This is a genomic window from Methylotenera sp. (genome assembly GCF_030684185.1).
Taxonomy (GTDB): domain Bacteria; phylum Pseudomonadota; class Gammaproteobacteria; order Burkholderiales; family Methylophilaceae; genus Methylotenera.
Genome location: NZ_JAUXOY010000014.1, coordinates 400,364 through 458,034, shown reverse-complemented (window position 1 = coordinate 458,034; position 57,671 = coordinate 400,364). Strand labels below are relative to the sequence as shown.

Genomic DNA, 57,671 nt, shown 5'->3' with positions numbered 1-57,671 from the left:
ACCCCACACCTCGGCTGCTTTGAAATTACCTCGCTTTATTACGGAGCACGTCATCCTATGGCGGTGCTTTACCGTCCACCACGCCAAAAATGGCTAATGCCGCTCATTACAGAGGGCCGGCAACGTGGCAAAGTCACACTCGCATCCGCCAACAGCCAGGGAGTAAAGCAATTGTTACAGGCATTAAAACGTGGCGAAGCCATTGGGATTTTGCCAGACCAGGCACCTTTGGAAGGTGAAGGTGAGTGGGCGCCTTTTTTTGAGCGCCCTGCCTACACAATGACACTCGCCTCAAAGCTGGCACAAAAAACTGGTGCGCAGGTACTCATGGCATTTGGCGAGCGCTTAAGCAGCGGACGTGGTTACCACATTCATATACGCCCGATCGCCACAGGCGGCATCAATACACCCACTCTACTTAATGTGGAAATTGAACGCACTATTAAACAATGTCCTGCGCAGTATTTATGGATGTACGACCGTTACAAAGCACGTAACCAGCTACCACCTCAGAATCTATAATCCATCTAGAGTTGCAGCTAAGGCTCTTACCTTTATTAAATTAAAAAATTTTACTAAATAGCTTGAGATTTTATAAAGCGTCCCCATTGTGAGTTCATTGTTTTTAAATAATTGCTAATAAATAATTAGGGATACTTCATGACTGAAAATACACAAGAATCACAATACAACACACCGATTGAAGATGATTTACAGCAAAATGGTGCTGCTGGTTCATTAGATGACCGCATTAGTGAATTGGAATCACAGCTTGCAGAAGCGCAAGCTGCTGTTTTATATGTAAAGGCTGATGGCGAAAACATTCGTCGACGTGCGATGGATGATATTGAAAAAGCACGTAAATTTGCCTTAGAGAAATTCTCGAACGAGTTATTGGCAGTTAAAGATAGCCTTGATGCGGCCTTGCTTATTGAAGCAACTGACGTACAAAGTTACAAAGATGGCGTTCAGATTACCGCAAATCAACTGACTTCAGTATTTGATAAATTCAACATTGCTGAAATCAATCCCCTAGGTGAAAAATTTGACCCTAACAAACATCAAGCCATCAGCATGCTGGAAAATAGCGGCGAACCTAATACGGTAACTTCAGTATTACAAAAAGGATATACGCTGAATGATCGTGTACTACGGCCAGCTTTAGTGATGGTAGCAAAATAATTTGCCTTAATCTATTGGTTAAACCAAGTTAAAAAGTTAAATCAAATTAAAACAGCCACTTGAAATAACAAAAACAATCTCCACAATAGCTTCAAGGTAAAAATTTAAAACCACCGCTTGTCTCTGTAGAACATAGAAAACCATGTTTTTATACAAGTTACAACGGCAAATTTATAAGTAAAAGGAATAGGAATTATGGGAAAAATCATTGGTATTGACTTAGGTACTACAAACTCTTGCGTTGCAGTGATGGAAGGCGGCAAGCCACGCGTCATTGAAAACGCCGAAGGCGCACGTACCACACCTTCAATCATTGCGTATCAGGAAGATGGCGAAATTTTAGCGGGCGCTCCTGCAAAGCGTCAGGCTGTAACTAACCCAAAAAATACGCTTTACGCAGTAAAACGTTTGATTGGTCGCCGTTTTGAAGAAAAAGAAGTGCAAAAAGACATTGGTTTGATGCCTTACACCATCACAAAAGCTGATAATGGCGACGCATGGGTAGAAGTTCGCGGCGTAAAAATGGCACCTCCGCAAATCTCAGCTGAAGTTTTACGTAAAATGAAAAAAACCGCTGAAGATTACTTGGGCGAAGAAGTGACTGAAGCGGTTATTACAGTGCCAGCATATTTTAATGACAGCCAACGCCAAGCCACTAAAGATGCTGGTCGTATTGCTGGTTTAGATGTTAAGCGCATCATCAACGAGCCTACTGCGGCTGCACTTGCATTTGGTTTAGACAAGCAAGAAGGTGATCGTAAAATTGCTGTGTATGACTTGGGTGGCGGTACTTTTGACGTTTCTATTATTGAAATTTCAAGTATTGACGGCGAACATCAATTTGAAGTGCTTTCAACTAACGGCGATACATTCCTCGGTGGTGAAGACTTTGATAACCGCTTGATTGATTTCTTGGCTGATGAGTTCAAAAAGGAAAATGGCTTAGATTTACGTAATGATTTGTTAGCAAAACAACGCTTAAAAGAGGCTGCAGAAAAGGCCAAAATCGAGTTATCTGGCGCGACACAGACTGAAGTGAACCTGCCTTACATTACTGCAGATGCAACAGGCCCTAAACACTTAGTGGTAAAAATCACACGTGCGAAATTAGAATCTTTAGTTGATGATTTGATTGAGCGCACAATGGCACCATGCCGCACAGCGATTAAAGACGCTGGCGTTAAAATTGAAGACATTACTGACGTAATTTTGGTTGGCGGTCAAAGCCGTATGCCAAAAGTACAAGAAAAAGTAAAAGAAATCTTCGGCAAAGAGCCACGTAAAGATGTCAATCCTGATGAAGCAGTAGCCGTGGGTGCTGCAATTCAAGGCGGTGTGCTAAAAGGTGATGTTAAAGATGTGTTGTTACTTGATGTAACGCCATTATCACTAGGCATTGAAACACTTGGCGGCGTGATGACTAAAGTGATTAAGAAAAATACCACGATTCCTACCAAGGCATCGCAAACGTTCTCAACTGCCGATGACAACCAAAATGCGGTAACAATTCAGGTGTTGCAAGGTGAGCGTGAAATGGCTTCTGCCAACAAATCGCTAGGACAATTCAACTTGAGCGATATTCCACCAGCACCACGTGGCATGCCGCAAATTGAAGTAACTTTTGATATTGACGCTAACGGTATCTTGCATGTTTCAGCAAAAGATAAAGCCACTGGCAAAGAAAATAAAATTACCATTAAAGCCAATAGCGGCTTGTCTGAAGCTGAAATTCAGCAAATGGAAGAAGATGCCATTAAATATGCAGATGAAGATAAGAAATATCGCGAACTTGTAGACGCGCGCAATGCCGCCGATGGCATGGTGCATTCAGTGAAAAAATCACTCGCTGAACATGGTGATAAGCTAGATGCTGCTGAAAAAGAAGCGATTGAAACTGCGCTGAAAGATGTTGAAGAAGCGATGAAGTCTGACGACAAGGACACGATTGAAGCTAAAACCAACGCCTTAACAGAAGCTTCACAAAAGCTAGGTGAGAAAGTTTATGCCGAGCAACAGGCGCAGGCAAATACTGAAAGTGCTCAACCAAGTAAAGAAAGTGAAAAAACAGTGGACGGCGACGTTTTGGATGCCGAGTTTGAAGAAGTGAAAAAAGACTAATTTATAGTCGTTAGTAACTAGTCACTAGTCGTTAGCATCATTGATGGATGCTAACGACTTTTCGCTATCAACTACCTAACATACCAACTAACCAAGCACCACTTAAGTATTGACTAAATTATGGCTACAAAAAGAGATTATTACGAAATATTAGGCGTGAATAAAGACGCTTCTGAAGAAGACATTAAAAAATCTTATCGCAAGCTTGCGATGAAGTATCACCCTGACCGTAATCCGGACAACCCAAAAGCTGAAGAGCAGTTTAAAGAAGCCAAAGAGGCTTATGAAATGCTCTCTGACGACCAAAAACGCGCTGCCTATGACCAATATGGCCATGCCGGTGTAGAACAAGGTGGCGGCGCCGGGTTTGGTGGTGCTGGTTTTAGTGATGCATTTGGCGATATTTTCGGTGATATTTTCGGTGGTGGGCGTAGCCAGGGCGGTAGTCGCAATAACGTATATCGTGGCGCAGACCTCCGCTACAACATGGAAATCTCGCTTGAAGATGCTGCCAAAGGTATTGAGTCAAAAATTCGCATCCCAGTGCAATCTACCTGTGAAACCTGTAAAGGTTCTGGCGCACGTCCTGGCACCCAACCAGTGACCTGTTCAACTTGTGCTGGCCATGGTCAAGTTCGCATGCAACAAGGATTTTTCTCGGTTCAACAAACCTGCCCTAAATGTCATGGTAGCGGCAAAATGGTGAAAGACCCTTGCCCAAGCTGTAACGGTGCTGGTCGTACCAAGCAAAACAAAACACTTTCAGTGAAGATTCCTGCAGGAGTTGATGAAGGCGACAGAATCCGTTTAAGTGGCGAGGGCGAAGCTGGTGTAAACGGCGGGCCAACCGGTGATTTATATGTAGTGATTCACCTAAAAGAACATGATATTTTCCAACGCGAAGGCGGTAATTTGCATTGCGAAATGCCAATCAGTTTTAGTACAGCAGCTTTAGGTGGAGAAATTGAAGTCCCGACGTTAGGCGGCTCAGCCAAAATGAAGATTCCTGCCGAAACACAAACAGGTGGCATATTCAGGTTACGCGGCAAAGGCATTAAACCATTGCGCCAATCCGAACATGGGGATTTAATGGTGCATGTAGTAGTGGAAACGCCGGTAAAACTCACTGAAAAACAAAAAGAGTTACTGCGCGAATTTGAAACCAGCACTCAAGCAGACTCTGGTAAACACAGCCCTAAAAATAAAAGCTGGGTAGATAAAGCCAAAGACTTTTTTGGATAGTTCAGATTTTTGGTGTGCTAATCAAGGCTCGCATCGCGAGCCTTTTTCTTATCATTTTCGTCTAGAATAGCACCATGTCACTCCATATACTTATTATTGAAGACGAACCTGCAATTGCAGAAACACTAATCTACGCTTTTAAAGAGGCTGGGGTTGTGACCACACACAAGATTATGGGCGGTGAAGCAATGACACAACTCAGCCAGCAAACTTTTGATTTCGTCATACTGGACGTTGGCCTGCCAGACATGACAGGCTTTGATGTGTGCAAAAAAATTCGTGAGACTTCGCAAATCCCCATTTTATTTTTAACTGCACGTAATCATGAAATAGACCGCATTGTAGGCTTGGAAATTGGCGCGGATGATTATGTCACCAAACCTTTTAGCCCGCGTGAAGTAGTGGCACGCGTGAAAGCGATTTTGCGACGCTCTGAATTACATTTGAATAACAACACTAAAAACAACCAGTTTATAGTAGATGGAATAGCAAATCGTATTCAATACCTTGGGCAATATTTAGAACTCACGCGCTATGAATATTTGCTACTTAAAACGCTGATTAACCAGCCACAGAGGGTTTACTCACGTGATTATCTGATGGATATTGTGTGGGCTAACGCCGAAAACACGCTAGAGCGCACTGTGGATGCACACATTAAAACGCTACGGGCAAAGTTGCGTAGTATTGATGCGGCAAGTGCAGTCATCATTACGCATCGCGGCATGGGTTATAGCTTGCAAGTATGAGAATTAGCCTTAAAATTTTCTTAGGTTATTTTTTACTGGTGGGTCTTGCCGCCTGGTTTGTGCTAACTATTTTTGTAGATGAAGTAAAACCCGGCGTACGTCAGGCAATGGAAGATGCGCTGGTAGACACTGCAAATGTGCTGGCAGAACTTGCCGCAAATGACGTTAAATCTGGCAATATTCAAACAGGCAACTTTGCACAAGGCTTGGCGCAATATCGTGCGCGTGCTACCAAAGCTAATATTTGGGGCATTAAAAAGAAGGAGGCAGATTATCGTGTGTATATCACCAATGCTCAGGGTATCGTTATTTTTGACTCTGCCACACTTGCAGTTGGCCAAAATTATTCAAAATGGAATGACGTATATTTAACGCTACAAGGAAAATATGGCGTGCGCTCAAGTCCTGTAGTCGCTGGCGACAAACAAAGCGATACTATTATGTACATTGCCGCACCCATTAAAGATGGCAACAAAATTATTGGCTCACTCACTGTTGCCAAACCTAACCGAACTTTACTGCCATTTATTGAACGTGCTCAAAATAAAATTATCAGATGGGGTGCGTTATTGTTTTCACTTTCACTTGCCATCGGCGCTTTATTTACTTGGCGGTTTACCAAAAAAATCAACGAACTACGTGATTACGCGATTAGCGTGGCTAATGGTGAAAAGGCCATCCCGCCAACCTCCAGCAATGACGAGTTAAGCGAGCTGGCAAACGCTATGCAAAAAATGCGCATCGAGCTAGACGGCAAAGAACATGTGCAAGACTCTATTCAACATTTAACACATGAGTTAAAAAGTCCAATGACTGCTATTCAAGGCGCGCTGGAGCTTATTTCACCCAGCATGCCCCCGGCAGATCAAGCACACTTTTTAGGGCAAATTAAAGCACAATCCAGCCGTGTGCAAACCATCATTCAAAACATGCTGGGCTTGGCTGCACTAGAACATCAACAGCAACTCACGCACTTAACCAGCGTGAATTTAAACGATTTAATCTACACCCAATTACACCATTTAAGCCAAAAAGCACACACTCTTCAGGTCAGCATCCATTCGGCTTGCAGCCCTGCCGTTATAATAAAAGCAGATAGCTTTCTATTGGGACAAGCCATTTATAATCTACTGGAAAATGCGCTAGATTTCAGCCCGCCAAACAGCACAATTAACATAAATGTGACAGAAGAAAAAAATCACATCCAAATCGCCATTCAAGACCAAGGCACAGGCATTCCTGACTATGCGATTGATAAAGTTTTCGATAAATTCTACTCACTGCCCCGCCCTGATTTTCCAATAAACACAGGACAAAAAAGTACGGGGCTGGGTTTAAATTTCGTGCAGGAAGTGGCGAAACTGCATGGTGGCAGCATCACTCTAAAAAATCATGCAGGTGGCGGTGCGGTTGCAATTGTCACCTTACCAAAAACCTAACTTTACCTAGTTTAAAAACTTCACATTCACTTCACACAACTGCATCAACACTTCACATGCTCCTACTATTCTGCTAACTCCACATTGTTTATTAGGGTTAATCATGAATCGAGCATTTGTTTTTAAAGTCATCGGTATTTTTATACTCACCGTCCTCATGTCATGGGCTGTGAGCGTGGTCAATTCGCTCATCAAAGAGCGTCAATACAGGCAGGAAGAAGTAAAACAAGAAATCGCCAGAAGCTCAGCTGGCGCGCAAACCATTATTGGGCCTGTGCTGGCTATCCCATATATTGAAGAATATGATGAAATCGTCACCGAAAATAAGGTGAAAAAAATTGAAAAACGTAAAGTTGAGTACGTTGTATATTCCCTGCCGGAAGATTTAGAGCTGAGCGGCGGTTTTACCAATGAATACAAAAAGTTAGGTATCTATAAAGCCTTAATGTATCAATTGGGCGGAAAAATTAAAGGCACGTTTAACTTAGGCACAGATTTTAAATTAACACCACAACATGAAGGTGGGAAAATCACCATTTTACCTGCATATGTAAGCGTAGGCATTAACGACACGCGTGGTATTAACGGTAAGCCAGAACTCACACTCAATAACGAAACATATGCGTTTATGCAAGGCACGAATTTGTCTGTGCTGGGCAATGGTATTCATGCGAAATTAGGCAAATTAGATGTGGTAGCAATAAAAACGTTAAGCTTTGAATTTCAGCTTAATTTACGTGGCATGGAAAATTTCAACTTCACACCAATTGCCGATAACAACAAAATCGCTTTGCAATCAAGTTGGCAACATCCTCATTTTAATGGCAGCTTTTTGCCAGATGCGGCTACACAGAAAATCACCCCGGCGGGCTTTGAAGCACAATGGGCAGTTTCGTCACTTTCAAGCAGCAACCAAACTTCATTACTAAATATGCTTGAGCAACGCTGGAATGAAAAATCAACAGCTGATAAAGCTTATTCAAACCAGTCATTTGAATCACTCTCTATCGGCTTTGTAGAGCCCATTAACGTTTACAGCCAAGCAGACCGCGCCACAAAGTACGGCTTGTTGTTCATCGGCCTGACTTTTGCCGGCTTCTTTATCTTTGAAATACTAAAGCGCCTACGTATACACCCTGCACAATACACGCTGGTTGGCTTAGCAATGGCATTGTTTTACTTGTTACTAATTTCACTTTCAGAGCATATTAGCTTTGCAGTTTCATACTTGATTGCAAGTTTGGCCTGTGTAGCATTGCTGGGCTACTACCTTGCGCATGTGCTAAAAAACAAAAGCCACGGTTTGATGTTTGCAGGGCTTCTCACCGCATTATATGGCGCGTTGTATGGCATATTAGCTTCTGAAGATAATGCTTTGCTGATGGGAAGCTTTCTGGTGTTTGGCTTACTTGCCGCAACTATGATTATTACACGCAAGGTCGATTGGTATCAAATTAGCAACAATCCTGCCAAACCAACTTACGAAACGATATAAACCGACCATGCTAAAAACACTCAAATTTTTAGCGATTATCCTCGCGCTCGGACTTGTACTCCCTGCGCACGGAATAATCCCCGTAAAAAACGCCACAGCCAAAGATTGGAATAGACTAAGTTTTTGGTATGCTCCATGGGGGAAATCTGGAGTACATAAAGGTATCGATATATTCGCCAAACTTGGTACACCGGTAATATCAAGCACTAGCGGGTTAGTGATATACACGGGCCATATTGAAATGGGCGGAAATGTAGTGGTCGTACTTGGGCCAAAATGGCGCATTTATTACTATTCACATTTGGATGGAATTCACATCAAAACATTTGACTGGGCAACATCAGGCAAAGGGATAGGCACTGTGGGCGACTCAGGCAATGCAGCGGGTAAACCGCCGCATTTACACTACAGTGTAATGTCACTCGTTCCCTACCCTTGGAAATTATCAGCCCAAACACAAGGCTGGAAAAAGATGTTTTTTATGAATCCAGCAGAAAGTTTTGGCTGACGTTTAATCCATACAGGCTGGCGAGGCGGCGAGAGCCTCGCCCGTGGAGTATAAGCTACTAAATTTGATATTCCACGTGACAGGTTTTCTATTGTGGCAAACTAACCTGAATCGCTATCAGCTCTTTTGTTGAATCACTAAAATCTTCATACCTATTGCCATCAGTACGCGCATACCAATATTTGCTGTTCCACTCATCACCTTCTATTTTATGCAGCACTGCGTGCAGCCAATTTGCCGTAGTGTCACTGTAATTTTGAGCGATTTTGTGAGCAGCATCCCAATCACCATCTAGCGCCGCATGCACTGCTATAATCAATTCGGTTTTATTCGTCAAAATATTGCAACTTCTTATGCCTAGGTAAACTCTTCAATTGTGCTTCAGCAATACTGGCACCTGAGCGATCTAGGTAAGGTTTTGAGGCGATGATTTTGATAGGCGGATTAGCACGCGTGTATCGTGCGCCTTTGCCTGAAACATGTGCTGCAAAGCGTGCGTCCAAATCGTTGGTGATACCTGCGTAATAGGCACCGTTATTACATTCGAGCAAGTATAAAAACCAAGACACGGCAATAACATTTAATCAGCAAGTCATCATCATTAGCAAGACAACTTAATTAATAAGTGCCTGCCTGAATAAACTCAACTTTGTAGCCGTCAGGGTCTTCTACAAACGCAATCACCGTGGTGCCATGCATCATTGGTCCAGCCTCTCGTACCACATTACCTCCAGCATTTTTTACAGCTTCACAGGCTTTATAAGCATCTTCTACTTCTATCGCAATATGTCCGTAAGCCTTACCCATCTCATAGCTTTCGACACCATAATTATAAGTAAGCTCCAGCACCGTATGGTCACTTTCTGCTCCATAACCTACAAAGGCTAAACTAAACTTTCCTTCAGGAAAATCATGCTGACGCAGCACTTTCATGCCCAGAATATCAGTGTAAAATTTGATTGAGCGCTCCATATTACCGACACGGAGCATGGTATGTAGCATACGCATATAAATATCCTTAAATTTTTACGAATGTTATTTAGCGGCTGTTAAACGATAGTACTTATTCAGCAATTGCTCTTTTGTTTCAACCACATTGGGGTTAAATGGAATGCAATCGATTGGACATACACTTTGGCACTGAGGCTTATCGTAATGCCCGACACATTCGGTGCATAAATCAGGATTAATTTCGTATATCTCTTCGCCCTGATAAATGGCATTATTTGGGCATTCCGGCTCACAGACGTCGCAGTTAATACACTCATCGGTAATCATTAAAGCCAAAATCAGCCACCCAACTTTTCTTTAATTGCATCTTCAACCAATGGTGAAACGAACGCGTGCACATCACCACCTAATGTCGCTACTTCTCGTACCAGGCTGGATGAAATAAACATAAACTGTTCTGAAGGCGTTAAAAATAATGTTTCAAATTGTGGGTAAAGTTTGCGATTCATCCCAGCCAATTGGAACTCGTATTCAAAATCTGAAGTGGCACGTAAACCGCGAATCACCATTTGCGCACCTTGCAATTGCACAAACTGCATTAACAAGCCACTAAAACCCACAACGCGTATATTATCGGCATGTACAAATACTTTCTTTGCCAATGTAACACGCTCATCCAAGCTAAAAAGCGTATTTTTATTGGTACTGCCAGCCACTGCTACAATGACTTCATCAAACAAGTCAGCCGCACGGCGCACAATATCCTCATGCCCCAAGGTAATTGGATCAAACGTTCCCGGGTAAACTGCAATACGATTTTTACTCATACTCATCACTTATCATTAGTTATACTGATTTTAACAGATGATAAAACACATTACCTGCTCTGCTTTGCTTGATTACTTGCCAGCCCTGAGCATTGCCTTGAGTTGACTCTAAAGCATATTCTGCTTCCACATACACCAAACCCTCATTTTGTAGATGCTCTGCCAGCAAAGGTAATACTTTTGGCAGCCAAGCCTCGTTGTAGGGCGGGTCTAGGAAAATAAGATTAAATTTTTGCTTATTAGTATTTAAAAACTGTAGTGCGTCTTGATGTAAAACATTAGCATTTTCAGCTTTAAGTAGCTGCTTGTTTTCCAACATTGCCTTATAAGCTGGCATGGACTTTTCTACCAATGTAGCGGTTATGGCGCCGCGTGAAAGCGCCTCAAAGCCCATCACCCCTGTCCCTGCGAACAAATCCAGGCATGCTTGTCCGGTTAAATCTTGCCCCAGCCAATTAAATACTGTTTGGCGTACACGTTCAGGCGTAGGCCGCAAACCAGTAGCATCAGGAAACTTGATTAAACGGCTTCGCCATTCTCCAGCATTGATGCGTACAGTATTTAATTTTTTATCAGCCATTTTCAAGTATGCAGGTTTATTAAGTAATGAACTGCATTTTACTACTGAAATAGTTATTTCGCGTTTGGGTCGCCTACAATCACCGTTACAAAATTTTCAGGTTTAAGGCGGCGATTAAAAGCCTCTTTAATCTGTGCGGCAGTCACACTGGCTACTTTTTTGTTATATTCGTCTAAGTAATTAAGCGGCAATTTATAAAAGCCAATCACAGCCAAATATTCTAAAATTTTCCCATTACTGTCAATTCGCATAGGAAAACCGCCAATAATATTGGCTTTTGCGGCTTTCAGTTCTTTATCTGTGACGCCATTTTTTATAAATTTGTCTAAAGTTTCACGTACCAGTTTAAGTGCATCGTTTGCCTGATCTTTCTTGGTTTGCAAGCCGATTTGAAAAGGCCCTAACTCAGCCATAGGCATAAAATAGCTGTATACGCTATAAACAAGGCCGCGTTTTTCGCGCACCTCTTCAGTTAAGCGTGACACAAAACCGCCGCCGCCTAAGATGTAATTCCCCACATACAAAGGGAATAAATCAGGATCACCACGCTTGATACCTGGGTAACCTAATAAAATGTGAGATTGTGATGCTGGGTGAATAATACGTTGCTCAATAGCGTTAGTTGGATACTCCACGGCTGGGATCGGTAAAATCTCAGTAGGTTTGGGTAAGCCAATAGTAATATCTTCTGCAATTTTACTGGCTTGCTCACGCGTTAAATCGCCAATCATGGCGATTACAGCGCCTTTTGCGCCGTAAAATCTGTTATAAAAATCTTGCAAGTCATCACGGCTGATTTTGGTAACAGTATCCACCTCCCCGCTTTCATCCAAACTATATGGATGCTTGCCATACATGGCGGACATAAAAACTTTACTCGAGATGCTTTCGGGTTGGGTAGCTGATTCCTGCAATCCAGAAATAATGCGCGCTTTTTCGCGGGTTAAAACCGTTTCGGGGAAGTCTGGCTTTTGTAAAACTTTCGTGAACACATCCAGCGCTTGTGTTTTCTCGCGCTCGCTACTTAATGTACGTAACTTGAATGCGGCACGGTCCACATCAAAACTACCGCCCAATATTGCACCAATGTCAGCCATTTTATTGGCTATAACTTCGTCGCTCATGCCGGCTGCACCCAGTGTCATCATGTATTTTGTGATGCCTGCCACGCCAGATTTTTCTGCCGTATCTCGCGCACTGCCTGCAGCAAAGTTCACACTTAAATCAACAATTGGCAAATCATGATTTTCCACAAAGTAAACCTCAGCACCTGAGCTGGTTTGCCATTGCTGAATTTTAACCGCAGCGTGTGCGCCTACAGAGAAGGCCAAAAAAGTAAGGTTAATGATGAATATTTTTGTTATATGTTTCAAATTCATTGTTGGGTTACCTTGAAAGTTATGTTTTAAAATTACTTAACTACCGTTCGACCAGCTCAGGCAACGGCAGTCTGCGCGCCCTAAGCTAGTCAAAGAGAGTTTAATGCACGTGAGGCTTGCCCTGCGGCTTGGCGTTCGGGTCCATCGGCTGCGGATCTAGAGTCGCCACTGTGAGATTGTCTTGCAGCAAGTACTTTTTAGCCACGGCCTGCACTTGTTCTGGTGTAACAGCTCGCAACTTGGCTGGGTAACCATCTAAAATCTTCCATGAAAAACCAATGCTTTCAACAGTACCAATTTGCATCGCTTGGTAGAACATAGAATCACGCTGATAAACGTCTGCTGCAATCACTCCAGCCTTTACCCGATCCAGTTCCTCAACTGTTACACCGGCTGCCTTCACCTTTTCAATTTGGTCTAACAAAGCCGCCTTAAGCTCTGCTACGGTTTTACCTTCACTTGGCGTGCCATCCAAAGCAAACAAAGCTAATCGTCCACGTGACAAAATGTCATAACCAGCACTGGCATCAACAGCAAGCTGTGTTTCGCGCACTAACTTTTGATTGAGACGTGATGCGGGATTACCACTCAGCACACCAGCAAGCACTTCTAGCGCATAAGGCTCCCAGTCGTTTTCAGGGTCGACTATTGCTGGCACGTGATAGCCCATTAGCAGGTATGATTGTTTGGCCGGGGCTTTTACTATGACATTACGCTCGCCTATTTGTGCTGGCTCTACTTGTGGTTTACGTGCAGGCAATACTTTAGGCTTAAGTTTACCAAAATGTTGCTGGGCCAATTTATATACTTCTTTTGCCTTTACATCCCCTACTACCACCAGGGTTGCGTTATTCGGCGCATACCAGTTTTGATACCACTCGCGCGCGTCTTCATACGTCATGTTCTCCAAATCATTCATAAAACCTACAACTGGCCTTGAGTATGGATGTGCTCGATATGCAGCGCCTTGAAAAGCCTCGTTCACCATCGACTGCGGCTTATCATCAGTGCGCCAACGGCGCTCTTCCATCACCACTTTAATTTCTTTATCGAACTCCTTTTTAGTCAATTTCAAGTTGGCCATGCGGTCTGCTTCCAACTTAAAAGCTAAAGGTAGATGCGATTTTTCCAGCTGCTGAAAGTAACAAGTGTAATCCGTACTAGTAAAGGCATTTTCTTTACCTCCTGCCGCCGCAATTAGTCGAGAAAACTGTCCAGCTGGCACTTTGCTTGTACCTTTAAACATCATGTGCTCAAGCACATGCGCCACACCAGTCTTGCCGTTCACTTCATCTATACTACCTGCGCGATACCACACCTGAGACACCACTACTGGTGATCGATGATCCTCCTGCACAATGATTTTTAAACCATTACTAAGCTTATATTCCTGGATAGCACTTTGGGCAAAAACCGTTATCGGCATTGCCAATATAAAAATCAATAAACTTTTGATACGCACGTTTAGTTCTCCACTATTTTTAATCTTACTTTTAAAAGTAGTTTTCGATATGGGGTTAATAAAGTTGCTTGAATTATAGCGTGGCAATCGTCATCAGACTTGCCTCCTATTCAAAACTAGTCATGTGACATAGAAGCATACTCGTTAGTTCATGCAAAAACTATTCACCACAATCATCTGCCAAGACCTTTATTTGAAATTATTATATGTATATATCAATAAAGTATTTTCACTTATTAACACATCTTGATAAAGTGCCAACCTCATAATAAACGTAACTAAATAAAGGCAATACAATGAAATACACGCAAAAGATCTTACCCTTTCTTGTACTCTTGACAACAACAGAAGCCAGCGCAACCGATGGCTATGGCGTAAAATCTCAAGCAATGGGTGGCGTAGGCATTGCGTTACCGCAAGACGCGCTCGCTGCCGCTGCAAATCCAGCAGGCTTAGGCTTAGTGGGTGACCGCGTGGATTTTGGTGTGACTTGGTTTAGACCGCAGCGTGAAACGCAACTTGTAGATACTGCAGGTGGATCTAAAGCGTTTGATGGCGACTATGATGCCAACGATACCGAAAACTTTATCATTCCTGAATTTGGCTATAACCGCCAAATCAACCCTAACGTAACATTTGGCGTGAGCGTTTACGGCAATGGCGGCATGAATACAGATTACAAAAAGGCTGTACCTTTGCTTGGCTCTACACCACCAGGCGTAGATTTAATCCAACTATTTGTTGCTCCAACAGCAACATGGAAAATGACTCCATCTAACACAATTGGTGTATCACTCAATTTGGCATACCAGCGCTTTGAAGCGAAAGGCTTGCAAAATTTCACTGCGCCTATAGGTACACCTCAACAAACATCAGCCGCGCCTAATGAGGTTACCAACAAAGGTCATGACAACTCATATGGTGCAGGTGTACATATTGGCTGGATTGGCCAACTAAACGATGTTGTAACGCTTGGCGCTACTTATCAAAGCAAAACCTATATGAGTAAGTTTGATAAATACAAAGGCTTGTTTGCAGAAGGTGGTGATTTTGACATCCCTTCTACTTATGGGATTGGTATTGCTGTCAAAGCCACTCCGCAGCTTACAGTTGCTGCAGACGTACAGCGCATCAATTACAGCGATGTTAAATCTGTAGGAAACTTGTCAACAAGCAACTTGTTTGCAGGCAACTTGCTTGGCACCTCTAACGGCCCTGGCTTTGGATGGCGCGATGTAACTGCAGTTAAACTAGGAGCGAGCTACGCCTACAATGACACGCTTACATTGCGTGCAGGTTACAACCATACGACGCAGCCAATTCGCAAAAGTGAAACGTTATTTAATATCTTGGCACCTGGCGTAGTGCAAGATCACCTCACACTGGGTGCAACTTATGTGCTTCCAAATAAATCAGAACTCTCATTTTCGTACATACATGCCTTTGAAGAAAGTGTGAATGGAAGTGGATCTATTCCAGCGGCATTCGGTGGTGGCGAAGCCAACCTAAATATGTATCAAGACTCAATTGGTATTGCTTACGGCTGGCAACTTTAATTTAATATATAATTGCATAACAAGGCCGCGCACATGATGTGTGCGGCTTGTTTATTTATAACTAAACAAGTTACGGCAGCAAATCTATGATGATCGACTGGAACAACTTTACACCCTGGACTGCTCTGGCTGGTGGTGCACTTATTGGCATCTCTGCCTCTTTATTCATACTGCTTAACGGGCGCATTGCTGGCATTACTGGCATCATTGGCGGCCTTTTCAGACCAGTCATGCACGATGCAGGCTGGCGGGTAGCTTTTACACTTGGCTTAATCATAGCGCCTGTCATTTGGCTATTATTCGGTCAGCTCCCAGAGATTAAAATTGATGCGGGTTACGGCCTGCTTATCATAGCAGGCTTAATCGTTGGGTATGGTGCGCGTTATGGCTCAGGCTGCACTAGCGGTCATGGTGTATGTGGCATTTCACGCCTATCACCACGCTCCATCATTGCCACATTGGCCTTTATGGGTACAGGTTTCTTAACGGTATTTATTGTGCGTCACATATTAGGAGCGTAAAAAAAATGAAAAGACGTTTCGGCAATACCGCTGCTTTATTCTTCGCACTACTTTCAGGCATAATTTTTGGACTAGGACTTATTTTAGCCGGCATGGCTGACCCTGCCAAAGTTTTGGCTTTTCTTGATTTGGCTGGTCTGTGGGATCCTTCATTAGGCCTGGTTATGGGCGGCGCTATTGCCGTTGGACTAGTGGCTTTCAAAATTGCAGGCAAACGTAGCAGCAGCTTTTTGGGGCTACCCATGAATTTACCTACCTCGCGTATTATTGATAAGCGACTTGTGATTGGCGGCATGGTCTTTGGCATCGGCTGGGGGTTAGTTGGTATTTGCCCTGCCCCGGCTTTTGTTTTACTTGGTGCGGGCAGCATTAAAGGCATCGTTTTTCTTATCGCCATGCTCATCGGCATGGGGTTATTTGAGTTACTTGAAAGCAAAAGAAAATAGTCGGCAGGCATTAAAAAGGAAGTTCATAGTCTGACCTCAAATTGAGATAAAATGGCATACATTCAAACTGCCATTTATCAAAATATATTGAGTACCCATGTTCGATTTTTTAAAAAAAAAACCAGCCCACCCCACGATACCTGAAGCTGTCACTGCACCCGCCACTGAACCAGAAGCAGCGACTCAAGTTGCCCCAATAATAGACACGCAGCCCACTCCCAAGCCAGAACCAAAACAAAGCTGGGGTGAGCGCCTCAAACAAAGCCTCAGCAAAACACGTAAACATCTTGGCAATCAACTCGCCAGCCTGTTTGGCGGTGGAAAAATTGACGCTGAAGTCTATGAAGAATTAGAAACCATTTTAATCACTTCAGATGTTGGCGTAAACGCAACAAAAAACTTATTAGCCGACATTAAAAACCGTGTGAAAGTGCAAAGCCTGGATGATACTGTGCAGCTCAAGGCTGCATTAAAAGCGGCAATGTCTGACTTACTCACGCCTCTACAAAAACCCTTGGACACCAGCGGTCACAAGCCATTTGTCATCATGCTGGCCGGGGTGAATGGCGCAGGTAAAACCACGTCTATCGGCAAACTCGCCCATGCATTTCAAGCAGAAGGAAAATCCGTATTAATTGCCGCAGGCGACACTTTTAGAGCCGCAGCACGTGAACAATTGCAAATATGGGGCGAGCGCAATAATGTACACGTCGTTTCGCAAACAAGCGGCGATGCCGCCGCAGTGATGTTTGATGCCATCAATTCTGCCATCGCCAAGAATATTGACATCGTATTGGCAGATACAGCAGGCAGATTACCTACACAAATGCACCTAATGGATGAAATCGCCAAAGTAAAACGTGTGATGGACAAAGCTTTACCCGGCGCACCACACGAAGTGTTATTAGTGTTAGATGCCAATACGGGCCAAAATGCCGTCACCCAAGTCAAAACCTTTGATGACGCACTTGGCGTTACAGGGCTGGTGCTAAGTAAGTTAGACGGCACGGCTAAAGGCGGCGTAATTGCCGCCATTGCTGAAGCGCGTCCTATCCCGATTCGCTATATAGGTATTGGAGAGGCGATTGATGATTTGCGACCGTTTAATGCCAGCGAGTTTATTGATGCGATGATAGACTCGTAACTATATTGTGACAGAACTCAGATTGAATATCCTAAAATCGGTCACTTAGCAATTTTTAAACCTCGCCTATTTAGCGATATAATCAAAGCTATATTTAACGATACATATAAAAATTTCTAGCAATACATATAAAGTAAAGCAATGATTAAATTTGACCAGGTCACTAAACGCTACCCGGGTAGCAACGAAGCATTAAGAAATGTCAGCTTTAATATTGAAGCTGGCGAACTGGTGTTTGTGACCGGACATTCTGGCGCAGGTAAAAGTACGTTACTTAAACTGATTGCGGCCATTGAGCGGCCTACCAGCGGAACAGTACTCATCGCCAACCAAAACATCAGCAAACTTAAGTCATCCGCCATTCCGTTCATGCGACGTCGATTCGGTTTGATATTTCAGGACCATAAACTGCTGTATGACCGCAATTGCTTTGAAAATGTCATTTTACCTTTACATATCAATGGCATCACAGGCCTTGAGGCAGCAAAACGTGTGCGAGCAGCCTTAGATAAAGTGGGTTTGCTTCATAAAGAAAAGGCCATGCCGATTACCTTATCTGGCGGCGAACAACAGAGATTAGCGATTGCCCGTGCGGTAGTGAGTCGCCCGTCTATATTGATTGCGGATGAACCAACTGGAAATTTAGATGCAAGTTATGCGGCGGATATCATGGCGATTTTTCATGCGTTTCATCAGGTTGGTGTAACCATCATCATTGCCACGCACGATGCGCTAGGCATGAGCGCTATACAGAGTCGGGCATTACATCTTGACCATGGCGTACTAAAACAGGCTGAATTCACTCAGAACGAGCACTCAACATCATGAATAACTGGCTCAATCAACATAGGCAAGCCATCAAACTAGTGCTTAGTCGTATGCGTAGTAACAAACTACCTACCTTTATGATTTGCCTGGTGATTGCTGTCGCTATGTGTGTGCCAGGTTTGTTTTACTTGGGTGTAGACCATTTATCCAAGTTTACTAATCACATACAAAATGAAACCGAAATTAGTCTTTTTCTAAAATTAGATGCAGATAAAGACGCTGTATCTGACATTGACGCGGTTTTGGCAAAAAATAACGCCATCAAACAGTTTCATTTAGTCACCAAGGCGCAAGCCTGGAAAGAACTAAAAAGCAAGACGGAAATTAACAACGCCACAGATAGTAAAATATCTGAATTGGATAAAAACCCTCTTCCTGATGCATTTTTTATTCAAGCTAAATCTGCTGAACCAGAAGCCCTTGAATCACTTAAGAATGAATTGGAAAAAATTCCTGGCGTAGAACATGCCCTATTAAATACCGATTGGGCAAAAAGACTATCGGCACTATTATCGCTTGGTAAAAAAATCATATTGTTTATCACTGTATTGCTTGCCCTTGCGCTACTTGTAGTGATTGGCAATACCATACGCATGCAGATACTCACGCAAAAAGATGAAGTGGTCGTCAGCAAATTGATAGGGGCAACCAATAGCTTTATCCGCATGCCATTCTTGTACGCGGGCATCATCTACGGCTTGCTTGGCGGACTGTTGGCAACCATCATGCTGGTTTTAGTCGTTAAATTGTTCAATTTGTCAGTATCCGATCTATCTAACTTGTACAGCAGCGACTTCAGTTTACCTTTAATAAACGGCCAATTATTTCTAGGCATTATTAGTTTCGCCATTTTCATAGGCTGGCTTGGCTCCTATTTGGCAGTCTCACGCTCTATTGCCTCTATTAAAATAGACTAGTTTGAACTAAAAATTTATTGTGAACTTTTCAGCCACTAGCACTCTCTTAGATAGAGTGCTAATATAATGGCTATTGGAGGGAGTAAATTTCAATGAGTAACGCATTAACATTACCAGTATTAACCGCAACAGACAGCCTAGAGCATTATTCTAGAGCAATTAAGGCGTACCCTATTCTGACTGCAGAAGAGGAGCATTCACTCGCCATAAAATTTAGAAATGACAATGATTTAGAAGCTGCTCGTCAGTTAATTGTCTCACACTTACGCTTAGTTGCCAGTATTGCACGCGGCTACAATGGCTATGGCTTGCCACAATCCGACCTCATTCAAGAAGGTAATATTGGCTTGATGAAGGCCGTAAAGCGATTCGATCCTGAACGCGGCGTGCGCCTGGTTTCATTTGCCATGCATTGGATTAAGGCCGAAATTCACGAATACATTGTGCGCAACTGGCGTATGGTAAAAATAGCCACAACTAAAGCACAACGTAAATTATTCTTTAATTTGCGCAGTATGAAAACTGGCTTGAATAGCTTGCAACCCGCTGAAGTAACACACATCGCACACGAATTAAACGTTAAACCTGAAGAAGTGCTTGAAATGGAAGCACGCTTAAATGGTCATGAGATTTCGCTTGAAGCAAATATTGATGATGATAGCGATGAACAATACGGCCCAATTTCCTATTTGCAAGATGAAGGTTTGGAGCCATTAGAGGCATTACAATCTAAACAGGCTGAAATTGCTGAGACTACAGGCTTAGCCCACGCACTACAAAACTTGGATGATCGCAGCCGTCGAGTAGTTGAAGCACGATGGTTACAAGATAAGGGTGGGAAAACTTTGCACGAGCTAGCTGATGAGTTTGGTGTTTCAGCAGAGCGTATTCGTCAAATTGAACAAAAAGCCATGCAAAAAATGAAAACATTGATGTTAGCGAGTCGCTAAGTCATATTCCTTAATACTCTTTGCATGACCAAACAGCCATGCAAACTACCCCCAATAAAAAAGGCTGCATTTCATTTTGCAGCCTTTTTTATTGGGGGTGCAGATGGGTAGGCTAAACTTACGCTGCCATCTCATTGTCCGCAGGCTCAAATGCCAGTGCATTTTTCATATGCATACGCAATACCTTCAAATCATCCAGCTGTGCCTGGATACTCTTCTCAATCGCTTCCAACTCTAAAATACGGTCTTCCAAAGTATCGGTTGCTTTATAGATGCGCTTTATACTTTCCAAACGGCGGCGTAATTGTAATTGATGCTCGCGCACCTGAGATTCCATTGGTGAAATCACCGCTTTCAACCAGTTTTCAATATCACGGTTCGCCACTTCAAATACATGAATCACACGACTGGCTAAAGTTTCAAAAAACTTGCTGGTCAATGTCATTTTTTCATTGGCAATCATATTGAACGCTGTATTAAACTGCTCTTTATAGGCGCGCTCTAATTTAGCCAACTCTTTTTGATAGCGTAAAGTTGAAAATGCAGGGGGATCAGACTTACGCAGCCCATGATCTTTAGAAAACTTCTCATACATAACATCCATCATTTTTTTAATTTCATCTATTTGCGTATCCGATGAAACTAATCGCTTTTTCAGTTCGCTGAAAAAGTTATCCATTGCCACTCGAATGGTTTTAGTAAAACTGGCATCAACCATGGTTTCACGAGTTGTATGCACATGAGTCCTAAGCGCCTCCATGCCCAGCAGAGTAAATAAGCGGTTAGTGTGTTGCGAGAAAATACTGCGTAGGGCCTGAAATCGCTGCAAGCCTTTCTCAAAATTCTCTTTATCAACCTTGACCTTGTTCATCATATGTTCAACAACGTCTTCATTTTTGCCGCGTAATCCGCGCAACTCAAGTAACTGATCATTGATTCCTGAGATGCGTGCATCTAAAATAAGATTTGAATTCACAATCAAATCTTCAATTTCATTTTGTGTATTATCGCGGACGATTTCTTTTTTTGACGGAATCAACTCATCGGATAATGCGCGTTCGAGCTCTAAAATACGACTTTTCACAAGTAGCTCATGGTCATTGTTAACCTTGGCTAACAAGCCTTTTTGCGCTGAGATAGGGAAAATTTGATTTGTTTCCAAACCAAGCAAATCGGCACTAGTCTTAATTTGCTTGGTAAGTTCCGATTGAATGTCTGCTTCGTTCTTTAACTCATCCCAAAGTCCGTCAATTTTATTGAGTACCGCTAAACGACCTTTTTGCTTCCAGCGAGTGCCGCTGATATATTGACGCCAAACATCAATTTCAGATTTGGTAACACCTGTGTCTGCCGCTAATATGAATAATACTGCATGTGCATTAGGCAGCATGTTCAAGGTTAATTCAGGCTCAGTGCCAATTGCGTTAAGGCCTGGCGTATCTAATATCACCAAGCCCTGCTCAAGCAGAGGATGTGGAAAGTTAATCATTGCATAGCGCCAGCTTGGCACATCTACAGTACCGTCTTTATTCACGCTAAGTGCATCATCAGAACTATTAGGGTCAAATAAACCGTATCTTTCAGCCTCTAACACCGATACTGACTTGGTATTGCTCACCTCTTTAAAGGCACTGACCATGCTTTCATTTGAATCCACATCGAATGTGACAGTTTTCCACTCATCTGGATAGCGCTTGTATTCGGTGGTGGTTGCATCTGAAAGACGTGTCTCAATCGGCAACAACATGATTGAACTCGGCTTGGATTTATCGTAGAGCAATTCTGTGGGGCACATGGTGGTGCGGCCTGCGCTTGATGGTAATAATCTTGTACCGTAGCCTGCAAAAAAGATTGCATTAATCAGCTCTGATTTACCGCGAGAGAATTCTGCAACAAAGGCAACATTCAGCTTATCTTCACGTAATCTTTCTAGCAACTGTGAAATGCGTTGATCAACTTGTCCGTCATTAAGCTCTTGCTCATTTAGCCAGTTACGATAATCAGATATCGTATCAACCAAGGCCTTTCGCCATTGGGTGTATGCTGCAAATTGATGCGCTAACTTGCTATTAGATTTTTCTTGAGCCATGTCAATCCTTACCTATTTTTACTTACTAGAACTCTATCATTATTTAGATAATAATCAACTTAATCAATTAACTATTATTTACATTTAAAATACAATCTAGACGAACGGATTAAAAACATAGATAAACGGCACTATCAAGCATCGTCATCAAGGCGTGTCATTCTGTTATCATCTTATTTTCAACAAAAGAGTCATTAATGAGCGGCTTAACCAACAACTCTCCTCGTCCGACTGATATTCGCCTTCACCAAACATCGAGGCTATTAGAAATTAAATTCGATAACAATACTGAATGTCAGTTATCTTGCGAATTTTTGCGTGTTTATTCACCATCAGCCGAAGTGCGCGGCCATGGTCACGGACAAGAGTCTCTTCAAATCGGCAAAGAAGATGTCAACATTACTGCAATAGAACCTGTCGGAAATTATGCGGTCAAGCTTACATTCTCTGATGGTCATGATACAGGTTTATATTCCTGGGATTATTTGTACGATTTAGGCAGAGACTACGAAGCGCTTTGGTTAGAATATTTAGGTAAATTAAGTGTTGCTGGTATCAAACGTAAAGAAAGTTAATACGGAAACTTTAGATGACAACTGAACACAACGCGAATCAAAGCACGCATTTTGGTTTTAAAACCGTAGCCGAAAATGAAAAAGCCAAAAAAGTCGGCGAGGTCTTTCACTCTGTCGCAAGCAAATATGATCTTATGAACGATGTCATGTCTGCTGGCATGCACCGCGGATGGAAGCACTTTGCGGTTGAAGTAAGCGGAGTTAAGTCGGGCGATAAAGTATTGGATATTGCTGGCGGAAGCGGCGACTTATCTAAACTGTTTGCAAAAAAAGTGGGGGCTGATGGCCAGGTGATACTTACTGACATCAACGCGTCTATGCTGAGTGTTGGGCGTGACCGCATGTTAGACGCTGGCCTGAATGTTCCAGCTTTACAATGCGATGCAGAAAAACTACCCTTCCCTGACAACCACTTTGATTGTGTGATAGTGGCATTCGGTTTACGCAACATGACACATAAAGACTTGGCATTGGCAGAAATGCAACGTGTTCTTAAAGTGGGCGGGAGATTATTAGTATTAGAATTCTCAAAAGTATGGCAACCTCTATCTAAAATATACGATGCTTATTCGTTTAAACTACTACCATTCATGGGTAAAATTCTCGCAAAAGATGCTGAAAGTTATCAATATCTTGCTGAGTCTATTCGTATGCATCCTGATCAGGAAGCCTTAAAGCAAATGATTGTAGATGCTGGTTTGAATAAAGTGGATTACTACAACTTATCTGCTGGCGTGGTAGCGCTACATAAAGGTTATAAAACCTAATGTTTAAGCGAATTTCCACACGCTTATTGCAACACCTCATTGCGCAAAACAGTTGGGCAAATGCTATGTTGCAGCCTTTTGCAAGCAAGTCGGTGCAATTTAATGTCGGATTTATAAACTCAAGCTTAGTGATTTTAGAAAATGGAAATTTGGCGATTGCGGGAGAAGCTAACATCCCTGATGCCACGGTGACCATTCCACCTAGCTTACTATTGCGTTTAGTCGCCAAAGATGAATCTGCAAAAAGGCGGATTATCATTGAAGGCGACACCCATTTAGCCGCAGAGTTAGCCAAAGTTTTTGCGAATATGCGCTGGGATTACGAAGATGATTTAAGCAATTTGATAGGCGATATTCCTGCTAATAAAATCGGTAACTTTGGCCGCCGAACTGCAAATTCATTGAAAGAATCCAGTCTCAATATCGCTGAGATGTTGAGTGAATATTGGCAAGAAGAAATGCCAGTGATTGCAAAAAAACGACATATAGAACAATTTAATTCAGAAGTAGATACCATGCGTGCTGATGTTGAGCGTGTCGAAAAAAAACTAGCTAAGCTCACTCAGCAAATAACAACAAAATCTGACCCTAACGGCAACGCCGTAGATAACACACCATAAATTTATGCGTATTTTTCGGCTTTTTTACATTATTTATATCGCACTACGTTTTGGCTTAGATGAGTTTATTTTAAGCCACACTAAATTAAAACCATTACAGAGCGTCATCAACGTTCTATTGTTTTGGCGGAATACCAGCAAACCCCGAGGTGAACGGCTCAGGCTTGCGCTTGAAGCATTAGGTCCGATTTTTGTTAAATTCGGGCAAATGCTATCTACACGGCGGGACTTAATTCCTCTGGACATCGCTGATGAATTAGCCAAACTTCAAGATCAGGTGCCACCTTTTGCATTTATCGAGGTTGAAGCGGTCATACAGGATGCCTTCAGTTTACCGCTCAATCAAGTTTTTTCTGATTTTGAACAAACCGCAATTGCCAGTGCATCCGTAGCACAAGTACATTTTGCGCACTTACTAGATGGCACACCAGTCGCTGTAAAAGTATTGCGCCCGGGCATTGCAAAAGTAATTAACCACGATTTAGTGTTATTAGATACTGCCGCATGGTTACTACAATCCATTTCGGCTGAAGTAAAACGCTTAAAACCGCGTGAAGTTGTGGCTGAATTTGCAGAACATACACACAGTGAGCTAGACTTGACTCTGGAAGCAGCTAACTGCACGCGTCTTGCTGGCAACTTTCCTGATAAAATTTTGCTTATTCCAGAAGTATATTGGGATTGGTGTCGCCAGCAGGTCATGGTCATGCAGCGCATGATAGGTACGCCTATCAGTAAAATCGATGTGCTACGGGTTAAGGGAATAGATATTCCAAAGCTCGCCCATGATGGCGTTGAAATATTTTTTACCCAGGTATTTAGAGATGGTTTTTTTCATGCTGACATGCACCCTGGCAACATACAGGTGGCGGATGACGGCCGCTATATCGCACTTGATTTCGGCATTATGGGAACACTTACAGACACTGATAAATATTACCTTGCACGAAATTTTTTAGCATTTTTCAATCGCGATTATCGCGATGTAGCGGTAGCGCACATTGAATCTGGCTGGGTACCCAAAGACACCAACGTAGAGGCGCTGGAAGCCGCCGTGCGTGCGATATGCGAGCCGATTTTTAACAAGCCGCTAAAAGACATTTCATTTGGCCGCACCTTATTGAGCTTATTTCAAATGTCACGAAAATTTGGAGTGGTGATTCAGCCGCAACTGGTGATGTTACAAAAAACCTTACTCAATATTGAAGGCTTAGGCCGCGATTTAGACCCCAATATTGACCTGTGGCAAACTGCCAAACCCTTTTTAAAACGCTGGATGAGCGAGCAACTAGGCTGGCGCAGCGTTGTAAAAAACCTCAGAAAAGAGCTGCCGCATATTATAAAAAATGCGCCGCAAATGCCGCGCTTGGTGCATCAATTTTTAACGCAGCAAACCCGTGCAGAGCAGGATGCGCCTATTCGGCTAGCCATTGAAGCATTAATTCAAGCACAAGAAAAACAGGCACGTTGGCAAAAAAGATTAACCTTGGTTGTTGTAATAATCATAATGCTTCAGCTATTAAGCTTACTTAAGCCGTGGCTAATAAATATCTCTTGAACAACCCTATTGAGGCGCTTGCATTAGTTAGCACTTGTATGTAGCCTCACTTAATCAACCTCGAATTTAATCACGTGCTTGGGAAATAATGAAAAAAAACCTTTTAAAACTATTCGCAAGCCTAGCGTTCTGTGTGACTTTGCATGCTAATGCTACTGAAATACTAGTCCCGGCCTATTTTTACCCGTCTAGCGATCCTAACCTTAGTTTTTGGGATGAAATGACCTCCTCCCTTAATCAAGGAGTTGGCATTACAGCCATTATGAACCCCAATAGCGGGCCAAGTAATGCGGTGAATAGTGATTACACGGCTGCCGTAAATTCGTTTCGTTCTGCTGGCGGCAAAGTGATAGGTTATGTGAGCACCCAGCACGGTGCACGCGATGCTAATGCCGTGTTAGCAGACGTGAATAGTTACAAAAGCTTTTATAACATTGATGGCATTTTCTTAGATGAAATGCACAACATCCCTGATACATTGTCATACTATCAATCACTACGCAGCGGCATTTCAAGCATCAATGCCAGCTATACCGTTTTTGGCAACGCCGGCACTAGCACGCTGGAGGCTTATACAAGTACCGCCGACGTGCTCGTGACTTTTGAAAATCAAACAGGTTACAACACTTACATACCTGACGCTTGGACAGCCAATTACTCAGCAAATCGTTTTGCACATTTACTGTATAACGTCGGCACTGTGGCGGACATGCAAACCAACTTAGCATTAGCGGCCAGCCGCAATGTGGGCTATATTTACATCACCAATGACAACAACTTCAATAACCTTGGTGTAAAAGACAATAACCCTTGGGACACGCTACCAAGCTACTGGAATGCTGAAGTTGCTGCCGTTTCAGCGGTGCCTGAGCCTGATAGTGCATGGCTCTTTTTGGTAGGGTTAGGCTTGCTTGGTTTGCAATACTACCGACGTAGCTTGCAAAGCTAATCAGCATCAAACACTAACGCTGTTGGCAATGTTCGCAATAAAAAGTTGAGCGTTGCCCTAGGCGGATACATTTAATCGACTTCGCACAAACCTTACATGGTTCGCCTGTACGTCCATACACAAAGTATTCCTGCTGAAAATACCCGGGATTGCCGTCTGTACCAAAAAAATCTCTTAAACTACTTCCACCCGCGGACAAAGCATCTTGCAAAGTGCTTTTTATTTCTGTAACCAATTTTTCATACTGTTTTAAAGATAACTTATTGGCAGGTGTTTCGGGATGAATACGTGCTCGAAATAGCGACTCTGAAGCATAGATATTACCAACACCCACCACTACATGACCATCCATAATGGCATTTTTAATAGCGAGCGTTTTGTTGCTCAATGCTTTGTGTAGGTATTTTGCGTTAAAGCTAGCTTCCAGCGGTTCTGGGCCAAGGCTATTTAACAATGCGTGACTATTATCCTTGTTATCAACCCATAGCACAGCACCAAAACGACGCGGGTCTCGTAACCGCAATACTTGACCATCCAAAAACTCAATATCAAAGTGATCATGTTTTTCTGGTGGATAATTACAATCCAGCAATTGAATTCGGCCAGACATGCCTAGATGTAACAGGAGAACGCCACCAGAAGACTCATCGCCAAATTCACACAGAATATACTTTGCGCGGCGTGTAAGGCCGCTCAGGGTTTGATTAGGCAGCGTTTGAGGTAGGTGTTGCGGAATTGGCCAACGCAGCGTGGGGTGACGGATAGTGACGGATTTAACAATTTTGCCAACGAGAGGCAAAAGCCCGCGGCGGGTGGTCTCTACCTCCGGGAGTTCTGGCATATATCATTCCTTTTATGTAGAAACGACGTCTCGTCGCGATTTACAACATTACCGCGCGACAAGAAGTAGGTCTACAAGCGAAAAGTTCAGCTAAATTTGATGAAGATGTCTAATTTGGTAAGTTAATCGGCGGATTTAGCATGGTAAACCCTACATCAGATGGAAAGTTATAAATCAATCCTTCATCCGGGCGACCCAATAACAAGTCTGGCGACTCTTGAATCTTATCAAAATGCACCTTGCTGCCATCTGCCATCTTAATTTCAAACGAGGGATAGGTGACCTTCCGGTCTGGCGTATAAATCTCTACAGATTTTGCTGGATTGTGTATCCATGAGAAATCCAGCCACTCATTCATCTCATTCTGTTGCGGTTTCGCTACGGAAATAGAAGCTTTCCACTTACCATTGACCAAGTCGATACGCAATTTTGAGTCTTGCCATTGTTCTAAGTGACTAAAATCAAAACCTGCAACCTTTTCAGTCGGCTTTAACGGCGCTTTATCTATCAGCTCTATCACCTGGGTAGAGGCCGCTTCAACATAAAAATTTGCAATTAAATAGACGGCATTTCTATGTAAAACATACTGATCATCGGTAACCGGGTTGTGTGTGCCGAATGCAAACTCCTCCACATTGGTTTTATCTCTAAAAAGTTTAAGTTTTACTGATGGATTATTAAGCCCGAATTTTTCAAGATCCGCAGCTTCAAATTTTGAATCAGCATGCTTATCTTTAGTGATTTTTTCTTTGGATTTTGCAGCAATGATTGATAAAATGCGCTGAACAGAAGCTTGGTCTGCCCGCATCTTCACAGGTGCGGTTAGCCGCCAAAAACCATCTACTTTTTCAAAAGTGACTGCTGCTTTCGCAGGAAACTCCACACTTACCGCGTTAAATTCACCCAGTTTGTAACTGGAAACTTCATAAATAGCCTCCTGGTCTGCCGTTTGCTTAGGTCTCAAGTATAAAAATGAGACCAAACCCGCAACCACACATAACATCACCAAATTAAGTAACCAGCGCTTTTTCATGCAATACCTTATAAAAACAAAGAATTAAACTTGGAACTTGCTACCCTTCGACAAGCTCAGGGAGCATCGTTCCCTGAGCTTGTTGAAGGGTAGCACTATCATTAACACTAAGCTTTTCTGCGTTTCCACCAAAAGTAAAAGCCTGCAATCAACATACCGAGCGGAATAAAGTATTGAAAAGCATGGAATACTGTCCAGGCAACCAGTCTTCCAGAGTCGGTATCTGGAATCGTCACATTGATATCTTTAAGTGGCATCGGTTGAATTGTGATGAGATTATCATCACCCGCGAGCCAGTTCACCATATTGACGCCTAAATCCAAGTTGCCACCATTGGTAATAAAGGTGTTAGATAAAAAGTTACCATTGCCCATGACCACCACACGCTGGCCTTTTTTGCCATAAATACGCTCTAATGCAACACCAATGTTGACTGGTCCGCGTTTGTCTTTTTTCTCATTAAAGACTGGCTTTGCATCTTTGGCTAATTTTTCTGAAGTTAACCAACCATTCGGCGCCACCTCAACCAAATTACTCACTTTCCATCCATTTTCATCAGTGCCTTTTGCCGTTACCTGATGCGCTTCAGGAAACAAAGTTCGCAACATAAAATTAGTTGTAATAGCATGTTCGCCATATAAACTTGCAAAGGCTACGCGGGCATCTGCACCATATTGTGCCGAGGCCATGTCTAAAGCGATACCAGGTGAAACTTGCAAACCTAAATATTCTGCGACCTCATTTAGACCACGCAAGTTATCGTCGTCCAACAACCAAAGTAAATTCCCGCCGCTTTCAAGATAAGTCTTGATTTTTTTAGCCTCAACCTCGCTCACATCTACTTGCGGGCCGGCAATTACCAACATTGCGCCATTGTTTGGCACGGCTTGTGCAATTGTTAAATCCGGGTTAGCGAACTTAAAGCCTTTTTTCTCTAGCTGTTTGCCGAACTCGCCAAGGTCATGATTTTTAATACCCAATAAATTGCGCTCACCATGCCCATCTAAATACATCACTGGCTGTTGATTAGTGCGAGAAAGCCTAACCAGCAAATTAGTCATTTCCTGCTCTGCAATCGGTGGAATAATATGCTCAATACGCTTCTGATACTCTACTACAATCTCACCATCCTGCTTAACGCCTGCATCTTGCGCAAGTTTGGGCTCAACGGATGGATTAATGAAAGTTAAATTGATGTTCTTTTTTTCGCGCTGATAGCGTGCAACAAAATCAATCATCCCTTTACGGAAATTATCACCGCTAGCCGCATCATCTTTAGTAGCAAAAACGGTGATATTAACCGGCTCTTTCATCTGCTTAAGCACGTTTATACTGCCTTGCGTAAGGATGTTACGATTTGCCTGCGTTATATCCTTTGCAAACGGATATTGGCTGGCCAAGTAGCCAAGTAAAATCACCAACATTAAAAAAAGCACAACAAAAAAACTGTTCTGTACCAATAACTGAAAACGTAATTTACGATTGATATTCATTTTACAAGACCTAATATTTCAAATATTTAAGGGGCTTTTAAGCAATTAAGTTTCTAAGCTAAGCAAGGCGTAAGCAATGTAGCATAACGATGAAAACTCAATGATTAGCTATCCGCGCAAGCGGTCTGCATCTAAACGACGCACGGTTAAGGTTAAGAATGTAGCGATAAATAAAACAAAGTAAGCAATGTCTGCCGTATCAATCAAGCCGCCTAAAAAAGATTGAAAATGACGTGTAAGAGATAAACTAGCTAGAGTATTACTTGGATCCCCCGCAAAAAAACGATCTAAAAACATTAAAGCAAATAGTGCGATAAACGTTAAAATAGCCGCGATTACAGGTTGTTGCGTCATGCTTGAAAAATACAAGCCGAGCGCTGAAAAACTTGCCACCATTAACAATAGACCGATTGAGTTTGCGATAATAAAACCAAAGTCGATATCAGCCCAAATATTTAACGTGGACAACATTAGTCCAATATAAACCACCAATATACTTAAAAATGCTACCAAGCCCAAAAACTTACCTAATACTATTTCCGTGAGTGAAATAGGCGCGCTGAATAAAAAAGGGAGCGTTTGACTGCGGCGCTCTTCTGAAATCAGCCGCATTGAAAGCAAAGGCACTGCAAACAACACCATAAATGAAGCGAATCCATAGACTATCTGCCCAACAAATTGCGTCACGCCAGTGCGCTCTGCAGGTCGCATGGCGCCTGACATCACAGCAAAATAATCATTAATACCATTCAAATAATAGGTGCCAAACGCAAACATCAGCAAGGCTAAAATCACCCAGCCCATTGGTGAGGCAAACATACTTTTAAGTTCTTTTCTTGCTACATTGATAATCATGATGTGACCTTAAATTTTTTTAAGCTGCCGACTGTTCTGGAATAGGCTGTTCTTGATACGTCAGCTGCACGAATACATCTTCCAAGCTAGTTTGATCAGGCGCGATTTGATGTAAACCCCAGCCGTTTTTGACAGCCGCCTGAACAATAGCCTCAGCTGGTGCGGCGCCATCAGCAAAGCGAATACGCATTAAGCCGCCAGACAAACTTTCAGCTTCTGTGATGCCTGGGATTTTCAACATTTCATCTGCACTTGGCGGATTATGCATACCTAGCATCAATTTATTACCGATACGTTGTTTTTTAAGCACATCAATCGCGCCATTAAACACCAGCTTACCTTTATCGATAATTTGCACATGGTCACAAACCATTTCAACTTCTGGCAGAATATGTGTCGATATAATCACACTACGTTCAGCTCCTACTTCACGAATCAAAGCGCGAATATCTCGAATTTGAATCGGGTCTAAACCCACAGTTGGCTCATCTAATATCACCACCATTGGGTTGTGAATAATAGCTTGGGCAATGCCGACGCGCTGCTGATAGCCATTGGATAAGTTTTCGATGAGGCGTTTGCTCATATGGCCCAAACCACAGCGCTCTTTAGCAACTTCAACCGCTTTTTTGATATTGCCGGCACTGACTCTATGTAACCTTGCCGCAATTGTTAAATACTCATCAACAGTAAACTCTTTATAAAGCGGTCGCATTTCAGGCAAGTACCCGATAAGCGCCTTGGCTTCTTTTGGATTTTCCATCATATCGATACCGCAGATTTTCACGCTACCGTTACTTGGTGCTAGATTACCTGTGAGCATTTTCATGGTGGTCGATTTACCTGCGCCATTCGGGCCTAAAAAGCCCAGCACTTGGCCTTTGCTTAGGGTAAAGCTTACGTTGCTAACGGCTTCTCTTCCGCCATAAAGCCGCGTGAGCTCATTTGCCTCTACTGTAAAATTATTCATAGTTACTCTAAATTATCTTTACTAAAATACAGGTTATTGGTTTCTGAAATTACAAGCGCTAAATTACCATATTGATGATACTAGCAGTTGAATTTAGGTGCTCTTCTAAAAACTTTCTACTTAACAAGTTCTTTCAGTTCAAAAGTTCTATTGACATGCACTGCAGTCAATTCATAATTATGGAGGAACTTGCCGCACCTGTCACGGACTAAGAAATAGAATACAACAATCATGTAGTAATGACTTATCATCTTAATACAGATTCACTACTGATGATTTAAGCGAATTTCTAACTATACAACTAACAAGTAAAAAAACTTATGCGCCCAATGCCTCAACGATTACGAACCAATGTCAAAGTTAAAAATTCATTATTCAGTTACACACCGTTTCGCAATACATCACTCATTAGCGCTTGCTTGCTGGCAAGTGCTTTAAGTTTGAGTAGCTGCGCAGCCGTTACTGGCGCGAATGCCACCGGCAAGACTAGCACCTCATCCCAGAAATCGTCAGGTCAACTTAACTCAGAAGCTGATTTTGTTTACAAGTATCTAGCCGCTGAAGTAGCCGGGCAACGTGGAGAACTAGCGACATCAAGCGCAATATTTTATGACCTGGCAAATACGACAAAAGACGCAAGTTTAGCCGAACGCGCTGCAAAGGTTGCTGCATACGGCAATGTACCCAGCTTGACGATTCCTGCCATTAAACTTTGGTCAGAACTTGACCCCAACTCGACCGAAGCGCAGCAAGCGATGACAGAGGTGTTGATTGCTTCAGGGAGGCTGAATGAGGCCAAGCCACATTTAGAAAAACTATTTGTGAAAGAAGAAACACGTGCTGGCGGCTTTTTATATTTAAACAACCTGCTAAACAAAAGCGCAGACAAAGCAGGCGTATTAAGACTAGTGCAGTCACTTGCAGAACCCTACCCACAGCTGGCAGAAGCGCAATTTGCGATTGCCCAGTCAGCTATGGCAGCCAAACAGAATAAAGTTGCCATGAACGCGCTTAATAAAGCTGAAGCGCTCAAACCTGGCTGGAGCGTTGCTGCCCTGTTAAAAGGACAGGTATTGTTTGAGGAATCACCTAAAGCGGCTATCGATTTTTATCGGGAATTTCTCAATCAACATCCTGAAGCCAATGAGATACGGCTAAATTTGGCTAGGTTATTAGTCAACCAAAAGCAATATGCCGCAGCAAAAAGTGAATTTCCGCTCATACTTCAATACGCCAAAGATGGCGCTGACAAAAATAGCGCTGAAGTCAGTGCCGTAGTTGGCTTGCTATCATTTCAATCCGCCGATTACGCGGCGGCAGAAAGTTATTTTCAGCAAGCACTGACAATGGGCTTTAAAGATGCCGATCAAATATATATTTATCTTGCCCAATCTGCCGAAAAACAAAATCATAACGACGTAGCAACAACTTGGTATAACAAAGTCCAGCCTGGCCAACATCAGCTTGAAGCAAAAATCAGTTTAGCTAATCTAATTGCACGCACACAATCTGCTGATAAAGCGATTGAACTATTAGATGCCGTTGATGACTTGACTACTCCGCAGCAGATTATCGTCATTCAAACGCAAGCCTCTATATTGGCTAAAGCCAAGCGCGACAAAGAAGCGTTTGACCTGCTGGACAAAGCAGTCAAAAACTTACCCAACACACCGGAATTAGTCTACGACTACGCACTTGCAGCGGAACGTATACAAAAACTAGACCTTATGGAAGCTGAATTGCGCAGAACAATCGCGGCTAACCCAAACTTTGCAGCTGCCTACAACGCACTTGGCTACTCATTTGCTGACCGTAATATCAAGCTCAATGAAGCAATTCAGCTGATAGAAAAAGCATTATCCCTAAGCCCGAATGACCATTACATGCTAGACAGCTTAGGGTGGGCGCATTATCGAAAAGGCAATTTAGATAAAGCGATTAAATATTTACAGCAAGCCTACAAGACTAATCCAGACCCTGAAATTGCCGCGCATTTGGGTGAAGTGCTATGGCAAAAAGGTAAACATGATGAAGCTAAAAAAATATGGGGCGATGCTCTGATTGCCGACCCTGCAAATGAAGTACTAATCAAAACTACAAACAAATTCAAATCATAAGTACATTTAATTAAGTACCTCATAATTTAGCACATGGATACTTTACGATTTGATATGCAAATAATGCGTTTATTTTTTATATTATGCCTCGTTGCCGCCATTCAAGGCTGCGTTTCGGCACCTAAACCAGTAACGGGCACCAATGCAGCTTCGCAAAGGCTTTATGAACAGCATCAGGAAACCATAAAAGCGATTGAACAGTTCTCGTTAAAAGGACGAATAGGCGTACAAGCTGACGGCAAAGGCTTTTCCGGTAGCTTGGATTGGCAGCATAACAATGCAAACGATGAAATTGCACTCTATTCCCCTTTAGGCAGCCAAGTAGCCAGCATAAAAAAAACGGTAGATAAAGTCACTTTGGAAGACGCTAAAGGTAATAGCATTTCAGCGACTGATACTGAAACACTCACACAAAAAGCACTCGGCTGGCAATTGCCATTATCGGGCCTTGCTGATTGGTCACTGGGCCGTCCGACCAACAGCGCCATTCAAGCTATTACCTGGAATGAACAAGGTTACCTAAGCTCATTAAAACAAGATGACTGGGAGATTGAGTACCAAAACTATGCAGATCAAAATGGTCATATTTTGCCCAGTAAAATTGTGCTTAGACGCGAAAAAGTAAACCTAAAACTGCTGATAGAAAATTGGGCGGATATAGCAAACTAATGCTTAATTAAAACCATTCCTTACTCAACACCCTCCGTAAGACTACTGCCAATTCCATACCTAAAAAATTATTCTAACCTAAGAATTAGGGGCTAATTCCACCACTACTTCACCATTAAAACCCGTTACTCTGTAAGCATAATTTAGGCTAACTAAAAATTGTTATAGGTTCGGGTGTAATGAAAAAAGTAATCTCATTATTGTTTTATTTTTCTTTAATCGGCAACAGCCATGCTGCGGTATGGGTAAAACTGCTTGACAACAACACTACAAAAATAACACTTGATAAGCAATCAATCTTGCAAAAAGATAACCTGAAAAGAGCATGGGTAAAAATAGAATACAAAACCCCGCAAAAAAATCCAGAAACAGTCGATACTCAATACAATTCAGCAAAATTATTATGGCATTTTGATTGTGCTTCACAAAAGTCTGCCACATCACAGGTATTTCAATACTTAAATAATGAACTTGTATATTCAGTTGGTATTGATGCGAAAAGTGCCGAATTCATTGAACCCGTGCCTGAGACAGATGTGGATATTGCCATGCGCTATGTTTGCAAAACAGACAAACCAATAACGCCAGCAGAATCAAAACCGGTAGTCATAAAACCCGCTATAGAGAAAGAAAAACCAGCCCCTGCCAAACCAGAAGCTGCAAATGCAGCTACGCCCGAAGCCAAAGCAGAAGAAAAAACAGCATCACCTGCGGTTAAATTACCTGCCGCAAAGCCTGTGTCAGCCAAAGTGAGCAATGCAAGCAAACCTGGCAACGGCAAAGGTCGCGAGCATAAACCACACTGGACGTATGCCGGCAAAGATGGGCCAGCAAGCTGGGGCAAACTGAGTCCTGAATTTGTTACTTGTGATGTAGGCCGCAATCAATCTCCAATCAATATTGAAGAAACAGCCCGCGCCTCTTTAAAACCTTTAAAGGCCATACAAAAATTTGCTGCAAAAGACATTGTCAATAACGGCCATACGGTGCAAATCAATTTTAAAGAAGGCAACATGTTGGCATTAGATAATGCAGCCTTTCAAATGAAACAGGTTCATTTTCATTCGCCAAGTGAAAATACCATACGCGGGAAATCCTTTCCCCTAGAAGCACACTTCGTACATGCTGATTCCAAAGGCAATCTTGCTGTGATTGGCGTAATGTATACAGAAGGTAAAGCCAATGCTGCGTTGGCAAAACTATGGGAGCAACTGCCGAATGAAGCGGGTGAGCCCATTGAACTCAAAAACCGGGTAATTCCCAGCGATTTAATTCCAGAAAACCGAGGGTATTATCGATTTAGCGGTTCGCTCACCACCCCGCCCTGTAGTGAAGGTGTACGGTGGCTATTAATAAAAACCCCATTAACTGCATCCAAAGAGCAGATAGAAGCCTTTAAACGCGCAGTTAATCACGATAACAACCGCCCGGTTCAACCGCTTAATGGTCGACTGATTGTAGAATAGTTTTTTTGACGGAATTTATAACGCACTCGCCATATAAATTAATTTAGGTAATTACCGCATGGCTACATGCGCTAAAATAGCACTATGCAAGACTTTCAACCTTATTTAGCGCCTGCAAAAATCAATCTGTTTTTACACATTACAGGCCAGCGAGCTGATGGCTACCATCTATTACAAACGGTTTTTCGTTTGCTTGACTTATACGACACCATTTATCTGAAACCCAACGAAAATGGCACAGTAAAACGTGTCAATGACGTTGCAGGCGTTCCAGAAGCGCAAGATTTATGCGTTCGCGCAGCAACACTTTTACAGCAACATACGCAATGCCCGCTTGGTGTAGATATTTTTCTTGAAAAAAAAATACCCATGGGCGGCGGCTTAGGCGGCGGCAGTTCAGATGCCGCAACCGTACTATTAGCTTTAAATCGCTTATGGAAACTCAACCTAAGCCGCACAGAACTCATGTCGCTCGGCTTGAAGTTAGGCGCCGATGTTCCCTTCTTTATCTACGGAAAAAACGCCTGGGCTGAAGGCGTAGGCGAGCAACTGCAAGCTGTTAACTTGCAAGATGCCTACTATGTGGTATTAAATCCCAATGTAAATGTATCAACTGCGCAAATATTTGCCAATAAGCAATTGACAAAAAACGCGATTCCTAAGACAATGTCGGACTTTTCTGAGGTGGCTAATTCAGGCATGCATAATTTAGGTGCTGAATTTACAAACCACCTTGAAAAAATAGTCTGCAGTGAATATCCCGCTGTCTTAGATTGCTTAACCTGGTTGAATCAATTTGGGCTTAATCAATCTAGCGATGCGCGAATGAGCGGCTCTGGTGCTTCGGTTTTTTTAGAAGTGGCAAGCGAGAAAATTGCAACAGAAATATGCAATCAAAAACCTAAAGGTATACAGGGATTTGTTGCAAAAGGGTTGAATCAGCACCCCTTAATAGACTTTGCGTCTGATTAAATAGTCTGATTAAAATATTGGGGAGTCGCCAAGTTGGTTAAGGCACTGGGTTTTGATCCCAGCATCCGAAGGTTCGAGTCCTTCCTCCTCAGCCAAAATTTAGCATGCAGATGAAAAGTCTGTGTGAATTCTGTATGAATTTAAAGTGCAGGCAAACAGCCTGCATAAATTGAAATAGCAAGCGTGTAGATTATATGATTTACGCGCTTTTATTTTTTGCATGTTTACTTTGCATGTTTAGATTGATAAGTTTTATTTTTGTAAGTTTTTAGTTTATCGCTGGCGTAAGTGAATACCCAACACGATAGGAAATTAGATGGCGTCTAACAGCAACTTGATGGTCTTTACTGGCACGGCCAACCCGGTGCTTGCACAAGAAGTAGCTACGCACCTAGGTATTGAACTAGGCCGCGCGCATGTTGGCACGTTTAGCGATGGTGAAACAACAGTTGAGTTGCTAGAAAATGTACGTGGTCGCGATGTATTCGTTTTGCAATCCACCAGCCATCCGACTAATGACAGCTTGATGGAAGTCATGGTCATGGTTGATGCGCTTCGCCGCTCTTCTGCAGGCCGTATTACTGCCGCAATCCCCTACTTTGGTTATTCCAGACAAGATCGCCGTCCACGCTCCGCGCGTGTTGCCATTACCGCTAAAGTAGTAGCGAACATGCTTACAGGCGTTGGCGTTAATCGCTTGCTGACGATGGATTTGCACTCAGACCAAATTCAAGGTTTCTTTGATATTCCTGTAGATAATATTTACGCAACACCGATTTTGCTGGCTGATTTGTTAAAGCAAAATCATGATAATTTAATGGTTGTTTCACCTGATGTTGGCGGTGTTGTGCGTGCTCGCGCAGCTGCAAAACAATTAAACGCTGATTTAGCCATTATCGACAAACGTCGCCCAAAACCAAACGTCGCCAAAGTAATGAATATTATTGGTGACGTCGCCGGCCGTACCTGTGTAATTATGGATGACATGGTCGATACCGCAAATACACTATGCGAAGCGGCGGCTGCATTAAAGAAACACGGTGCCAAAAAAGTCATTGCCTATGCTACACACCCAGTATTGTCTGGTGGCGCGGCAGAGCGTATTATGAATTCTGAATTAGATGAATTAGTAGTTACCAACACTATTGCGCTTGATACTGCATCAGCCAACTGTAAAAAAATTCGCCAATTAAGTGCTGCCACATTATTGGCAGAAACCATACGCAGAATTAGCCGTGAAGACTCTGTTTCTTCACTATTCATGGATTAGTCATTTATAAGTTTTAACCCTGCATACTGGTCGCGGTATGCAGTCTTTGTGAAGTAAGGCCCTCAAAAGCCATGTAGTAAATTTAAGTTTTAAATTTAGGAGTAGTAAAATGTCTATCGAAATTAATGCAGTAAAGCGTGATGTAAAAGGTACGGGTGCGAGCCGCCGTCTTCGTCGCGCAGGCACCGTTCCAGGTGTAGTGTATGGTGGTGGTAAAGAAGCCGTAACACTTGAAATTAACGCTAAAGAGTTATTCTTAGAATTTCGCCATGAAGCCTTCCACGCTTCAGTGCTTAACCTCAATCTAGATGGTAAAAAAGAAAGCGTATTGCTACGTGACTTTCAAATGCATCCAGTACGCAACACCATTCAACACATTGATTTTCAACGTGTAAGTGCTACTGAAAAAATCCACGTTAAAGTGCCGTTCCACTTTATCAATGCTGAAATTGCTCCAGGTGTAAAACTTGGTGGCGGTATTGTGGCGCACATCCTGACTGAAGCAGACGTAAGCTGCCTGGCTAAAGATTTGCCAGAGTTCATTGAAGTAGATGTAGCCAAACTTGAAATTGGCCACTCAGTCCACTTGTCAGAAATCAAACTACCAAAAGGTGTTGAATTTGTACAATTGGCTCACGGTGATGATTCTGCAGTAGCCTCTATCGCTAAAACACGCGGTGGTGTTTCAGCTGCCGCAGATGCTTCTGAAACTCCAGAAGCTTAAGTTTTAAGCATGCTAAACAGCGCGCACTTTAATATGAAGTGCGCGTTTTTTATTGGTACTACGCAACTATGAGTGGAATTAAACTTTTTGTAGGTTTAGGCAACCCTGGCGATAAATACGCCGCCACACGCCACAATGCAGGATTTTGGTGGGTAGATCAGCTCGCTGTACAAACCAATAGTAAGCTATCGTTAGACGCTAAGTTTTTTGGCATTGCCGGAAAATTAAACGTTGCAACCGACACCTGGTTACTCAAGCCTACAACCTTTATGAATGCCAGCGGCAAAGCGGTTGCTGCATTGGCTAATTATTACAAAATTTTGCCCGCACAGATTTTAGTCATTCATGATGAGCTGGATTTACAGCCGAGTACGGCTAAACTCAAAAAAGGTGGCGGAAACGGCGGACATAATGGCCTAAAAGATATATCCGCCGCGCTTGGCACTCAAGATTTTTGGCGGTTACGATTAGGCATCGGTCACCCGGGTGACCGCAATGAAGTGGTTAACTTTGTACTAAAAGCCCCCACAAAAGATGAACAAACAGCCATCAATCAATGTGTTGATGAAAGCATGCAAATACTGCCGCAGCTATTAAGCGGTGACTTTGAAAATGCAATGTTAAAATTGCATACTAGAAAATAATGTAAGTTATCCACTGTAACTCCATTCAGATTTCACGCAAGGTCAAGGCGTTGAGGTTTGAGGTGACGAGACAGTTCAAACAGTACGGTGAAGTTGCCGAAAAATGAAAACAACGCAGAGATTGCGTGAAATATGATTGGAATTTAAGATGAAATGCGGAATTGTTGGTCTACCAAACGTTGGAAAATCCACCCTATTCAATGCCATTACCAAAGCAGGTATTGCAGCTGAAAACTATCCATTCTGCACCATTGAGCCTAACGTAGGCATCGTAGAAGTGCCAGACGCACGCATACAAGCGTTGATAGACATTGTAAAACCGCAAAAAGTACAACCCGCCATTGTTGAAATGGTCGACATTGCCGGCTTAGTGGCTGGCGCTTCAAAAGGTGAAGGATTAGGCAATAAATTTTTAGCCAACATCCGCGAAACAGACGCTATTGCCCATGTAGTGCGCTGCTTTGAAGACAGCAATGTGATTCATGTTTCAAACAAAATTGACCCGCTGTCTGATATTGAAGTCATTAACACCGAACTCGCACTCGCCGACATGGAAACAGTAGAAAAAACCATGCAGCGCGAAGGAAAAAAAGCAAAAAGTGGCGATAAAGACGCTATTGCGCTTATGGCAGTGTTAGACAAAGTTTTACCCTGTTTAAACGAAGCTAAAGCTGTGCGCACACTAGGCTTAGATTCTGATGAGCTGCAACTCATCAAACCGCTATGCCTCATTACCGTAAAACCAGTGATGTATTTAGCCAACGTAGATGAAACTGGCTTTGAAAATAACCCGCTGTTAGACAAAGTTATAGCCCTTGGCAAAGCCGAAAATGCACCCGTAGTATGCATTTGCGCAAAAATTGAATCTGAAATCTCCGAACTTGAAGACGAAGACAAAGCCTTATTTTTAGCAGAACTAGGCCAAGATGAACCAGGCTTAAACCGCGTCATTCGCGCCGCTTATGATTTACTTGGCTTGCAAACCTACTTCACCGCTGGCGTGCAAGAAGTACGTGCCTGGACAGTGAAAAAAGGCGCCACCGCACCGCAAGCCGCAGGCGTAATTCACACAGACTTTGAACGCGGCTTTATTCGCGCAGAAGTGATTCAATACGATGAATACGTTAAAAACAAAGGCGAGCAAGGCAGCAAAGAAGCAGGGAAAATGCGCCTGGAAGGCAAAGAATACATTGTGCAAGATGGCGATGTGATGCATTTTAGGTTCAATGTGTAGGCTTATAAAATATAGTCTATAAAACGCAAACTAATTTTGACAATCGGCGCCTAAAACACTAAAATTGCGCCCTTGCTGAAATTTCAGGAATTAAAGGTTTCAGTAAACCAGTTTATAAGGTGATGTAGCTCAGCTGGTTAGAGCACAGGATTCATAATCCTGGGGTCGAGGGTTCAAGTCCCTCTTTCACCACCACTTAAAAAGCCACTTCTACGGAAGTGGCTTTTTTTCGTCTAAATCAGGTAAACTCGATAAAAATCTTAGCTAAACTCCAAAAAATAATAAGCGCACCTGATAAAAATTCTATGAACATTCAACAATACATTGACAATGTAAGCTCTCTATTTAATGCGGGAAACAGCACCGAACATAGCTATCGTGGTGACTTGCAGCAACTACTTACCAGCTTGCTAAAAGATGTGGCAGTTACCAACGAACCCAAGCGCATTGAGTGTGGCGCACCTGATTACATCCTAACCTGTAAAGACATCCCTATCGGCTATATTGAAGCCAAAGACGTGGGCGTTAAGCTGGGTGATAAAGCACACAAAGAGCAGTTTGACCGTTATAAAGCCGCGCTGAATAATCTGATTATTACCGACTATTTGGAGTTTCATTTCTATAAAAATGGTGTGCTAGTGGAGAGTGTTTCAATCGCCACTATTGGCGCTGGTAAAGACGGCGGCAAAATCTACGCCAAGCCTGATAGCTTTGACCGCTTTACTGCACTCATTGAAAACTTTGCATCGACCATTACCCAAACGATTAAATCGCCCACCACACTGGCGCAAATGATGGCGGCTAAAGCCAAACTCATGGCACAGGTGATTAAATCCGCTTTAGATGAAGATGATAAAAGCCAAAAAGAGCAAGCGCAAAACACCACCGACCTGCAAGGGCAAATGGCGGCATTTAAAAGCATTTTAATTCACGACATCAATAACACCAGCTTCGCTGACATTTACGCGCAAACCATCGCTTATGGCTTGTTTGCAGCACGTTATCACGACCCTACGCTAAAAACATTCTCACGACAGGAAGCCGCAACCCTCATACCGCAAAGCAATCCATTTTTGCGCAAGCTGTTCCAGTACATTGCAGGCTATGAGTTAGATAACCGCCTGACTTGGCTCGTAGATGAACTGGTGCTGATATTCCTAGCGACTGATGTTGCTAGCGTGATGCACAACTTTGGCAAAAGTACACGGCAGCACGACCCGATTATTCACTTCTATGAAACATTTTTAGCCGAGTACGACCCAAAACTGCGTAAATCTCGCGGTGTTTGGTACACGCCTGAACCTGTAGTGAGCTTTATTGTGCGGGCAGTGGATGACATACTCAAAACCCACTTTAAGCTGCCACAAGGCTTGGCTGACACCAGCAAAACCAAAGTAACCATAGAAGCGATTGAAGGTGGCAGCAAAGGCAAGCTGGTTAAAAGAGAGCATGAATTACACCGCGTTCAGATACTAGACCCAGCAACGGGCACAGGAACATTCTTGGCACAAACCATCCGCCACATTTACGACAGCCAGTTTGCAAAAATGCAGGGTGCATGGTCAGGCTACGTTAAGGAGCATTTGATACCCCGCCTGAATGGCTTTGAGCTACTGATGACCAGCTATGCAATGGCGCATCTCAAACTGGATATGCTGCTGACTGAAACAGGTGCTTACGCAACTACCCCGTCACTACGTGCCACCCTTTCTAAAGAAGGGGAATTAAAAACAACATCAGAGCGTTTACGCATTTACCTCACTAACAGCCTTGAAGAGCATGATGCTGATACTGGTACTTTGTTTGCCAGCTGGCTAAGCACAGAAGCTAATGAGGCAAATCACATTAAGCGCGATGCGCCTGTGATGGTGGTGATGGGTAACCCGCCTTATTCTGTGAGTAGCAGCAATAAAAGTGACTGGATACAAAACCTGCTGGTGGATTACAAAAAAGACTTGAATGAGCGCAACATTCAACCACTGTCAGACGATTACATTAAATTTATTCGCTTCGGGCAGCACTTTGTTGATAAAAACGGTGAAGGCATATTGGCGTATATCAGCAATAACAGCTTTATTGATGGCTTGATACACCGCCAAATGCGTAAAAGCCTGCTGGAAAGTTTTGATGAAATTTACATCTTAGACTTACATGGCAATTCGAAAAAGCAAGAAACTGCGCCTGATGGCAGCAAAGATGAAAACGTGTTTGACATCATGCAGGGAGTGAGCATTAACATCTTTGTTAAAACGGGGACATCTTCTAAAAGCACTACCCCGTCTAAGCTTCGCTCATCCACCCCTTCTAACAAAGGGGAATTAAAACCAGCTGAATTGATTCCCCTTCGTAACGAAGGGGTGGCACACAGTGACGGGGTAGTGCCTTTAAAGGAGGTGCCAGTTAAACCACTGGCTAAAGTATTCCACCACAGCTTATATGGCAAGCGTGAAACTAAATATGGCGCGTTAAATGAAGGGGCGATGGCTACTTTTCCGTGGCAAGAATTAGAAGTAAAAGCGCCTGAATACTTTTTTACTGTGAAAGATTTTGATGCAGCATTGGTGTATGAAAAAGGCTTTAAAGTAAATGAGTTGTTTTCGTTATACAACTCAGGCTTATCAACAGAGTTTGATGAGCTTGCAATTAAAACTACTAAGAGTGAAGCCAGTACTTTACTGAATGATTTATTAATGCTTGAGCAAAGCGATATATCAAAAAAATATACAATTGAAGCTAGCAAGCTTGAGAAGCTGCAAAGAGCAATTTCGGATGTAAAGAAAAACAGTCCTCGCATAGTTAAAATAAATTTTAGACCATTCGATTTTGTATATTCTATTTATACTGGAAAAAGTAATGGAGTTATGGGTAGACCTCGAAATGAGGTTATGCAACATTTACTAGACAAAGAGAATATAGGCTTTATTTTTAAACGTGGGTTCGATGAAAACGCACCCCCATGCTTTATTTCAAAGACAATTATAGATAGAAGAGCTTGGTCGAGACCAGGAATGCAAGGTGCAGAATCAATAGCACCACTCTATGTTTTCCCTGATGCCACTGATTTATTAGCTGAAACCACCCGCACACCAAATCTAAATATGCAGATTGTTGATGCCATTGCCCAAGGTTTAGGGTTAACATTTACTACAGAAAAACAAGCAACTACCCCGTCTTTGCTTCGCAAATCCACCCCTTCCACGGAAGGGGAATTAAAACCAGCTGAATTGATTCCCCTTCGGAACGAAGGGGTGGCACGAAGTGACGGGGTAGTGCCTTTAGAAGGGGTGGTAAGTAGTGATGGGGCAGTTACAACAAAGATTAAACTCAACGACCTACCTTATAACCCAGCCCTAAAAGATAAAGCGCGAGAACTACGAATAGCCGGAAATTTAAGTGAAGTTTTATTCTGGAATGCAGTAAAAAACAAACAACTAAATAGTTTAGATTTTGATAGGCAGCGCATCATTGGTAATTATATTGTTGATTTTTATTGCCATGAATATGCATTGGTAATTGAGATTGATGGAAGTTCGCATGATGAGAAAGCTGATTATGACGCTAAACGAGATGCTTATTTGAAAGCGCTTGGTTTGAATGTTTTGCATGTGCAAGATATTGAAGTTAAAAAGAATTTGTCAGGTGTGATTGAGTTGGTGAAACAGAATACAACTACCCCGTCACTTCGTGCCACCCCTTCTGTAGAAGGGAAATTAAAGACTTTCGCACCCATTGATTTGCTAGATTACATTTATGCCGTACTGCACAGCCCAAGCTACCGTGAAACCTACAAAGAGTTTCTTAAAATTGATTTTCCACGCGTGCCATACCCAAGTGATGCAACACAATTCTGGCAACTGGTAGCATTAGGCGGTGAATTGCGACAATTGCACTTGCTAGAAGGCGCTGCAATCAATCAACTGATTACCAGCTACCCTGAAAATGGCAACAACCTGGTAGATAAGCCTCGCTATGAAGATGGTAAGGTGTATATCAATGAAACTCAATATTTTGAAGGTGTGCCTAAATTAGCATGGGAATTTTATATCGGTGGCTACCAGCCCGCACAAAAATGGCTGAAAGACCGTAAAGGTCGTACATTAGGCTATGAGGATATTCTGCACTATCAAAAAATCATCAAAGCGATGGTTGAAACTGATAGGCTGATGCAGGCGGTTGATAAAATTAGCGTCATTTAAAATGAACGTTTGGTGATACTGCTGAATCAAAGCTATGTATTGAATGTGCATGGTTTACATTAGCCAGCGCATTTAAGATGAGCGTCTGCACAAAAAGCACTGCGACTTTATCACGCATGTAGTTCTTTTTTATTATTTAAGGAGTTTCAATGAAAATTATTCAAACAATAGCAATGGCAGCTTTGGCATTAGGCATTTCTCAAATGGCTTATGCTGATCATCATGGGGCAGATGGAATGGTTTGCAACCATAAACATGGCATGCAGAATGCTGATGCTAACAAAGATGGTGTGATTAGCCGTGATGAATTTACGACCGCGCACCAGAAAATGGCGGATGAAATGTTTACCAAAATGGATACTAGTAACGATGGCCAAATAGACCAAACCGAACAAAAAGCGCGTAAAGACAAAATGGGCAAAAATTGCAAAATGAAAGACCATAAAATGTCTGATATGAAAGAACAGGCCAAATAATTTTATGTTAGGTTAATCTATTAAGTTGTTAACCCAGATAATTTTTAGCTACTTTTAATCAAAAAGCCACATTTTAAAGCGTGGCTTTTTGATTTTTAAAGTGGATAATCTTAGTTAAGTTTAAAACATTCAGGATCTATGTATGGCTAATTATCAAGTATTGATTACAGGTGCCAACCGTGGCATTGGTTTAGAGTTTACTAAACAGTACGCACAAGATGGCTGGAATGTGATTGCCTGTTGCCGTGACCCGCAGTCTGCGGCGGCCTTGCAGGCGCTTGCAAATGCGCATGCAAATATTCGAATATTTAGCCTGGATTTGGCGGATTTTGCAAAAATTGACGCGCTGGCCTTGCAGTTAAAAAACGAAAGTATTGATGTGCTGATTAACAATGCGGGCGTGTACCCTGATAGCAGTTTAGGTGATGCGGATGAGAACGAATGGCTGGACGCGTTTAAAATCAACAGCATAGCACCGCTAAAAATGGCGAGTGCTTTTACCTCGCACATGGCTAAAGGTCAGCTTAAAAAAATTGCCACGCTTAGCAGCAAAATGGGCAGCGTGGACGACAACACCAGCGGCGGCAGTTATATTTATCGCAGCACTAAAACAGCGGTAAATATGGTGATGAAAAGCCTTTCGATTGACTTGAAGCCTTACGGTATTGCCGTGGTAACATTACACCCAGGCTGGGTGCAAACGGATATGGGCGGTAGTAATGCTTTGATTAACACGCAAACCAGTGTATCGGGTTTGCGCACTGTGATTGAAAAGCTAAACTTAAGCAATACAGGGAAATTTATTGCTTACGACGGTAAAGAGATTGCCTGGTAAAACTTAAACTCAATCAACCTGTTAAGTGTGTTGTACTTTAAAAGGCGCCCGCTCTTCCAGCTCATTGGTGTAGGCAGCGATGCCTTGCGATTCTTTAGCTACAAAGTCTTGTATCGCGTTGGCAAAATCAGGATGTGCAATTTTATGAAATGAACATGTTGGTCTGGGTTTAAAACCACGCGCCAGCTTATGTTCACCCTGCGCGCCGCCTTCAAAATACTGGATATTTTCAGTGATACAAAATTCCTGCGCCTGGTAATAGCAAAGCTCAAAGTGCAGGTTTGGCACATATTGCAAAGCACCCCAGTAACGGCCATATAAGGTGGTTTGATGATAAATATTCAAAGCACTGGCTATTGGCTTACCGTCCAGATATGCCAGTATCAGCAAAATATTCTGCGGCATACTTTGCCCAATCTGCTGAAAAAAAGCTGGCGTTAAATACGGTGTTGAGTGATGTTCAAGGTAAGTGTTTTCATAACAAGCATAGAAAAAACTCCACTGTTCAGGCGTAATATCCGCACCTTTAACGCGCAGACATTCCACGCCTGTCGCTGCAACTTTTTTACGTTCCTGATGAATCTTTTTACGTTTATCGTGGCTTAGAGTGCTTAAAAAATCTTCAAAATCTGTAAAGTTTTCATTTTGCCATCTAAATTGCACACCATGGCGTTGCAGCCAACCTGCTTGTTTTAATGCTGCCGCCGAATCATCTTCCGGAAATAACACATGAGCTGATGATAGCTGATGTTTGTGCATCGTTTCGCCCAAGGCATCTATCATCAATGCCTGAATTTTTGCATTATTGGCGATAAACCTTTGACTGGTAATGGGGGTAAATGGAATGGCCGAGAGTAATTTAGGATAATAATTAAAACCGCTACGCTGATAGGCGTCTGCCCAAGCCCAATCGAACACGTATTCACCGTAAGAATGGCTTTTAACATAGAGCGGCATGATGCCAGCCAACTGACCATCTTCATACACAATCATCGGGTAAGGCTGCCAGCCAGTGCCTTTACCAACCGAGCCTGAACGCTCTAGCGCGCTTAAAAAAGCATGGCTAAGTAATGGCATATCGCCCACTAAATCATCCCAGTTTTGCGCGTCGACTTGCTGGATGCTATCGGTAATTTCTAGAACCAAACTCATGAATGGCGACTCTTGGTGTTGATTGGCTAGCTTGATTGGCTAGCATTGATTGAAAAGTGCACGCAATGTGACTTAATGTTTTTTAAGCTACCTGCTGAGTTTATATGACAATGATTTGAACATCATCAACATAATAAGTTTAGATGCTTGTGAATTGACTGAATTTTACAAATTACTGAAAAATAATTTGTTGTGAAATGAATTGAATAAATACTGATGTGACTAGATTAAGCTGCAAACTTAAAGTACAAATTTAAATTGCAAGCTTAAAGCTTGTACTAAAAAGTACGTTTCTTTAAATTGTTTCCGACTGGCTTGCTATCAGGTTTTGTTATGCCTGCGGTTTGCGGCCTTTGTGCTTCAAGTGCGGCCTCTGCGGCTTGTAACTTTTGCGCCTGAAGTAAAGTTTCAGCGGTGCGCCTGCGTTCAAGAATTCTTGCTTGCGCTTCCACAAGTTCATCAAGTGAAATTACATTATCCTGGTTGATATCTATTTGACTAAAGAGTCTGGCCACTTGTGGCAATTTCTCAGTTGCTTCTTGCCTGTCTATCGTACCATCGCCATCATTATCGGCATCAAAAAAACGCGCTTCTATGCTTTCTTGCATGGCTCGACGGCGGTCTTCAATCTGCTGATGATCACGATCTACTGTTTTTGCAAATTCATCTAAGGCCTTGCGTAACTTTTCTCTATTTTCCGGACTGAAATTGAGTCTGAGCGTTTGCTGCATGCCCTGATTTGATAACTCATCATCGACTGCTGGTTTTGAGCTGTTATCAGCATTAATGAATGTCGCTCTGCCACCAGCATTTACGTTAAAAGCCATTCCAACACCTACGCACAAGGCAAGGCATGAGTGTTTGGCAATTAAAATATGTTTTGAACTGAGCTTGATCAATGCATTAACTTTTAACATGGTTTGATAAATAAAGACGCATTATCATGAAGTACGATTGTTAATCGATTGTTTCATTTACCGCTGAAATTGTAAATAATTGTAACGGAAGGTTAATTTTCCATTACCGGATAAATTCAGTTTTAAAATTAACTAAACTTAATCTTAATCTTAAGCTTTACAAAATTTACAGCATTAAATTTACACTGTCATTTTAAATTTAACGAAATTAGCATACACTTCATAAACAAGATAAATATTACATACTGTTGACAAAAATATCTGGCACTAAGTTTCAATATTTTCTAGATTAAACAGACAATATTAAATTTATTTCTTTATTATTAGCGACATTAAAAACCGAGCGGAATAAAACCATGGTTGATCAAAATAAAAAGATATTGGTAGTCGATGATGACATTCGTTTGCGTGAGTTATTACAACGCTACCTGACTGAACAAGGCTTCACCGTTAAAGTGGCGTCTGACGCTAAAGAGATGGATGCCATGCTGGCCAATGAACCCATTGATTTATTAGTGTTAGATTTAATGTTGCCCGGCGAAGATGGCTTATCAATATGCCGCAGAATTCGCGGCACAGGCACCATGTTGCCTATAGTCATGTTAACTGCGCGTGGCGATGAAGTAGATAGAATTATCGGCCTTGAAATGGGTGCCGATGACTACTTGCCTAAACCGTTTAACCCGCGCGAATTGTTGGCTCGTATTAATGCCGTCATGCGCAGGCACGAGCGCCTACAGCCCAGTGCGCCTTCCATTAACACCGACAATGTGACCATAGGTGACTTTGTATTTAATGCTTCTACACGCTCACTTAGCCGTGACGGCACATCTGTGACTATTACCAGTGGTGAATTTGCGCTACTTAAAGTGTTTGTGGACCATCCGCGCCAGCCGTTATCACGCGATAGACTCATGCAACTTGCGCGCGGGCGCGAGCTTGATGTGTTTGACCGCAGCATTGATGTGCAGGTATCACGATTGCGTAAACTGATAGAGCCCGACCCAGCGCACCCGCGCTATCTGCAAACCATGTGGGGCTTTGGTTATGTGTTTATTCCTGATGGTGAAACTGACCAGTAGAATTACTCAGCAAGATTATATTGACTCACCACCTTTCTTAATTAATTTATAGCCTTATTGATTTATAACCTTCAGCTTGAAATTTCAAATTTTACCTAAAACACTACTCGCAAGAGTGATGCTGCTGATTACCGTTTTGCTGGCAATCGGCCAGGTTGCCTCGCTGCAAATTTTTGAATATTTTGAACGCGAACCGCGCGCCGAAGCTACCGCCTTGCAAGCGGTCACTGTCGTCAATTACACGCGCGCTTCGCTTATCGCATCACAAGATAACCTTCGTTTAGCGCTATTGTCAGAACTGACTGGCAAAGAAGGAGTGCGCATTTATTATGCTGACTTTATGGAAGAAATTGAACCACTGCCAGCAGACCCGTTTATCAACATGGTGGCTGAAAAAATTCGTGAGCGACTGGGGGTAGAAACCATCATCACCGTCAATCATTATGGCGTTCAGGGTCTTTGGGTGAGTTTTAATATCGGTCAGGATGACTTTTGGGTGGTGATTCCAAAACTGCATGTTGAACGCCGCTTCCCCTGGCAATGGCTAGGCTGGGGGGCGTTAGTGCTCTTGCTATCATTAGCGGGCAGCTACTTTATTGCGGCCCGAATCAACCGCCCTTTGCAGTTATTGATGAATGCGGCCAATCGATTACGTAATGGCGAACCGCCCGAAAAGCTGCCTGAAGGTAGCTTTGCTGAACTGCGTGAAGTCAATGACACTTTTAACAAAATGGCAGACTCCTTAGCCGAGCTAGATGCCGAGCGTACGCTCATTTTGGCGGGCGTTTCGCATGACATTCGCACGCCATTGGCAAGATTACGCTTGTCGGTAGAAATGCTACCTGATGAAGGTTGCGGAAGTTTAAAAAATGGCATGGTGCAAGACATCGCGGACATGGATAATATCATTCATCAATTTTTAGATTTTGTGAAAGGGGTAGAAGGCGAACCCACACAAATGATTGACATTAATACACTGTTGCAAGCCATGCATGACAGACAACTCCGCGCAGGGCGGGACTTGGTAGTGCAGTTAGCGCCCACTTACGTGGTGCCCATTAAGCCGCTTGCCATGCAGCGCTTATTAGACAACCTGGTCGGCAACGCATATGCTTATGGGCGCGGCCAAGTACGTGTAGCCAGCAAAATCACCGCTGAAAATATCATTATCAGCGTGTTTGATAATGGGCCTGGTATTCCTGAAACGCATGTCGAAAAGCTATTACGCCCATTCGAGCGTTTAGACACTGCGCGTAGCAATGCAGGCGGTAGTGGATTGGGTTTGGCGATTGCAGACCGCATTGCCAAACTTCATCATGGCAAGCTAGAGTTAATCAACAGGCCTGAGGGTGGCTTAGAAGCACGATTGAGTTTGCCAATAAAGAACTAGTTTTTTGCAGCATTCTGTTTAGAGGTGACCTTTAGCGTTAGGCTCAAACCAATTTAATTTCTCACGCAACTGCACCACTTCACCAATAATCGTCAAACACGGCGCTTTCATTTCAGCAGCTGTCACCTTCTCAGCCAAATCAGATAAGGTTGCCGTTACAACCCGTTGCCGCTGCGTAGTGCCTTGCTGAATGACCGCCGCTGGCATATCAGGCGAAACGCCATGCGCAATCAATTGCTGGCATATTTGTGTCAAGCCTACTAAACCCATGTAAATCACCACCGTCTGGCGTGGGCGGGACATAGCTACCCAGTCTAAATCCAAGGTACCGTCTTTAAGGTGGCCCGTAATAAACAAACAAGCCTGCGCATAATCCCTATGTGTAAGCGGAATACCGGCATAGCTAGAAACACCATTGGCAGCGGTAATGCCAGGCACTACCTGAAACGGCACACCATGTTGCATTAAGGTTTCTATCTCTTCGCCACCGCGCCCAAAAATAAATGGATCACCACCCTTTAAGCGTAATACGCGTTTACCTTGCAGCGCTAATTTGGCTAATAGTTCGTTGATTTCTTCTTGGGGCAAAGTGTGCTGATCGCGCACTTTTCCCACGTATATCAAATCAGCATCACGACGTACTAGCTCCATCACTTCCGGGCTCACCAATTTATCATACACACAAACGTCGCATTGCTGCATCAAACGTAAGGCTCTAAACGTCAATAAATCCGGGTCTCCTGGGCCGCCACCCACCAAATAAACCTCACCCCTATTTTTAACTTCAGCCTTTTCTGACAACACATCATCTAAGGCCTTTCTTGCTGCCGCTTCCTGACCAGACAATATCCGCTCTATAATTGGCCCTTGCAAAACGCCTTCCCAAAAAATACGACGCTCTTGAGTTGTGGCAAACTTTGCTTTCACCTTATCTCTGAACTCACCCGCTATTGCCGCAATACGTCCATACCCCGTTGGCAGCATTGTCTCAATCTTGGTGCGAATGTATCGGGCAAGCACTGGCGCATTACCCTCGCTTGAAATCGCAATCACTATGGGCGATCTCTCAACAATAGATGCCATGGTAAACGTACACAAGCCTGGCGAATCCACGACATTCACGGGTATATTAAATGCCTGCGCATCACGCGAAACAGCAGCATTTGCCGCCGCGTCATCTGTAGCGGCAATTACCAAACAAGCGCCTTGCAACTGTGCAGTCGCATAGCTGGCTTGCATATATTGGATTTTTTGCGCTTCAGCCAGCGCCTGTAACTCATGGCAAATATTTGGCGAGATGACAAGCACGGCCGCATTGGCTTTTAATAGCATATTCACTTTACGTGAAGCAACATCGCCACCGCCAATGACAACGCATAGACGATTTGTAATTTTGATAAAAATGGGAAGTGCTTGCATTTGATTTTCGCCTGCCTGAATAACACCTATTTTACCTTGCACTGAGCAACTTTACGTGAAGCAAATGGCCAAATGCGCTAAAATTAACCTTTATAAATTTGCAGCCAACCCTTGAATCCTACTAAAGAAAAATCAACACCCGTTGTCACAAGCTCATCAGCCCCAAAAAAAGTATTTATTAAAACTTTTGGCTGCCAGATGAATGAGTACGACTCTTCACGCATGGCAGATATGCTAAGTGCGGCAAACGGCATGGTGGAAACGCTCACCCCTGAAGATGCTGATGTTATTTTACTCAACACCTGTTCAGTGCGTGAAAAAGCAGAAGATAAAGTATTTAGCCACCTTGGGCGTTTTATCCCACTAAAAAAAGCAAATCCTAATTTAGTGATTGGCGTGGGTGGCTGCGTAGCCAGCCAGGAAGGCGACAATATCATCAAGCGCGCACCTTATGTGGATGTGGTGTTTGGCCCGCAGACTTTGCATCGCCTGCCTGAAATGATTAAAAGCAGCCAAAGCAGCGGCCAATCCCAGGTAGATATTTCATTCCCTGAAATTGAAAAATTTGACCATTTACCACCACCACGGGTAGAAGGCGTCAGTGCATTTTTAAGCATTATGGAAGGCTGCAGTAAATATTGCAGCTTTTGCGTAGTACCATATACACGCGGTGAAGAAGTATCACGTCCGTTTGAAGCCATTTTGACCGAAGCTGCACAGCTTGCAGAGCAAGGCGTAAAAGAAATCACCTTACTTGGGCAAAACGTAAACGCCTACCGCGCCCAATATAACGGCCTGGAAGCAGATTTAGCCATGCTGATTGAATATGTCGCAGAAATCCCCCGGATTGAGCGTATCCGTTTTACCACTAGCCACCCAAATGAGATGAATCAGCGCCTGATTGATTGTTTCGCCAATATTCCAAAATTAGCGGTGCAATTACACTTACCTGTGCAGGCAGGTGCAGACCGCGTGCTAATGGCCATGAAGCGCAATTACACTGGCTTGCAATTTAAATCGACCATACGGAAATTACGTGCTGCTAACTCAAACCTCACATTTACTTCTGATTTTATTGTGGGCTTTCCGGGTGAAACCGAAGCTGAATTTGAAGCCACGGCAAAACTAATGCAAGACGTCGGGTTTGATTACAGCTTTAGCTTTTTATACAGCCCGCGACCTGGCACACCAGCCTCATACCTAAGTGACGAAACTTCGCAAGAAATTAAGCTGGCACGTTTAGCCAAATTACAAGCGCTTAACGAGACGCAAGGTAAGCAAATTAGCGAAGCGATGCTAGGCACTGTGCAACGCGTGCTGATTGAAAGCACATCGTGGAAAAATGCCAATGAACTGGCTGGTAAAACTGACAACAACCGCATTGTAGATATTGTTGGCGGCGCTGATTTAATTCATCAATTTGTAAATATACGCATTATCGATGTAAGTAATCCCAAGCGCTTACGCGGCGAAATTATCACTGGATCATTAATAGATAGCTGATAGAAAAAATGGAAATTACTTTAACCCCTGAAGACAATATCAAGCTAGCCAATTTATGTGGTGCGCTAGATGAAAACATTAAGCAAATTGCAGATGCACTAGACGTGAATATCGCGCGGCGCGGCGCTAATTTTAAATTTTCCGGTGACACGCACAATATGCGCTTAGCAGTGCAATTGCTTGAAAATTTTTACACACGCGCAAAAAGTCCAATTGGCTTAGATGAAATTCAATTAGGCTTAGTAGAAATAGATAAATTAAAGCCTGAAGATATTGCGACATCTAACGCGCCAGTTTTGATGACACGCCGTACTGAGTTACATGGTCGCACCCCCAGGCAAATAGCTTATTTACAACAGATTCAAGATCACGACATTACCTTTGGCATAGGCCCGGCGGGTACAGGCAAAACCTATTTAGCAGTAGCCAGCGCGGTGGATGCCATGAGCCGCGATCGCGTAAAGCGTATTGTATTGGTTCGCCCTGCGGTAGAAGCCGGCGAAAAATTAGGCTTTTTACCAGGTGATTTAAACCAGAAAGTTGACCCCTATTTACGCCCTTTGTATGACGCGCTATACGATTTGGCGGGTTACGACACGGTCAACAAGATGTTTGAACGCGGCGCAATTGAAGTCGCCCCGCTTGCCTATATGCGTGGTCGTACGCTTAACCAAAGTTTTATTATTTTGGATGAAGCGCAAAATACCACGCCAGAACAAATGAAGATGTTTTTAACACGTATAGGTTTTGGAACCAAAGCTGTGATTACAGGCGATGTTACGCAAATTGACTTACAAAAACATCAAAAAAGTGGTTTGGTAGAAGCTCAAAAGGTCTTAAAGGATATTAAAGGCATCGCGATGACACACTTTTTATCGGCCGATGTAGTACGGCATCCATTGGTACAAAAAATTGTGAATGCGTATGAAGAATACGAAAAAAACAATGAGAAATAAGACTGGTTCATGACTTATGTCATTTACATAAAGGCAATAAAGGATAAGTATAGTCATATCGTATTTAAAATGAGGTCTTTATGTTGATGGAAAAAAAACCTGCTGGAATCACCAATACTCCAAAAAAATCTCCAAGGGCGCGCCGCGTAGCTAAAGGTGATACGCCGCCAAATAACAGCAATCAAGGCATAGAAAACTTCTCGGTGGGCGAAAAAATCTCTGCATCACGCGAATCAAAATCTGTCGCAGTGCAGGATATTATCCATCGCATTTCAACAGGCACCGATATTGCAACGCTACCTGAAGCTTTGCAAGCCATTCTGGATGGCGCATCGCCTGATGACGCAGCGGCATTAAGCAAAGCTATCGCTAACATGCCGAATATTGAAAGCTCAAAAGCTAGAGCCCATGCTGACGATGAACTCGCACGCGATTGGCGCGATGGTGCTTATCCTTACAAAAACCTGTTGTCACGCCGTAGTTACGAAAAACAAAAATACCATCTGCAAGTTGAATTACTCAAACTACAAGCATGGGTTAAAGAGACTGGTCAACGTGTCGTTATTTTATTCGAGGGTCGCGATGCGGCGGGTAAAGGCGGCACCATCCGGCGTTTTATGGAACATCTGAACCCACGTGGTGCGCGTGTAGTGGCGTTAGAAAAACCCAGTGAAGTTGAACGTGGTCAATGGTATTTTCAGCGTTATGTGTCACAACTACCTACCGCAGGCGAAATCACATTGTTCGACCGTTCATGGTATAACCGTGCCGGGGTTGAGCGCGTCATGGGTTTTTGCAACAACGATGAATACCTCGAATTTATGCGTCAAGCACCGGAATTCGAGCGCAATTTAACTCGAAGCGGCATTCATATCATCAAGTTTTGGTTCTCCGTTAGCCGCGAAGAACAGCGCCGTCGCTTCAAAGAGCGCGAAATGCATCCACTTAAACAGTGGAAACTCAGCCCCATTGACTTGGCTTCTCTCGACAAGTGGGAGGACTATACTAAAGCTAAAGAAGCCATGTTTTTTCATACAGATACGGCAGATTCACCCTGGACTGTGATTAAGTCTGACTGTAAAAAACGTGCCCGCCTTAACGCCATGCGTTATGTACTCCATAAACTACCTTACGCAAATAAAGAACTAGCAGCGATTGGTGCTTTGGATCCACTATTGGTTGGCCGTGCGCACATTGTTTATGAGCGCGGTGAACACGATCATCAACCGCTACTATAGTCAGTTACTGCGTACTGACTGTATAATTTAACATCCATTACAACGACTCAGGTACGAAATGACACCCAATAAATTTAGCAGATTAACGCAACGCGGCCTTGCCATCGTTGGGCAGGGCGTGCTTATTATCATTGCCGTTGCCACTATTTTTGCCGTGTTTCAGGCAATCATGCATATATGGCAAGCACGTGCAATTTCTATTGGCGATCTGCTTTTGCTGTTTTTGTATCTCGAAGTCATGTCCATGCTTAATCATTATCTTGGTACTGGCAATCTACCAGTCAGATATCCGCTTTATATTGGCATTATTGCCCTGGCACGCTTTTTGGTACTTGATATCCATGAACTTGATGCCTGGCGGATGTTTGCGCTATCCAGTTCGATACTCTTAATTGCGCTGGCAATTTTGGTAGTGCGTTACGGGCATGTGCGATTCCCCTATAACGATGACGTAGATACCCATTCAAAACAATAGATTAAATCTCACTAGGGGTTAGGCTTCCCCTAGTGAGCTGCTGTAAAGTGAGCTACTGCAGATTAATCTTCCTTACCACAAGCACCCAATCAAGATATGAGCCAAACAAGCTATGCCGCAGCTAAACATCAGCACTCAATACGCCTCAAGTCATACTAATTTGCCTACACAAAGCCAATTCCGCAAATGGGCTAAAGCCACGTTGCGCGTTGATACAGAAGTGACAATACGCATCGTCGATGAGGCAGAAGGCCGCGAGCTCAACAAAACCTATCGCGGCAAAGATTATGCAACCAACGTGCTGACATTTTCGTTAACAGATGAACCCCATCTGATGGGCGACATTATCATTTGTGCGCCAGTAGTTGCGGCTGAAGCACTTGCACAAAACAAGCCCCTTGAAGCACATTATGCCCATTTAACCGTGCATGGTATTTTACATTTACACGGTTATGATCACGAAATTGATGCTCAAGCAGAGTTAATGGAAAGTTTAGAGACTGCAATAGTCACGAAATTAGGGTATGCTAACCCCTATCTCATTACATAGGACGCCTGCTAATGGCTGCCGAGTCGGAAAAACCAAGCAACAAACCAAGTTTATTAGAACGCTTAAGCCACTTTTTACTGCGTGAACCAGAAGACCGCGAGCAACTAGTTGCGCTGTTACATGGCGCTTACGAAAACAGTTTGATGGATGCAGACTCACTCGCCATGATAGAAGGTGTGCTGCAAGTCAGTGAAATGCAAGTGCGCGACATCATGATTCCGCGCTCTCAAATGGATGTCATTGACATCACCGACCCACCTGAAACTTTTATCCCGCATGTCATTGAAACAGCTCACTCGCGGTTTCCTGTGATTGAAGACGACAAAAACGACGTTATCGGCA

56 protein-coding genes and 2 tRNA genes (2 of these 58 running past the window's edge) are annotated in these 57,671 nt (G+C 43.0%); 41 read left to right on the top strand and 17 right to left on the bottom strand.

The window, feature by feature from the left end; genetic code table 11:
* The 8 genes from Q8J82_RS04910 to Q8J82_RS04875 form a co-directional block, all read left to right on the top strand.
* Positions 1 to 522, top strand: partial view of a lysophospholipid acyltransferase family protein gene (locus tag Q8J82_RS04910; protein ID WP_305327855.1) — the 3' portion only. The gene continues 366 nt to the left of window position 1, outside the view; 522 of the gene's 888 nt are visible here — the last part of the coding sequence; the start codon falls outside the window, past its left edge; its stop codon occupies positions 520 to 522.
* A gap of 138 nt (positions 523 to 660) precedes the next feature.
* The gene (grpE, locus tag Q8J82_RS04905; protein ID WP_305327854.1) at positions 661 to 1,182 is read left to right on the top strand and encodes a nucleotide exchange factor GrpE; all 522 of its coding nucleotides are present in this window, start codon (positions 661 to 663) and stop codon (positions 1,180 to 1,182) included.
* A gap of 195 nt (positions 1,183 to 1,377) precedes the next feature.
* Positions 1,378 to 3,300 carry a molecular chaperone DnaK gene (gene dnaK / locus Q8J82_RS04900; protein WP_305327853.1) on the top strand — a complete coding sequence of 641 codons (1,923 nt, stop codon included), beginning with the start codon at positions 1,378 to 1,380 and terminating at the stop codon, positions 3,298 to 3,300.
* 120 nt (positions 3,301 to 3,420) lie between these two features.
* Positions 3,421 to 4,542 (top strand): molecular chaperone DnaJ, encoded by a 1,122-nt coding sequence (gene dnaJ / locus Q8J82_RS04895; RefSeq protein WP_305327852.1) that lies wholly within the window; start codon positions 3,421 to 3,423, stop codon positions 4,540 to 4,542.
* Between the two features lie 74 nt (positions 4,543 to 4,616).
* The gene (creB, locus tag Q8J82_RS04890; RefSeq protein WP_305327851.1) at positions 4,617 to 5,291 is read left to right on the top strand and encodes a two-component system response regulator CreB; all 675 of its coding nucleotides are present in this window, start codon (positions 4,617 to 4,619) and stop codon (positions 5,289 to 5,291) included.
* Positions 5,288 to 6,730, top strand: coding sequence for a two-component system sensor histidine kinase CreC (gene creC / locus Q8J82_RS04885; protein WP_305327850.1), 1,443 nt, complete (start codon positions 5,288 to 5,290; stop codon positions 6,728 to 6,730). Before creB ends, creC begins: the two co-directional genes overlap by 4 nt.
* A gap of 103 nt (positions 6,731 to 6,833) precedes the next feature.
* Positions 6,834 to 8,225, top strand: coding sequence for a cell envelope integrity protein CreD (gene creD / locus Q8J82_RS04880; RefSeq protein WP_305327849.1), 1,392 nt, complete (start codon positions 6,834 to 6,836; stop codon positions 8,223 to 8,225).
* A gap of 7 nt (positions 8,226 to 8,232) precedes the next feature.
* On the top strand, positions 8,233 to 8,733 hold the full coding sequence (locus Q8J82_RS04875; protein WP_305327848.1) for a M23 family metallopeptidase: 501 nt from the start codon (positions 8,233 to 8,235) through the stop codon (positions 8,731 to 8,733).
* An 88-nt stretch (positions 8,734 to 8,821) separates the two neighbouring features.
* Here the strand turns inward: Q8J82_RS04875 and Q8J82_RS04870 are convergent, their stop codons facing one another.
* From Q8J82_RS04870 to Q8J82_RS04835, 8 genes are all read right to left on the bottom strand, one after another.
* A complete protein-coding gene (locus Q8J82_RS04870; RefSeq protein ID WP_305327847.1) occupies positions 8,822 to 9,070 on the bottom strand; it encodes a hypothetical protein in 249 nt (82 codons plus the stop codon).
* Complete coding sequence (locus Q8J82_RS04865; protein ID WP_304890131.1) at positions 9,060 to 9,302, bottom strand: GIY-YIG nuclease family protein; 243 nt, start codon at positions 9,300 to 9,302, stop codon at positions 9,060 to 9,062. The genes Q8J82_RS04870 and Q8J82_RS04865 overlap by 11 nt, the downstream gene beginning before the upstream one ends.
* Positions 9,303 to 9,351: 49 nt before the next feature.
* Positions 9,352 to 9,741: a lactoylglutathione lyase gene (gene gloA, locus Q8J82_RS04860; RefSeq protein ID WP_304890132.1), complete on the bottom strand. Its 390-nt coding sequence runs from the start codon at positions 9,739 to 9,741 to the stop codon at positions 9,352 to 9,354.
* A 27-nt stretch (positions 9,742 to 9,768) separates the two neighbouring features.
* Positions 9,769 to 10,020 carry a YfhL family 4Fe-4S dicluster ferredoxin gene (locus Q8J82_RS04855; protein WP_304890133.1) on the bottom strand — a complete coding sequence of 84 codons (252 nt, stop codon included), beginning with the start codon at positions 10,018 to 10,020 and terminating at the stop codon, positions 9,769 to 9,771.
* 2 nt (positions 10,021 to 10,022) lie between these two features.
* Positions 10,023 to 10,511 (bottom strand): pantetheine-phosphate adenylyltransferase, encoded by a 489-nt coding sequence (gene coaD / locus Q8J82_RS04850; protein ID WP_305327846.1) that lies wholly within the window; start codon positions 10,509 to 10,511, stop codon positions 10,023 to 10,025.
* A 19-nt stretch (positions 10,512 to 10,530) separates the two neighbouring features.
* Positions 10,531 to 11,091, bottom strand: a complete 561-nt coding sequence (gene rsmD / locus Q8J82_RS04845; RefSeq protein ID WP_304890135.1) for a 16S rRNA (guanine(966)-N(2))-methyltransferase RsmD — start codon at positions 11,089 to 11,091, stop codon at positions 10,531 to 10,533.
* Between the two features lie 53 nt (positions 11,092 to 11,144).
* Positions 11,145 to 12,470, bottom strand: coding sequence for a pitrilysin family protein (locus Q8J82_RS04840; RefSeq protein ID WP_305327845.1), 1,326 nt, complete (start codon positions 12,468 to 12,470; stop codon positions 11,145 to 11,147).
* Positions 12,471 to 12,570: 100 nt separating this feature from the next.
* A complete protein-coding gene (locus tag Q8J82_RS04835; RefSeq protein ID WP_305327338.1) occupies positions 12,571 to 13,896 on the bottom strand; it encodes a pitrilysin family protein in 1,326 nt (441 codons plus the stop codon).
* A 332-nt stretch (positions 13,897 to 14,228) separates the two neighbouring features.
* Here Q8J82_RS04835 and Q8J82_RS04830 point away from each other — a divergent pair, with 332 nt between their 5' ends.
* From Q8J82_RS04830 to rpoH, 7 genes are all read left to right on the top strand, one after another.
* Positions 14,229 to 15,488: an OmpP1/FadL family transporter gene (locus tag Q8J82_RS04830; RefSeq protein ID WP_305327844.1), complete on the top strand. Its 1,260-nt coding sequence runs from the start codon at positions 14,229 to 14,231 to the stop codon at positions 15,486 to 15,488.
* Positions 15,489 to 15,574: 86 nt separating this feature from the next.
* Positions 15,575 to 16,009, top strand: coding sequence for a YeeE/YedE family protein (locus Q8J82_RS04825; RefSeq protein ID WP_304909311.1), 435 nt, complete (start codon positions 15,575 to 15,577; stop codon positions 16,007 to 16,009).
* Positions 16,010 to 16,014: 5 nt separating this feature from the next.
* Positions 16,015 to 16,455: a DUF6691 family protein gene (locus Q8J82_RS04820; RefSeq protein WP_304909312.1), complete on the top strand. Its 441-nt coding sequence runs from the start codon at positions 16,015 to 16,017 to the stop codon at positions 16,453 to 16,455.
* 97 nt (positions 16,456 to 16,552) lie between these two features.
* A complete protein-coding gene (ftsY, locus tag Q8J82_RS04815) occupies positions 16,553 to 17,599 on the top strand; it encodes a signal recognition particle-docking protein FtsY (RefSeq protein WP_304909313.1) in 1,047 nt (348 codons plus the stop codon).
* A 141-nt stretch (positions 17,600 to 17,740) separates the two neighbouring features.
* A complete protein-coding gene (ftsE, locus tag Q8J82_RS04810; RefSeq protein WP_304909314.1) occupies positions 17,741 to 18,427 on the top strand; it encodes a cell division ATP-binding protein FtsE in 687 nt (228 codons plus the stop codon).
* A complete protein-coding gene (gene ftsX, locus Q8J82_RS04805; protein ID WP_304909315.1) occupies positions 18,424 to 19,344 on the top strand; it encodes a permease-like cell division protein FtsX in 921 nt (306 codons plus the stop codon). Before ftsE ends, ftsX begins: the two co-directional genes overlap by 4 nt.
* A 92-nt stretch (positions 19,345 to 19,436) precedes the next feature.
* Positions 19,437 to 20,294, top strand: coding sequence for an RNA polymerase sigma factor RpoH (gene rpoH / locus Q8J82_RS04800; RefSeq protein WP_304909316.1), 858 nt, complete (start codon positions 19,437 to 19,439; stop codon positions 20,292 to 20,294).
* 118 nt (positions 20,295 to 20,412) lie between these two features.
* On the opposite strand, the gene Q8J82_RS04795 is transcribed toward rpoH, so the two are convergent.
* Positions 20,413 to 22,383 (bottom strand): dynamin family protein, encoded by a 1,971-nt coding sequence (locus Q8J82_RS04795; protein ID WP_304890777.1) that lies wholly within the window; start codon positions 22,381 to 22,383, stop codon positions 20,413 to 20,415.
* A gap of 197 nt (positions 22,384 to 22,580) precedes the next feature.
* Here Q8J82_RS04795 and Q8J82_RS04790 point away from each other — a divergent pair, with 197 nt between their 5' ends.
* The 5 genes from Q8J82_RS04790 (at position 22,581) to Q8J82_RS04770 (ending at position 26,852) form a co-directional block, all read left to right on the top strand.
* A complete protein-coding gene (locus tag Q8J82_RS04790) occupies positions 22,581 to 22,958 on the top strand; it encodes a DUF971 domain-containing protein (protein WP_305326646.1) in 378 nt (125 codons plus the stop codon).
* 14 nt (positions 22,959 to 22,972) lie between these two features.
* Positions 22,973 to 23,725 (top strand): bifunctional demethylmenaquinone methyltransferase/2-methoxy-6-polyprenyl-1,4-benzoquinol methylase UbiE, encoded by a 753-nt coding sequence (ubiE, locus tag Q8J82_RS04785; protein ID WP_305327843.1) that lies wholly within the window; start codon positions 22,973 to 22,975, stop codon positions 23,723 to 23,725.
* Positions 23,725 to 24,345 carry an SCP2 domain-containing protein gene (locus Q8J82_RS04780; RefSeq protein WP_305326644.1) on the top strand — a complete coding sequence of 207 codons (621 nt, stop codon included), beginning with the start codon at positions 23,725 to 23,727 and terminating at the stop codon, positions 24,343 to 24,345. The genes ubiE and Q8J82_RS04780 overlap by 1 nt, the downstream gene beginning before the upstream one ends.
* A 4-nt stretch (positions 24,346 to 24,349) precedes the next feature.
* A complete protein-coding gene (ubiB, locus tag Q8J82_RS04775; protein WP_305326643.1) occupies positions 24,350 to 25,903 on the top strand; it encodes a ubiquinone biosynthesis regulatory protein kinase UbiB in 1,554 nt (517 codons plus the stop codon).
* An 88-nt stretch (positions 25,904 to 25,991) separates the two neighbouring features.
* Complete coding sequence (locus tag Q8J82_RS04770; RefSeq protein WP_304889949.1) at positions 25,992 to 26,852, top strand: spherulation-specific family 4 protein; 861 nt, start codon at positions 25,992 to 25,994, stop codon at positions 26,850 to 26,852.
* Positions 26,853 to 26,865: 13 nt separating this feature from the next.
* Here Q8J82_RS04770 and mutM read toward each other — a convergent pair whose 3' ends face one another.
* The 5 genes from mutM to Q8J82_RS04745 form a co-directional block, all read right to left on the bottom strand.
* On the bottom strand, positions 26,866 to 27,693 hold the full coding sequence (mutM, locus tag Q8J82_RS04765) for a bifunctional DNA-formamidopyrimidine glycosylase/DNA-(apurinic or apyrimidinic site) lyase (protein ID WP_304909321.1): 828 nt from the start codon (positions 27,691 to 27,693) through the stop codon (positions 26,866 to 26,868).
* 109 nt (positions 27,694 to 27,802) lie between these two features.
* Positions 27,803 to 28,726, bottom strand: coding sequence for a DUF4340 domain-containing protein (locus Q8J82_RS04760; RefSeq protein ID WP_305326642.1), 924 nt, complete (start codon positions 28,724 to 28,726; stop codon positions 27,803 to 27,805).
* Between the two features lie 107 nt (positions 28,727 to 28,833).
* Positions 28,834 to 30,219, bottom strand: a complete 1,386-nt coding sequence (locus Q8J82_RS04755) for a GldG family protein (RefSeq protein WP_305252565.1) — start codon at positions 30,217 to 30,219, stop codon at positions 28,834 to 28,836.
* 108 nt (positions 30,220 to 30,327) lie between these two features.
* Positions 30,328 to 31,074, bottom strand: coding sequence for an ABC transporter permease (locus Q8J82_RS04750; protein ID WP_304909322.1), 747 nt, complete (start codon positions 31,072 to 31,074; stop codon positions 30,328 to 30,330).
* Positions 31,075 to 31,093: 19 nt separating this feature from the next.
* Positions 31,094 to 32,044 (bottom strand): ATP-binding cassette domain-containing protein, encoded by a 951-nt coding sequence (locus tag Q8J82_RS04745; protein ID WP_304889944.1) that lies wholly within the window; start codon positions 32,042 to 32,044, stop codon positions 31,094 to 31,096.
* A gap of 320 nt (positions 32,045 to 32,364) precedes the next feature.
* Here Q8J82_RS04745 and Q8J82_RS04740 point away from each other — a divergent pair, with 320 nt between their 5' ends.
* The 13 genes from Q8J82_RS04740 to Q8J82_RS04680 all read left to right on the top strand — a co-directional run bounded on the left by Q8J82_RS04740 (position 32,365) and on the right by Q8J82_RS04680 (position 46,647).
* On the top strand, positions 32,365 to 34,161 hold the full coding sequence (locus Q8J82_RS04740) for a lipopolysaccharide assembly protein LapB (protein ID WP_305327842.1): 1,797 nt from the start codon (positions 32,365 to 32,367) through the stop codon (positions 34,159 to 34,161).
* A 63-nt stretch (positions 34,162 to 34,224) separates the two neighbouring features.
* A complete protein-coding gene (gene lolB / locus Q8J82_RS04735) occupies positions 34,225 to 34,830 on the top strand; it encodes a lipoprotein insertase outer membrane protein LolB (RefSeq protein ID WP_305327841.1) in 606 nt (201 codons plus the stop codon).
* A gap of 179 nt (positions 34,831 to 35,009) precedes the next feature.
* A complete protein-coding gene (locus tag Q8J82_RS04730; protein ID WP_305327840.1) occupies positions 35,010 to 36,296 on the top strand; it encodes a carbonic anhydrase in 1,287 nt (428 codons plus the stop codon).
* Positions 36,297 to 36,380: 84 nt separating this feature from the next.
* Positions 36,381 to 37,268 (top strand): 4-(cytidine 5'-diphospho)-2-C-methyl-D-erythritol kinase, encoded by an 888-nt coding sequence (gene ispE, locus Q8J82_RS04725; protein ID WP_305327839.1) that lies wholly within the window; start codon positions 36,381 to 36,383, stop codon positions 37,266 to 37,268.
* Between the two features lie 18 nt (positions 37,269 to 37,286).
* Positions 37,287 to 37,363 (top strand) — tRNA-Gln (locus tag Q8J82_RS04720).
* A gap of 221 nt (positions 37,364 to 37,584) precedes the next feature.
* Positions 37,585 to 38,538 (top strand): ribose-phosphate pyrophosphokinase, encoded by a 954-nt coding sequence (locus Q8J82_RS04715; RefSeq protein ID WP_304889939.1) that lies wholly within the window; start codon positions 37,585 to 37,587, stop codon positions 38,536 to 38,538.
* Between the two features lie 109 nt (positions 38,539 to 38,647).
* The gene (locus Q8J82_RS04710; protein ID WP_304889938.1) at positions 38,648 to 39,262 is read left to right on the top strand and encodes a 50S ribosomal protein L25/general stress protein Ctc; all 615 of its coding nucleotides are present in this window, start codon (positions 38,648 to 38,650) and stop codon (positions 39,260 to 39,262) included.
* 68 nt (positions 39,263 to 39,330) lie between these two features.
* Positions 39,331 to 39,906, top strand: coding sequence for an aminoacyl-tRNA hydrolase (pth, locus tag Q8J82_RS04705; protein ID WP_305327838.1), 576 nt, complete (start codon positions 39,331 to 39,333; stop codon positions 39,904 to 39,906).
* Positions 39,907 to 40,054: 148 nt separating this feature from the next.
* On the top strand, positions 40,055 to 41,140 hold the full coding sequence (gene ychF, locus Q8J82_RS04700; RefSeq protein ID WP_305327837.1) for a redox-regulated ATPase YchF: 1,086 nt from the start codon (positions 40,055 to 40,057) through the stop codon (positions 41,138 to 41,140).
* Positions 41,141 to 41,258: 118 nt separating this feature from the next.
* Positions 41,259 to 41,335, top strand: a tRNA-Met gene (locus Q8J82_RS04695).
* A 110-nt stretch (positions 41,336 to 41,445) separates the two neighbouring features.
* Complete coding sequence (locus Q8J82_RS04690) at positions 41,446 to 45,336, top strand: type ISP restriction/modification enzyme (RefSeq protein WP_305327836.1); 3,891 nt, start codon at positions 41,446 to 41,448, stop codon at positions 45,334 to 45,336.
* Positions 45,337 to 45,485: 149 nt separating this feature from the next.
* Positions 45,486 to 45,812 (top strand): EF-hand domain-containing protein, encoded by a 327-nt coding sequence (locus Q8J82_RS04685; protein ID WP_304909344.1) that lies wholly within the window; start codon positions 45,486 to 45,488, stop codon positions 45,810 to 45,812.
* Positions 45,813 to 45,954: 142 nt separating this feature from the next.
* Complete coding sequence (locus tag Q8J82_RS04680) at positions 45,955 to 46,647, top strand: SDR family oxidoreductase (RefSeq protein WP_304909345.1); 693 nt, start codon at positions 45,955 to 45,957, stop codon at positions 46,645 to 46,647.
* A 21-nt stretch (positions 46,648 to 46,668) separates the two neighbouring features.
* On the opposite strand, the gene Q8J82_RS04675 is transcribed toward Q8J82_RS04680, so the two are convergent.
* On the bottom strand, positions 46,669 to 47,799 hold the full coding sequence (locus Q8J82_RS04675; protein ID WP_304909346.1) for a GNAT family N-acetyltransferase: 1,131 nt from the start codon (positions 47,797 to 47,799) through the stop codon (positions 46,669 to 46,671).
* A 278-nt stretch (positions 47,800 to 48,077) separates the two neighbouring features.
* Entirely contained in the window at positions 48,078 to 48,626 is a 549-nt protein-coding gene (locus Q8J82_RS04670) for an EF-hand domain-containing protein (protein ID WP_304909347.1), read from the bottom strand.
* 446 nt (positions 48,627 to 49,072) lie between these two features.
* On the opposite strand from Q8J82_RS04670, the gene ompR reads away from it, so the two are divergent.
* A complete protein-coding gene (gene ompR / locus Q8J82_RS04665) occupies positions 49,073 to 49,798 on the top strand; it encodes a two-component system response regulator OmpR (RefSeq protein WP_304909348.1) in 726 nt (241 codons plus the stop codon).
* A gap of 118 nt (positions 49,799 to 49,916) precedes the next feature.
* Entirely contained in the window at positions 49,917 to 51,188 is a 1,272-nt protein-coding gene (locus Q8J82_RS04660; RefSeq protein WP_304909424.1) for an ATP-binding protein, read from the top strand.
* 18 nt (positions 51,189 to 51,206) lie between these two features.
* Here the strand turns inward: Q8J82_RS04660 and cysG are convergent, their stop codons facing one another.
* Positions 51,207 to 52,607 (bottom strand): siroheme synthase CysG, encoded by a 1,401-nt coding sequence (gene cysG, locus Q8J82_RS04655; protein WP_305327964.1) that lies wholly within the window; start codon positions 52,605 to 52,607, stop codon positions 51,207 to 51,209.
* 111 nt (positions 52,608 to 52,718) lie between these two features.
* Here cysG and miaB point away from each other — a divergent pair, with 111 nt between their 5' ends.
* From miaB to Q8J82_RS04625, 6 genes are all read left to right on the top strand, one after another.
* Positions 52,719 to 54,110, top strand: coding sequence for a tRNA (N6-isopentenyl adenosine(37)-C2)-methylthiotransferase MiaB (gene miaB, locus Q8J82_RS04650; RefSeq protein WP_305327835.1), 1,392 nt, complete (start codon positions 52,719 to 52,721; stop codon positions 54,108 to 54,110).
* 8 nt (positions 54,111 to 54,118) lie between these two features.
* A complete protein-coding gene (locus Q8J82_RS04645; RefSeq protein ID WP_304909351.1) occupies positions 54,119 to 55,066 on the top strand; it encodes a PhoH family protein in 948 nt (315 codons plus the stop codon).
* Between the two features lie 86 nt (positions 55,067 to 55,152).
* Positions 55,153 to 56,304: a polyphosphate kinase 2 gene (gene ppk2, locus Q8J82_RS04640; protein ID WP_305327834.1), complete on the top strand. Its 1,152-nt coding sequence runs from the start codon at positions 55,153 to 55,155 to the stop codon at positions 56,302 to 56,304.
* 58 nt (positions 56,305 to 56,362) lie between these two features.
* Complete coding sequence (locus tag Q8J82_RS04635) at positions 56,363 to 56,779, top strand: phosphate-starvation-inducible protein PsiE (RefSeq protein WP_305326631.1); 417 nt, start codon at positions 56,363 to 56,365, stop codon at positions 56,777 to 56,779.
* 112 nt (positions 56,780 to 56,891) lie between these two features.
* Positions 56,892 to 57,329 carry an rRNA maturation RNase YbeY gene (gene ybeY / locus Q8J82_RS04630; protein WP_305327833.1) on the top strand — a complete coding sequence of 146 codons (438 nt, stop codon included), beginning with the start codon at positions 56,892 to 56,894 and terminating at the stop codon, positions 57,327 to 57,329.
* 11 nt (positions 57,330 to 57,340) lie between these two features.
* On the top strand, positions 57,341 to 57,671 hold the beginning of the coding sequence (locus Q8J82_RS04625) for an HlyC/CorC family transporter (protein WP_304909355.1). It continues 521 nt past the right edge of the window; the window shows 331 of its 852 coding nt (coding positions 1–331); the start codon lies at positions 57,341 to 57,343; the stop codon falls past the right edge of the window.

Coding starts and splice junctions, on each gene's coding strand:
- grpE (WP_305327854.1), top strand. CDS start 661: ATGACTGAAAATACACAAGAATCACAATACAACACACCGATTGAAGAT.
- dnaK (WP_305327853.1), top strand. CDS start 1,378: ATGGGAAAAATCATTGGTATTGACTTAGGTACTACAAACTCTTGCGTT.
- dnaJ (WP_305327852.1), top strand. CDS start 3,421: ATGGCTACAAAAAGAGATTATTACGAAATATTAGGCGTGAATAAAGAC.
- creB (WP_305327851.1), top strand. CDS start 4,617: ATGTCACTCCATATACTTATTATTGAAGACGAACCTGCAATTGCAGAA.
- creC (WP_305327850.1), top strand. CDS start 5,288: ATGAGAATTAGCCTTAAAATTTTCTTAGGTTATTTTTTACTGGTGGGT.
- creD (WP_305327849.1), top strand. CDS start 6,834: ATGAATCGAGCATTTGTTTTTAAAGTCATCGGTATTTTTATACTCACC.
- Q8J82_RS04875 (WP_305327848.1), top strand. CDS start 8,233: ATGCTAAAAACACTCAAATTTTTAGCGATTATCCTCGCGCTCGGACTT.
- gloA (WP_304890132.1), bottom strand. CDS start 9,741: ATGCGTATGCTACATACCATGCTCCGTGTCGGTAATATGGAGCGCTCA.
- coaD (WP_305327846.1), bottom strand. CDS start 10,511: ATGAGTAAAAATCGTATTGCAGTTTACCCGGGAACGTTTGATCCAATT.
- rsmD (WP_304890135.1), bottom strand. CDS start 11,091: ATGGCTGATAAAAAATTAAATACTGTACGCATCAATGCTGGAGAATGG.
- Q8J82_RS04840 (WP_305327845.1), bottom strand. CDS start 12,470: ATGAATTTGAAACATATAACAAAAATATTCATCATTAACCTTACTTTT.
- Q8J82_RS04835 (WP_305327338.1), bottom strand. CDS start 13,896: ATGCCGATAACGGTTTTTGCCCAAAGTGCTATCCAGGAATATAAGCTT.
- Q8J82_RS04830 (WP_305327844.1), top strand. CDS start 14,229: ATGAAATACACGCAAAAGATCTTACCCTTTCTTGTACTCTTGACAACA.
- Q8J82_RS04825 (WP_304909311.1), top strand. CDS start 15,575: ATGATGATCGACTGGAACAACTTTACACCCTGGACTGCTCTGGCTGGT.
- Q8J82_RS04820 (WP_304909312.1), top strand. CDS start 16,015: ATGAAAAGACGTTTCGGCAATACCGCTGCTTTATTCTTCGCACTACTT.
- ftsY (WP_304909313.1), top strand. CDS start 16,553: ATGTTCGATTTTTTAAAAAAAAAACCAGCCCACCCCACGATACCTGAA.
- ftsE (WP_304909314.1), top strand. CDS start 17,741: ATGATTAAATTTGACCAGGTCACTAAACGCTACCCGGGTAGCAACGAA.
- ftsX (WP_304909315.1), top strand. CDS start 18,424: ATGAATAACTGGCTCAATCAACATAGGCAAGCCATCAAACTAGTGCTT.
- rpoH (WP_304909316.1), top strand. CDS start 19,437: ATGAGTAACGCATTAACATTACCAGTATTAACCGCAACAGACAGCCTA.
- Q8J82_RS04795 (WP_304890777.1), bottom strand. CDS start 22,383: ATGGCTCAAGAAAAATCTAATAGCAAGTTAGCGCATCAATTTGCAGCA.
- Q8J82_RS04790 (WP_305326646.1), top strand. CDS start 22,581: ATGAGCGGCTTAACCAACAACTCTCCTCGTCCGACTGATATTCGCCTT.
- ubiE (WP_305327843.1), top strand. CDS start 22,973: ATGACAACTGAACACAACGCGAATCAAAGCACGCATTTTGGTTTTAAA.
- Q8J82_RS04780 (WP_305326644.1), top strand. CDS start 23,725: ATGTTTAAGCGAATTTCCACACGCTTATTGCAACACCTCATTGCGCAA.
- ubiB (WP_305326643.1), top strand. CDS start 24,350: ATGCGTATTTTTCGGCTTTTTTACATTATTTATATCGCACTACGTTTT.
- Q8J82_RS04770 (WP_304889949.1), top strand. CDS start 25,992: ATGAAAAAAAACCTTTTAAAACTATTCGCAAGCCTAGCGTTCTGTGTG.
- mutM (WP_304909321.1), bottom strand. CDS start 27,693: ATGCCAGAACTCCCGGAGGTAGAGACCACCCGCCGCGGGCTTTTGCCT.
- Q8J82_RS04760 (WP_305326642.1), bottom strand. CDS start 28,726: ATGAAAAAGCGCTGGTTACTTAATTTGGTGATGTTATGTGTGGTTGCG.
- Q8J82_RS04755 (WP_305252565.1), bottom strand. CDS start 30,219: ATGAATATCAATCGTAAATTACGTTTTCAGTTATTGGTACAGAACAGT.
- Q8J82_RS04750 (WP_304909322.1), bottom strand. CDS start 31,074: ATGATTATCAATGTAGCAAGAAAAGAACTTAAAAGTATGTTTGCCTCA.
- Q8J82_RS04745 (WP_304889944.1), bottom strand. CDS start 32,044: ATGAATAATTTTACAGTAGAGGCAAATGAGCTCACGCGGCTTTATGGC.
- Q8J82_RS04740 (WP_305327842.1), top strand. CDS start 32,365: ATGCGCCCAATGCCTCAACGATTACGAACCAATGTCAAAGTTAAAAAT.
- lolB (WP_305327841.1), top strand. CDS start 34,225: ATGCGTTTATTTTTTATATTATGCCTCGTTGCCGCCATTCAAGGCTGC.
- Q8J82_RS04730 (WP_305327840.1), top strand. CDS start 35,010: ATGAAAAAAGTAATCTCATTATTGTTTTATTTTTCTTTAATCGGCAAC.
- ispE (WP_305327839.1), top strand. CDS start 36,381: ATGCAAGACTTTCAACCTTATTTAGCGCCTGCAAAAATCAATCTGTTT.
- Q8J82_RS04715 (WP_304889939.1), top strand. CDS start 37,585: ATGGCGTCTAACAGCAACTTGATGGTCTTTACTGGCACGGCCAACCCG.
- Q8J82_RS04710 (WP_304889938.1), top strand. CDS start 38,648: ATGTCTATCGAAATTAATGCAGTAAAGCGTGATGTAAAAGGTACGGGT.
- pth (WP_305327838.1), top strand. CDS start 39,331: ATGAGTGGAATTAAACTTTTTGTAGGTTTAGGCAACCCTGGCGATAAA.
- ychF (WP_305327837.1), top strand. CDS start 40,055: ATGAAATGCGGAATTGTTGGTCTACCAAACGTTGGAAAATCCACCCTA.
- Q8J82_RS04690 (WP_305327836.1), top strand. CDS start 41,446: ATGAACATTCAACAATACATTGACAATGTAAGCTCTCTATTTAATGCG.
- Q8J82_RS04685 (WP_304909344.1), top strand. CDS start 45,486: ATGAAAATTATTCAAACAATAGCAATGGCAGCTTTGGCATTAGGCATT.
- Q8J82_RS04680 (WP_304909345.1), top strand. CDS start 45,955: ATGGCTAATTATCAAGTATTGATTACAGGTGCCAACCGTGGCATTGGT.
- Q8J82_RS04675 (WP_304909346.1), bottom strand. CDS start 47,799: ATGAGTTTGGTTCTAGAAATTACCGATAGCATCCAGCAAGTCGACGCG.
- Q8J82_RS04670 (WP_304909347.1), bottom strand. CDS start 48,626: ATGGCTTTTAACGTAAATGCTGGTGGCAGAGCGACATTCATTAATGCT.
- ompR (WP_304909348.1), top strand. CDS start 49,073: ATGGTTGATCAAAATAAAAAGATATTGGTAGTCGATGATGACATTCGT.
- Q8J82_RS04660 (WP_304909424.1), top strand. CDS start 49,917: ATGCTGCTGATTACCGTTTTGCTGGCAATCGGCCAGGTTGCCTCGCTG.
- cysG (WP_305327964.1), bottom strand. CDS start 52,607: ATGCAAGCACTTCCCATTTTTATCAAAATTACAAATCGTCTATGCGTT.
- Q8J82_RS04645 (WP_304909351.1), top strand. CDS start 54,119: ATGGAAATTACTTTAACCCCTGAAGACAATATCAAGCTAGCCAATTTA.
- ppk2 (WP_305327834.1), top strand. CDS start 55,153: ATGGAAAAAAAACCTGCTGGAATCACCAATACTCCAAAAAAATCTCCA.
- Q8J82_RS04635 (WP_305326631.1), top strand. CDS start 56,363: ATGACACCCAATAAATTTAGCAGATTAACGCAACGCGGCCTTGCCATC.
- ybeY (WP_305327833.1), top strand. CDS start 56,892: ATGCCGCAGCTAAACATCAGCACTCAATACGCCTCAAGTCATACTAAT.